The following is a 54737-nucleotide window of genomic DNA, read 5'->3' on the forward strand; positions in this document are numbered from 1 at the left end:
GCAGACGCTCTTCCTCGCCTTCCGGCATCAGGTCTTCCCAGCTGATTTCGGTGACGCCGCGGGCCTTGATCTCTTCCTGTTCCTTCAGGGCTGCAGCTGCTGCGGCTGCAACGGAGGAGTCTTTCGCGGCCTGTTCGGCTTCGCTTTCACCGATCTTGTCGCCGACCTGCGGGCCTGCAGGCTCGGCTGTGCTGACTTTGGTCTCAGCTGGCGCTTCAGCCGGCGTTTCCGCATCAGCGGGGGGTGCCGTGGCCTGGCCACAGGCGGGTGACAGGCTGATCAGGATGAGGGCGGGGAGGATGAGGGAACGCTTCATGACTGTTTTCTTAGGCTTTCAGGGAGGGATGTGCCAGACGGGTTTGACAACCTTGCTACAACTTCACGGACAGGCCGTCTGCGAGGGACCTGCGGAAAGCGGCCCAGGCTGGGATGGCCCCGGCGAGAAGGGATGCGCCGGTGACGGCCAGCAGCGTCAGAAGGTCTGTCATGCCGGGCCCGGTTCCGCCAAGGGAAATGCCATATCGCTGCATCACGATCGGTCCCGCGATCAGGATCAGGACGTGGACGATCACAATTCCCAGCAGGGCGCCGAGGAAACCGATCAGGCCGGCCTCCAGTGTCAGCAGGCCGAATATGTGTCCCGGCCGGGCGCCGACGGCCCGGAGGATCGACATTTCGCGCCGCCGCTCATTTAGGCTGGTCAGGATCGAGGTGAGGATGGAAACAACCCCAACCGCAATCACGAAGATGGACACGGCCAGCAAGGCGCGCTCTGCCATCGCCGTCACGCTCCACAGCTCGGCCAGCGCCTCGCCGGGAATGATCGCCATCAGTGGTTCGCTCTTGTTGGTGTTGATCTCGCGCCGGGTGCGCAGGATCGTGCCCTTGCGCTTCAGGCCCGCATAGACCGCCGTAATCGTCTTGGGCGTCAGGTTGAAGCTGCGGATCATGTCTTCCGTGATCGTATCGGCCAGCGGATTCTTCGCCCCGGTTTCCCAACCGACATGGATCGCCGTGATGGCTTCCAGTGAAACGATCACCGTACGGTCGACCGGTGTGCCCGTCGGAGCCAGAATTCCGACAACCCGGAATGGCCGGTTCTCATGGCCCGATCCGAAATCGGCTTTGCCAAGCCCATGCGATAGGACCAGTGGGCTGCCAATGTCATAACCAAGCTCGCGGGCGACATCCGCGCCGATCACGGCGTCGAACAAGTCGTCCATTTCCACGCCCTTGGCAAAGCGCAGCGGCTGGCCGCGGCCATACTGGTAGTGTTCGAAATAGGCATGGTCGGTGCCCATCACGCGGAAGCCGCGATGGCTGTCGCCAAGGGAGATCGGCACCGTCCAGGCGATGTCGTCTCGCGCGGCGAGTTCCTGATAGGTGGGCCACGAAATCTCGGCCGTCGCATTGCCCATCCGGAAAACCGAATAGAGCAGGAGGTTCACGCTGCCTGTCGGGGCGCCGATGATCAGGTCTGTTCCGGAAATCGTGTGGCCGAAGCCTTCGCGCGCGCCCGTGCGGGCCTTGTCGACACCGAGGAACAGCGCGACTGACAAGGCAACGGCCAGCAATGTCAGCATCACGGAGGCGCGCCGGTTCAGCAGGCTTTTCCAGGCAAGGGCAAACAGGGCCTTCATGCGCTCACCCCCGCTCTGTTGATTTCCGAAAGGTCGACCGCCCGGTCGAACTGGCGGGCGAGGCTGGCATCATGGCTGACGAACAGGAGCGCAGCGCCTGTGCGCCCGGCCTCTTCGCTGAGAAGCTCGATGAACCGGTCGCGCACATCGGCGTCGAGGGCGGAGGTCGGCTCGTCCGCGATCACGATGTCCGGTCCGCCCATCAGTGCGCGGGCGGCGGCGACGCGCTGCTGCTGGCCGACCGAGAGGTCGGAGACGCGCCGGTCCAGCAGGGTTTCATCCGTCAGACCAAGCCGTCCCAGCAGGCGGCGGGCTTCGCCTTCCGTATCCTTGCCGACTTTCGCCCGCCGGGCAGGGGAGAAGTGCAGCGGCAGTGTGACGTTCCCGGTGACCGAGAGATACGGCACCAGATTGAACATCTGGAAGATGACACCGAGATGATCTGCCCTGATGCGGTCGCGCTTCGCGGCGCTGAGTGCGGCCATGCCGTTGCCCAGTACTTCGATCGTGCCGGTCTCCGGGCTGAGGACGCCGGCGATCAGGCCCAGCAGGGTGGATTTTCCGGACCCGGACGGTCCGCGCAGGAACAGTTTCTCGCCCCGGGCGAGGGTGAAGCGGTCGATATCCAGCACCGGTGGATGTCCGGGCCAGGCAAAGCGGAGGCTTTCTACCCGGATGGCATCCGTGCTCGGGGCGTCAGGCAACATTAGTCGAAATCGATCTCTGTATCGTTGGGGGTAAGTTCCTTGGCGACCTGCTGGCCCTCGGGGCCGAGATAGATCGCATCGATGTGTTCGAACGCCGGATAGAGCTCGAAGACGTGTACCAGCATGCCCTCCACCCGGTCGATCTTCTTGCAGCGCCAGACGACCGACACGGTCATCGCGCCGTGGGAGCCGTCCGTGCGGCCGGTGATCGAGCGTTCCGTCTCTTCGCAGGTGGTCGGACCGACCGGCTCGACGATCCCTTCGGCATATTTCTCGGCCTTCGGGCCTTCGGGCACTTTCGTTTCCGACAGGCCGAAATTGGCGAGCGGCGCATCCAGGCTGACGGTCAGAAAATCGTCTTCCCGGGTGATGGCGAGGTCTCCGCCGCCATGAACATGCGGCTCACCGGCGTGGCCCTCGGCATCGTCATGTGCCTCTTCAAGCTCGGCAACAGCTGCCGTGACGGCGACGCTTTCGGGCATGTCTGCTGCGGCGGTGTCAGCTGGAATTTCGGGCGCGGGAGGAGGCGGTTCGTAGGGCGCTGCGGCGGGGCTGCAGGCGGCAAGTCCCATCAGGCTGGCGACGGATATGGCCGCAACCGGCCAGAAACGGATTGAAATCATTGTGGGCCTCCGGTGTGCGCCACACAGGGGATAAGTGCAGAAAGGTCAATAATTATTGTCGCGAAACCGATAGTGATACTATATCACATTTAATCAAGGCGGGGCTTGCAGAAGTTCTTCTGCCAATTTCACAAACGCCGCCGGTTTACGCATACATGCTCAATTCCCTCCAAGCCCCTCTGCTGTTCGGCTTGACCGCAGCTTTCATCACCACGCTCGGCCTGATCACGGTGTCGGTGCGCGGCGACTGGAGTGCGCGTTACTCCGGCCTGTTCGCACTGGCTGCCGGCGGCATGCTGGTCAGCCTCACCCTGCTGCACATCGCGCCGGAAGCGTTCGAGCTCAGCACGCGCACGCCCATCTTCCTGATGGTCGGCTTCTTTGGCGGATTGATCCTGCATTTCGGTGTCGGTGCAGCTTTCCCGGAAAGCTCAGACCGGGGGCGGGCGGCAGCCATCACGCCGCTGGCAGCGGTAGCGATCCACTCGCTGCTGGACGGGATGATCTATTCGGTCACCTTCGCGGCGAGTTTCTCCTCCGGCGTCTACGCGGCCGCCTCGCTGATGCTGCATGAGTTCCCGGAAGGCGTGATCGCCTTCGCCATCCTGCGCCGGCACAGCTTCTCAAACCGCGAAGCCTTCATCTGGGCCTTCATCGCGTCCGCGGCGACCACCCCGCTGGGCGTACTCGTCGCGACACCGTTCATGTATGGCCTGACGCCGGATATTATCGGCAGCCTGTTCGCGGTCTCGGCCGGTCTCCTGCTCTATGTCGCGACAGGCCCGCTGATGGAGCCGCTGGAGGAGGAACCGCCCCTGCGCAGCCTGCTGGCCCTCAGCACAGGTGTGGGACTCGCGATCCTGATGGCGCTGATGCCGCTTCACCCGCATGAGGAAGAGGGTGGGCACATCGTGCCGGCACCGCACGAAATACAACAGTAAGCGCGCCGGGCGGCATGCCCTTTGCAGCCTGACTCCCAGGGAACGGGAGAGGTTCAGCACGCATGCAGTCCAGACAGAAGGGGCCTGTTTACGAAATCGGCGGAGAAGCTGGAGGTCTGACAACCGGAGACCGCCGCCCCATGCTGACCCTGCCCATACTGGCCAAGATGTCCTCCGCCGCCCTCGCGGCCGGGATTACGGCCTGTCTCACCTATGGCCAGTACAATGTCGCGAGCGGTGCGGGCGGATCCGGCCTGATGCCGCCTGCCAGCATCCTGCACCCAAGTGCCAGACCGGACGCCATACTCGACCCGATGGCCGAAATGGCGGAAGCGTTCGCCACCCTGAAGCAGGAGCATGCCAAGGCGGATCGCAACCGCGCCATGATCGATTGGCTGGCAAGCCTGCGAACCCGGTTCACCGTGCAGCGTTTCGAGACCGGGCTTGTCTACAAGGTACGCTACAGCCCTGCCGATCAGGCGGGCAGCGTTCTGGAAGATAATCTTGTCGTACCTTTCGGGCCGGAGCTCCCGTTCGCCGTCAGCCTGCATGCCGCTGAAAATGGCGCTATCCGCATCGAAGGCCTGTCCTGCGTGAGCCAGGAAACGCTTGGCCAGATTGACGCTTCAGCGGGAGAAGGCGCTGCGGAAGCGGCGGCGATGGCCAAGGCGGAAGCCTATCTGCGCACACCGGATGCCGCCGATCCGGCGCTGCCTGCAGACTGCCTGACGGTTCGCCTGAAACGCAGCTAGTGCTGCTTTTCCAGCGCGGCTTCGTCCAGCTCGCGATTGGTGAAGCGGCGGGTGAACTCGGTCACGCGCGGGGCGATCTCGGTCCGGAAGCGGTTGCCGTTGAAGACACCGTAATGGCCGACGCCCGGCTGGATGTAGTCCAGCTGCATTTCCTTTGGCAGCTTGGTGCAGAGGTCGTGCGCCGCCTGCGTCTGGCCGATGCCGGAAATATCGTCTTTTTCGCCTTCGACCGTCATCAGCGCCACGTCGCGGATCTTCTCCGGACGGATCTGGCGTGTGTAGCGGTATTTCATGATGCCACGCGGCAAATGGTGTTCCTGGAACACACGCAGGATGGTCTGAAGGTAGAATTCTTCCGTCAGGTCGAGGACGGAGAGGTATTCGTCATAGAACTCGCGGTGCTTGCCGGCATTGTCGCCGTCGCCTTCGACCAGATGGTTGAAGAAGCGCCACTGCGCATCGACGTGACGGCCCCAGTTCATGTTCATGAAGGACGCCAGCTGCACGAAACCCGGATAGACGCGCCGGAAAGCGCCCGGATAGGGGCCCGGCACGGTGTGGATCATGTTCTCTTCGAACCAGCTGAAGTCGCGCTCCTCGGCCAGTTCGTTCGGCACGGTCGGGCTGCGGCGGGTATCGATGGGCGAACCCATGAAGGTCATTGAGGCGGGGCGGTTCGGATCATCGTCCTCGGCCATCATCGAGATCGCTGCCAGAACCGGCGGACCCGGCTGGCAAACGCCCAGCACATGCGCGCCGGGGCCGATATGGGTGATCATCTTGCGGACATGGTCCATGTAATCGTCGAGGTCAAACCGGCCGAGCCAGACCGGCGCCATGCGCGCATCGGCCCAGTCGGTAATGTAGACGTCATGGGTCGCCAGGAAGCCTTCGACCGTTCCGCGCAGCAGGGTGGCGTAGTGACCCGACAGCGGTGCCACGATCAGCATGCGGGGCAGGGGCGCCGAGCCCGGCTTGCGGGCGAAAGCAAGTGCGTCCGGATCCTTGCGGAAATGAATCAGATTGCACCAAGGCGAGCGCCACGCGACGGTCGGGGTCACGCCAACCGGGGCGCTGTTGATCTTGACCGACTCGATGCCCCATTCAGGCTTGCCATAATAGCGGGTGGCGCTTTCGAAAACGTCCGCAAAGGCGGAGAGCGCCTTGCCGTATTCCGTGTTCGCGATGGGGTTCATCGACGAGTGCATCGCCATACGGCCTGCACGCACAGCCAGACGCATCGGCGCCATCGCGGCTCGGTTCAATTCGACAAGGGAGTACAGCATCGCCCGACCTACCTCTCATGTTGCACCGCAGCATATGTCCGCAATCCGGATGTGGCAAATGGATTCGCCAGCCAGGCGCCTTACCGGCGGGTTAACGCAGTCGATTGAATTTGCCTGAAACTTTCAATTTCCCGCCCGTCTCGGGTTAAGGAGCGGCTGCTAGTTTTTAGGTCTCAACCGGCAAAGAGGCCTGACCCATGTTCCTCAAATGCGAACCCAATCCGCATCAGGGCGGGCGAATGACCCGGACCGTGCTGTTCCATCATGCCGACCAGCGCTTCGCGATCGATGCCGAGGCCCTGCACAAGAAGCCGGACCTGCTGAACGAGTTCGGCGCACACAACAGCCTGCGATTCCGGACGTTGGACGCCGTCGCCTACGGCCTTTGCTTTATTGGCGGCGTGGGCACGATCACCGTGGCCTGGTGGATGTTCTTCGTTGGCCTTGCTGCCTGCGTGCTGATGCTGGCGGCCAACCGCAAGTCCGCTGGCGAAGCGGCACGGAATGCGGCCCGGCGTTCAACGGACAATTTCCGCCGCCTGCATGAGCTGGGCTGTATGTGGCTGGTCTACGAATAGACCCGGCAAGACGTTCCGGCCTCAGATCCCGACCATTCCGAGGATCGCGGCGACAATCGCCACCAGCATGAAAATCAGCGACAGGCTGACCGAGACGGCGCGCTGGCCCTTGCGGCTGGTGCGCGACCCTTTCGGAGCCTTGCCGGTTTTCGGCGCCAGCATCCAGCGGTTCGAATAGAAGCCGAAGGCGGCCAGCAATGCGGTGACGCCTGCGGCCCAATCGGTTGCCAGCAGGAAACAGGCCCCCGCCGCCAGCATCATGCCGGCAATCGGTGTGGAGGTCGCGTGGAGCAGCTCGCGCACGTGCCGGTCGGCCCGGCTGCCATCCAGTTCCTCAAAACTGCAGTTCGGCGCTGCGATCGCCGCCACCCAGGACGAGCCGATCGCCAGGGCGGAGAAGATGAGACCTAAATTCGAGGCGAGGGCAGTGAGGTTCTGGAACATGGCCCGAATATGCGCCGGATTCGCGGATCAGCCTAGAGCCTGATCCGTCTAGACAAAGCTCGCGACGATGACCTGATCCACCAGCGCTTCGTCCGGCGGAACCTGTCCGTCCAGCATCAGCATGGCCAGGCCATGGACCATCGACCAGGCCTGAAGGCGCTTGATCTTCCGGTCATCCTTGGAGGCATCTGTTGGCATCAGTTCGCTGAGCGTGTCTGACAGCATGCCGAAAGGCTTGTCCGTGGCGCAGGGCGTTTCGTTACGGTCCCCTTCGGGGGGGCGCTGCGTCATCATCAGGCGAAAAACGGACGGATTGCGCAGGGCGAACTTTACATAGGCCCGCCCCATGGCCCTGAAGGCTGCCCGCTGATCGTCGGCGCCATCCATCGCTTCCCGGAACGCTTCGGCCAGGCGCTCACCGCCCACGCCGCACAACGCATTCAGAAGCGCGGCCTTGTCCGGGAAGTGCCGGTAAACCGCGGTGGCCGACACGCCGACATTGCGCGCGATTTCCCGCAGGCTGACCGCATCCGGCGCTTTCACGTCCAACTGGGCGAGGCCTTCCTCGATGAGGGCGGAGCGCAGGTCGCCATGATGGTAGCGCCCGTCGCGCGGCTTCATGTTGACAGTGTTATCATCCGATGTCATGTTATCACTGTAAACATAGTTTCCTGTTTCTGCAACGCGACACGGAGTCACGATCATGCCCAGCCCAGTAGAATCCGCCATTCGCGGCGTCGTCACCAAAGGCGTCGTGGCCATCGCCGACTTCAACCGCGAACGCAAGAAGTCAAAAGGCCCCAACCCTTTCCTGGAAGGCCTGCATACGCCGGTCACGGAAGAAGTGACCGACACGGCGCTGAAAGTGACAGGCGAAATCCCCGCCGCGCTGAACGGGCTTTATGTCCGCAACGGGCCGAACCCGCTGGCCAAGGTGAACGCTGCGACGCATCACTGGTTCATCGGCGACGCCATGATCCACGGCATCCGGCTGCAGGATGGCAAGGCGCTGTGGTATCGTAACCGCTGGGTCCGTTCCAACGCGGTCAGCGATGCGCTGGGAGAGCGCCGCGCGCCCGGCCCACGCCATCCGCGTACGGATGTCGCCAACACCAACATTGTCGGCCATGCCGGGAAGCTGTGGGCCATCGTCGAGGCGGGCGGGTATCCGGTCGAGATGGCGGATGATCTCGCCACTGTCGCTCATTCGGATTTCGACGGCACGCTGGGTGAGTCCTATTCCGCGCACCCGCATCTGGATCCGGACACAGGCGAGATGCACGCAATCTGCTACGAGGCCCAACATCCCGATACGATCTGGCACACGGTCGTCGACACCAGCGGCCATGTCCGCCGCAACGAGCCGATCGCCGTGAAGAACGGTCCGATGATCCATGACTGCCAGATCACGCCGAACTATGTGATCGTCTTGGACCTTCCGGTGACCTTTTCCATGTCGGCCCTGATCGGCGGAGCAAGCTTTCCCTTCCGCTGGAACCCGAAACACAAGGCGCGCATCGGCCTCCTTCCGCGCGAGGGCAGGGGGGAAGACATCATCTGGTGCGATGTCGATCCCTGTTTCATTTTCCACCCCGCAAACGCCTACGAGACGGAAGATGGCAAGGTGGTCATGGACGCCTGCGTCTATGAGACCATGTTCGACACCGATGGGCACGGCCCCGACTCGCCGACCGCGAAATTTGAGTCCCTGACCATGGACCCGGTCGCGAAGTCGGTAACCCGTGAAGTGGTCGACCCGGCGCCGCAGGAATTCCCGCGCTATGACGAGCGCCTGACCGGCAAGCCCTATCGCTATGCCTATGCTGTGGCACTGCCCGAGCGGGCAGATGACGGTTTTGTCGGCGCGACCTGTCTGTACAAGCATGATCTTGGGGCGGGCAAACGCGAAGTGCATGACTTCGGTCCTGGCCGGGTACCGGCGGAATTTGTCTTCGTGCCGGCGCATGAAAATGCCGAAGAGGATGAGGGCTGGCTGATCGGCTATGTCAGCAATGTGGAGTCGGAAACGTCAGACTTCGTGGTGCTGGACGCGGCGAACTTCACCGCGCCACCGGTTGCCGAGATTCATATTCCTTACCGCATCCCGCCAGGCTTCCACGGCAATTTCGTTCCGCAGGCGTGAGGGACGCTTCTCCGGATTAGCCCACGCTCATTGCGAGCAGGCGGCTGATCTGGGCGCGGGGCAGGCCGCTGTCATTGTGATAGTCGTTGATGGCGTTCTGTAGCGCGGTCAGGTCACGCTTCGACGTGGCCTGCGGCTTGTCGAGCACGCCCTCGCGCATCAATGCCGCGCAGACATGGGGCGAGGCGATCCAGGCATCCCAGCCCACAAAACGCAGGAAATAAGCCCCCGTCGCGCCGCCGAGGCGTGAGCCGCGTTTGTTCAGTGTGGCCATCAACCCCAGCTGGTCGTCCGCAGGCCAATTGGCGAGGAAATGGCCGAAGCCGCCTTCCCTGGCCTCAACGTCCGCCACGAATTTCGCGTTTTCCAGCGTCGCCTTGATCTTCTGGCCGTTGCGCACAATGCGTTCGTCAGAGACCAGGCGGTCCAGCATCTCGTCACCGAAGAAGGCGAGCTTGCCGGGATCGAAACCCTCGAAGGCGGCTTCAAAGCCGTCCCACTTGGCGTCGATGACTTTCCAGTTGAACCCGGCATTGAACACGCAGCGGGTCATCACCGAGAGCAAACGGTCGGCGGACACTTTCGACAGGTCCGCCACCGCATGCGAGTTTTGCGACATCTCCAGCGCGTTCGCCCGTCCGCCATGATGGCCAGCGGCCATTTTCAGGATCGGGGCGAACTTTCGCGCCATGAGAATTGTCCCTTATCCGAGCGCGGTCTCGTAGACCTTCGCGTAATCGTCCGCACTCATAGGCTTCGGATTTCCGAAGTGTGCAAGGTCTTTCAGTGCGTACTGGACGATGCCTTCGGCGTCTTCCATGCCGAGACCGATTTCCTTCAGCGTGGACGGAATGCCGATGTCCTCGTTCAGCTTGGCAATGGCGTCGGCGAGGTCTGCCCCTTCCTTCAGGCCCATGGCCTGACGCAGGCGGGCATATTTCGCGTCCGCAGCGCCTTCGTGGAAGCGCAGGATGTGCGGCAGGAAGATCGCGTTCAGCGTGCCGTGGTGCAGCTTCTTCTCATGCAGGCGTCCGGCCGCATGGGAGAGGGCGTGGACGCCGCCAAGGCCTTTGACGAAGGCGAGGGCGCCTTCATAGCTGGCCATCATCATGTGCCAGCGGGCGTCCGGGTCCGACCCGTCCTGAACGGCTTTTTTCAGCCAGCCATCACCCAGGGCGCGATAGACACCATCATAGCCGATACCTTCCGCAGGCGGATTCACGGCAGGTGCCAGAACGGCCTCGATACAGTGGGTCACGGCGTCCATGCCGGTCGCTGCGGTGAGACCGGCGGGCAGGCCGAGTGTCAGGTCCGGGTCGCAGATGGCGGTGGACGGGATCAGGTTCGGGGAAACGATGGTTTCCTTCCGGCCGTTCTCCAGCGTCGAGATCAGGCCGACGGAGACTTCGGAACCCGTACCGGCGGTCGTCGGGATGGCGATCAGCGGCGGGATCTTCTTGATCTTCTTCGCGCCGCCGGAAATCGCGGCATAGGTTTCGAGAGGGTCGGGATGGCTGACCAGCAGGCCGATCGCCTTGGCATGGTCCATGGAGGAGCCGCCGCCGACCGCGATCAGACCGTCGGCGCCGCATTCCTTGTAAGCGGCCGCCGCCTGCTTGGCCTGGGATTCCAGCGGGTTGGGAACCGTGTCGGCAAACACGCCGGCTGGCGCCATGCCGAGCGCATCTTCCACTTTCGCCAGAATACCGACGGCCTTGATGCCCGGGTCCGTGACAATGAAGGGACGGGTGATGCCCAGATTCTTGACCACGTTCGGCAGCTGCTTGAGCGCGCCGGAGTCAAAAATACAGGTGGTCAGAAAGGTCAAAACGGGCATGGGTGCAGCTCCTCAAATACAGCGCTGGCACTTTTGCGGGGGGGAGGGGGCAGACGCAAGCCCCCCATCTCTGGATGCGGCGTTCCGCCCTGTCGAACCCGATAGGGCTCACTGGCGTTAATACATCCCATCCGAGGTTGCGTTCTGTGAATTTGCAGGTGCTTCCAGGAACTCACAATTCGGGGAAATACCTAGTTGCGCGCCCGTGTCGCGCGGCACCTCGGCGCGCGTCAAACTGGCTAATTATATCCCAAAAAACAGGGGTCTATCTCCACGCCATCGGCATTCTTTTCATGGAGGGAAAGACATGAAACGCCTCTTCTGTGCCGCGCTCCTGGCGAGCGCAACTTGGACAACTGTTGCGGGGGTCGCAGCGGCTGATGACAATCCGTGGATGATCCGCGGCCGCGTTATCGGTGTGATGCCGAACGAGTCGGCTGATCTTACGGTCGGCGGCGCCGCCCTCGGTGGCAACGTCGACATCAGCGAAGAATTCGTTCCGGAACTCGACATCAGCTACTTCTTCAACAAGCACATCGCTGCCGAGCTGATCCTGGCGACCACGCAGCATGATGTGAAAGCAACCACGGTGGCAGCCGTTGGTGGCGCGGACGTGCCGCTCGGCGATGTGTGGGTTCTGCCCCCGACGCTGACGCTGCAGTACCACTTCGACCATGGCGGCCAGTTCAAGCCGTATGTCGGTGCCGGTATCAACGCCACGCTGTTCTACAATGAGGACGCTGGCCCTGTTGCCGACGGCATCGACTACGATCCGAGCATCGGACCGGCGCTGCAGATCGGTTTTGACTTCGACCTCGACGGTCAGCCAGGCGGCTGGGCCTTCAACGCTGACGTCAAGAAGATCTGGATCAACAGCGACGTCACCGTCGACTTCACCACGGCCCTTGGCGCCAAGGTGAAAGCCGATGTCGACATCAACCCCACCGTTCTGGGACTTGGCTTCGGCTACAAGTTCTAAGGTCTCCCTGAGCTTCCGTTTATATCCCTTTTCTTGCGGAAGACTTGGTAACTTGGCCGTGCCCCTCCCCGGGCGCGGCCATTTTTGTGCGCACGATTGTTGCGCGCCCGTCCGCGGCCGCTACAGATGAAGGCCATGAGCATTCTCTCCGTGAAAGACCTGCGGGTCACGTTCGACACGCCTGACGGCCCCGTAAACGCCGTGAAGGGCATCAATTTCGACCTGGCCGCCGGCGAATGCCTGGGCATTGTCGGCGAAAGCGGCTCCGGCAAGAGCCAGTCGGCGCTAGCCACGATGGGCCTTCTGGCCGGCAATGGTGCCGCCACGGGCGAGATCCTGTTCGACGGCACGGACATGCTGACCGCCCCCGTCCAGACGCTGCGCAAGATCCGCGGTGCGCGCGTTTCGATGATCTTCCAGGACCCGCTGACGAGCCTCACCCCGCACATGACGGTCGGCGCGCAGATGCGCGAAGTGCTGGCCCTTCACACAGGCGAGAAGGGCGAAGCAGCGGACAAGCACTGCATCGAATGGCTTGAGAATGTGCGCATTCCGGAAGCCATGCGCCGCATGAACCAGTTCCCGCATGAACTGTCTGGCGGCATGCGCCAGCGTGTGATGATCGCCATCGCCATGCTGTGCAATCCGGAAATCCTGATCGCGGACGAGCCGACCACGGCGCTCGACGTGACGGTGCAGGCGCAGGTGCTGGAGCTGATGGACGAGCTGAAGCGCGAGACCGGCACCGGCATTGCGCTGATCACGCACAATATGGGCGTCGTCGCCCGCATGTGTGACCGCGTCATCGTCATGCGTCATGGCGAGATCGTCGAAGAGGGCAATACCGACGACATTTTCTACGCGCCGAAGGCCGACTATACGAAGATGCTGTTGAATGCGGTGCCGCGTATTGACGAAGCAGACCGTCCGGGCCGGCCGGCCCTGATACCGCCGCCTGAGGCGAGCGTCGAGCCGATCCTGAGCGTCGATGACATGAAGATCCATTTCCCGATCCAGGTGAAGGGCGGCCTGTTCGGCAAGCGCAAACCGCTGAAAGCGGTCGATGGCGTATCATTCGACCTGAAGCCCGGCGAGACGCTGGGCGTGGTGGGCGAATCCGGTTGCGGCAAGTCCACGCTGGCGCGCGGTGTGCTGAAACTCATTCCGCCGACGGACGGAACGGTCGCCTGGCTTGGCCGCGACATCACGAAAGCCGGGCAGGGCGAGATGAACAGCCTGCGCGACGACCTTCAGATCGTCTTCCAGGATCCGCTGGCCAGTCTCGACCCGCGCATGAGCATCGGCGCCTCCATTGCCGAGCCGCTTCAGGTCCACAAGCCGAACCTTTCAAAGGCCGAACGGGAAGCACAAGTACGCGAGATCCTGCCGCGCGTCGGCCTCGACCCGGCCCTCATCAACCGTTATCCGCACGAGCTGTCCGGCGGCCAGAACCAGCGCGTCGGCATTGCCCGCGCGATGATCCTGAAGCCGAAACTGGTGATCTGCGACGAGGCTGTCTCCGCCCTCGACGTGTCGGTGCAGGCGCAGGTCGTGGACCTGCTGATCGAACTCCAGAAGGAGTTTGGCCTTGCCATGATCTTCATCAGTCACGACCTCGCCGTCGTGCGCCAGATCAGCCACCGCGTCATGGTGCTTTATCTCGGACGTGTCGTGGAGCTGGCCGGGCGGGCGGACATCTACACCGATGCGCGCCACCCCTACACCAAGGCCCTCATCGCCGCCGTACCGAATGCGGATCCGAAAAGCGAGAAGGCGCGTGAGAAACTGAAACTCTCCGGTGACCTGCCGAGCCCGCTCGACAGCCGCGCGGCCCTGCGCTTCATGAAGTCGAAACTGGTCGATGATGCGGATGCGGAACAATACCGCCCGCAACTGATCGAAGTCTCCCCCGGTCACCTCGTGGCGGAACATGACGCGATGCTGGGCACGGAAGGATTGATTGCGAGCTGACGCTCAGCCGCCGGTCTCGTCCGTCTCCGGATAACATGGGCCTTCATAGACCGGCAGGCGAATGTCCATGACAGAGCGGTTGGCATAGGCGATACAGGCCTGGCCGAACCCGCGGATCGCTTCTGTCGCCTTGTCCTCGGCCCAGGAATGGGCGCAGGCGGCCTGATCTGCGGCGGGGCCTTCCGCGGAGACCTGGGCGGCGATGAAGTCCGACACGCAGCGGCCATAGACTTTCACGCCCAGAAGGAAGCCGTCGCGCAAGGAGCGGGCATCTTCCATCTCCCCGGCGGACTGGAACTCGACGCCTGAAAAGTCCGGCACGGCCAGCGTGCCGCAGGATTTCGCGACGAGGCCGCGCCCCGCTTCGCTGGCCTCCGGCGCGCAAATGCGATAGTCGCCAGCGGCCTCAACCGGCTCTGCCATGGCGGGCAGGGCGGTCAGCAGGCTGGCAATCAGGATCGCAAGGCGCATCGGGTCACTCCGTTAGGCTTCCGATTTTATAGACAGAATCGCGCGCAGGGGCACGTCCCTCAGCACATTTGGCGTATCCGCACCGCAACATTGGCTTAAGACCCCTGTGCGAAAGTGGCGTATTCTTCGCGAAGGAATGCGTGTTTGCCTCAGCTGATCGGCCTCATCCTTGTTGTTGCGCTCGTCTTTGGCGGCCTGATCTTCACAGGCGGCCATATGGCGATGGAGGCACTGCCGTTTGAGCTCGCCCTGATTGGCGGGGCGGCGATCGGAACGCTGGTCATCGGCAATTCGCCCGCCGTCGCGAAAGAGGCCGGGGCAGGGGTGCTGAAGGCTTTCAGCGGCGCAAAATGGACGCGCGAAGACTACCAGTCGATGCTGGTCCTGCTCGGCACGCTGATGCGGAAGGCCCGCCGGGGCGGCTTTGTCTCCATCGAGTCCGACATCGAACAGCCGATGGAGTCCGAAACCTTCGCCGCAGCGCCCGCCATCCGCGACGATGACGCGGCCCGCTCGCTCATCTGCGACGCCTTCCGCCTGATGGCGCTGGACCTGTCGGACCCGGCCCGTGCCGAGGCGCATATGGACCAGTCGATCCACCAGAACCTCGGCCGCCGCATGAAAGCCGTCGCCGCGCTGCACACCGTGGCGGATGCGTTGCCCGCCCTCGGCATCGTCGCCGCCGTGCTGGGCATCATCCGCACCATGGGCTCGATCGACCAGTCGCCCGCCGTGCTGGGCGCGATGATCGGATCGGCGCTGCTCGGCACCTTCCTCGGCGTGTTCCTCGCCTATGGCGTCGTGGGCCCGCTGGCCGCCCGTTTCGGGCAGGTCGTGGAAGACGAAGCGATCATGCTTGAAACCGCCCGCACGACGCTCGCCGCTTTCGGCAGCGGCATCCAGCCCGGCATCTGCGTCGAACTCGGCCGCGCCGCCATCCCGGCAGACCTGCGGCCGGAAGCCGAAGACCTCGAACGCGCCCAGCAAGCCGCCCGTTTCGCGGAACGCGCGGCGGCCTGATAGGCATTTGTCTATTCTGTGATGGCGGACCTATAGTGTCTCGCTCTTCGTTGGAGGGGGAAACGAATGCTGCTTCGCCGCGTCATGGAACATGTGAAGGCCCAGAACTGGACTGCGGTGGCGATTGATTTTGTCATCGTCGTGTTCGGTGTGTTCATCGGTATCCAGCTCGGCAACTGGAACCAGTCACGTGCCGACGCCTCGCTTGAGCGGGACTTCCTGGCGAAAATCGTCGTCGACCTGCAGTCTGACGCGCAGAACCTGCAGAGCGGCATCGACATGGCGGACATCAATGTTCGCGCTGCGTATTACACATTGGACCAGGCGGGCCTTGCGCCGGCGTCCACGATCACGCTGCCGGTCGACGTCGCGGTCATCCCGGGTGGGCAGTTGGATGTGGCGGCCCCGGCGGATATGTCGGACGAAGACAAACGGCACCTGTGGGCACTTGCGGTTGTGCGCTTATATCCCGGCCAGAGCAGCACGGCCTTCGACACGTTGATGGCAACCGGCCGCCTCGACCTGATCCGGGACCATGATTTGGTCACGAAGCTGCAGGCTTACCGCGCGCAATGGGAGGATATCGAAGCCGCGCAGACTACGACGTTCAGGGCGTTCCGGAATCAGGCTGTCTTTATCGGCCAGAAGCAGGGCTTCAGCCCATTCGCTGCGATACCGGAAGAGGAATTCGTGGCGCTCGTCCGCGATACACCGGAACTGGCAGGCACGCTCCGCACAATGATGGAGTATTCCGTTCTTCATGGGCAAGTCCTCCAAAGAACGCGCCAGACCACGCTAGATCTGCTGCGCTCTCTCGGCGCAGAGGAGGCCCCATATTCTCCGCCAGGACAGCCGAATCATTGACCCCGGTCTGAGCTGACCCCATCACGTCCCGATGCCTGAACTCCGCCTCGCCACTTTCAATTGCGAAAACCTGATGATGCGCTGCGACTTTGCCCGTGCGGGCATTGCGCGGGCGCGCGAGCGGCTGACGGAAGTCGACGATGCGACGGTCGCGGCGCAGGTGGATTCGGTCTTCAACGTCCTCTCTGAGGATGACCGCACGCTCACCGCAGAGGCGCTCGGCGCCACGCAGGCCGAGGTCTGCGCCCTGCAGGAGGTGGAGAATCTCGTCACGCTCACCGCCTTCGACACGCGCTACCTGGCGCGCTGGTCAGGGGAGGCGTTCGAGGAGCGTGTCCTGCTGGAGGGCAATGACAGCCGCGGCATCGATGTCGGGCTGCTGTCGCGCCTGCCGGTGATCCATTATCGCAGCCATGCGCGGGAGACCTATGGCTCTCTGGGGCTGAAGCCGCCAAATGGACTGAGCGTCAATGACTATGCCTTCCGGCGGGATTGTCTTGAGGCCGATATCCTGAAGGACGGGCGCGTGCTGACGCTTTTCGTCTGCCACTTCAAGTCGATGTTCGGCGGGCGGCACAAGACCCGCGCCATCCGGCAGGCCGAGGCGCAGGCGGTGCGCCTGCTGATCCAGCGCCGGTTTCCTGATCCGGCTGCGGCGGAATGGGTGATCCTCGGCGATTTCAACGACTATTTCGAGCGGGACGGGCAGGCCCTGCACGATCATGGCCTGGGGCCGCTGATCGATGACGGGTTCGCTGTCGATCTCGTCACCCATGCCATCGCTGACCCGTTTGACCGGTGGACCCACCACTATAGCGGCGACGACACATATGGCGCGCTGGACCATATCTTCCTCTCCCCGGCCCTTGCGCAGCGCAATGCCAGACCACACGTACGCATCGTTCGCGGTGGAACCCCGTTCCGCGCGCGGCGTTATGAGGGGGCACGTTTTCCGGGCGTAGGCTGGAGCGAGCCGAAGGCTTCGGATCATTGTCCGCTGGCCGCGACACTGCAGTTTGAAGGACGCCCGCTGGCGCCGTAAGATACGTTCCGGCACAGCATTTTTCCCGTATATTTGGAGGCCCGCAGCCATGTCCCGTTTAGACAAGCTGGTCGAGACCGTTGAGACCTATCAGGCGCTGGCCACCGAGAATTACGACCGGATCCGCGGCCTTGCCGAACAGATCCGCGGCGGTCTCTGCGATTATATCGGCATGGGCGAGATGACCTGCGTCTTCCTGGTGCCGCCGACGGGCCAGTTCGAGCCGAAAGCCTATGGCGACGCGGCTTTTTCGATGCCGCCGCGCGGCTTCCGCACGCTTTCGCCGGTGGCGTTCGGCCTCGCTGTGCGCCTTTCCCGCGGCAATGACTGGCTGCGCATTACGATGGAATGCCGGAAAGTGGGCGAGACCTTCATCGTCAGCATCGAGGACGGTACGGAATATGAATTCAAGCTGCCTCTCAGTTTCGAGACCCAGCTGCCTTTCTATGATCACATCTACTCCCACATTCTGAACTGGTTTACCGACCAGATCGAACGCTACAAGAATGGCGAATATGGCAGCCGGGTGATCGGATTCGACTTCGCAGATGACACCGCCCAGCAGGACGTTTAGGTTTCCGCTGGGGCATCACCTGAGATGGGACACATATGAACGGCTTTGAGATTGCCCTGGCGAGTGCAGGGTCAAGCGAGCTTATCTTTGCCTGCGCCCTGATCGGGGCGCTGGGGATCGGCGCGCAATGGCTCGCCTGGCGGCTGCAGGCGCCAGCCATCGTCCTGATGGCGTTGGCGGGCCTGGCCGTGGGCCCGCTTTGGGCCGTGTTGTTTGGCCATCCGCTTCTGGACCCGCAGCGCGTGTTCAATGGCGGCGGCAAGGAATTGCTGCGTCCCATCGTGTCGCTGGCCGTGGCCGTGATCCTGTTCGAGGGCGGTCTTGTCCTGAAATTCGAGTCTCTGCGCGAAGCCGGCGCCGCCGTGCGCCGCATGGTCTTCGTCGGCGGGCCGCTGGCCTGGCTGCTCGGCACATTTGCCGCCCGCTATGCGGCTGGGCTCGACTGGGGCAGTGCCGTTGTGTTTGCGGGCGTGATGGTGGTTACCGGGCCGACCGTGATCATGCCGCTGCTGCGCCAGTCGAAACTGGGCGGCCGGTCAGGGGCCTTCCTGAAATGGGAGGGCATCGTCAACGACCCGGTAGGGGCCCTGTTTGCCGTCGCCGCCTTTGAAATCATCCGCGTGGCCGCGACTGGCGAGTCGATCCTCGGCAAGGGCACGATGATCGTGTTCGCCGCCGCGCTGGGCGTCGGCCTCGGCATCGCTTTCGGTCTCGGCATGGTGCGCGCCTTCCGGCAGGGCTGGACGCCGGAATACCTGAAAGCCCCGATCATCTTCGCCTCTATCATCCTCTGCTATGCGATGGCCGAGATGATCGAGAAGGAAATCGGCCTCGTCGCCGTCACCGCCTACGGCATGACGCTCGCCAATTCGCGCCTTGCCGGCCTCAACGAGTTGCGCAAGTTCAAGGAAGATATCGCCGTCCTGCTGGTCTCCGGCGTGTTCGTGATCCTGACCGCGAACCTGACGCCGGACGTGATCCGCCGGGCGCTGACCTGGAACACGCTCGCCTTCCTGATGGTGATGCTGTTCGTGGTGCGCCCGCTTTCGGTCTGGATCTCCACCTTCGGCACGCTGAAGCGGAACGAGGCCCTGCTGCTTGGCTGGATCGCGCCGCGCGGTGTGGTCGCCGTGGCCGTCTCCAGCCTGTTTGCGACGCTCCTCTATGACCTCGGACGGCAGGGCGATTCCAAATTCTACTTCTCCGGCGCCGAACAGATCACGCCGCTGGCCTTCGCCATGGTGTTCACCACGGTCGTCCTGCACGGCTTCACCATCGGCCCGCTGGCGCGGCGCCTTGGCCTTGCCCGCAAGGAGCGGCCGGGCGTACTGCTGGTCGGCGTCAATCCGTGGAGCATCGACTTTGCCCGCACGCTCAAGGATGTCGGCATCGAGCCGATCCTCGCGGACAATACCTGGCGGCGCCTGCGCCCGGCACGCGAAGCAGGTCTCAGCACCTTCTTCGGTGAAGTCCTGTCAGAAGACGCCGAAGTGCGCCTCGACCATTCGGCGTTCGACCAGGTGCTCGGCCTGTCTGCAAACGAACCCTACAACGCGCTCGTCTCCAGCCATTTCGCGCCGGAGCTTGGCCGCCACAAGGTCTTCCAGCTGTCCGCGCAGGAGACCGAGGAAGAGGATCACCGCACGCTCGGCCTCTCCACGCGCGGCCGTACGCTGATCCGCCGGGGCCGTTCCTATGACAGCCTGATCCGGGACCATTATCGTGGCTGGGAATTCTCCAAGACGCGCCTGACCGAGACTTATGACATCGAGCACTTCAAGCGCGATCGGCCGAAGACCGACATCGTGGCTGAACTTCGCCCGGACGGAACGCTGAACTTCCTCGGGCCGCACCGCGAGGTGAAAGGCGGAGAGGGCGTTGTCCTGATCAGCTTCGGGCCGCCGCGTGAGGCCGAGACGTCGGCAATTGAAGCCGCTGAGGAGTCGGCTGGCTCTCCGGCAACGGCTTGACCAAAACCTGAGTTTGAAATCCGTATTTTGAACTGAACGCACCAGGTGACGGTGCGGTTCGCGGGACCTTTGAGGCCGCTCAGAACTCAGGTCTTTGTTTTTGTACGGATTACTCGCCGGCCGCCTGCAGGCTCGCGCCGTGGGTGCGCAGCCAGAAGCGGTGATGCTTCCAGTCCGGGCAGCATTTTGCCACCTGCGCCCAGAATTTTGGCGAATGATTCATCTCAAGAATGTGGGCGCATTCATGCGCGGCCACATAATCCAGCACCTCCGGCGGGGCCATGATCAGCCGCCAGGAGAAAGACAGCTGGCCGTCATGCGTGCAGGATCCCCAGCGCGAACGCGTATCTTTCACCGAAATGCTCTTGTGTCCGACGCCGAGCGTGGCCGTGTGGCGCTTGACCGCGCGGGTCAGGTCCGCCCTTGCCTGCTTCTTCAGGAAGCGCTGCACGCGCAGGTCCATGGTTTCCGGATCACCCGGAACACTCAGTAATCTCGGGGAATTCTCGTCTTCTGGCCAGATTTTCGCGATCCGGCCTTCGCCCTCAGACGTCAGCTGCAGCGGTGCCCCGCGATACTGGATCATGGCGCCTTCCTCGAACCGGACAGGTTCCGGCAGGTGCTGCAGGCGCATCGAAATCCAGTCGGCGCGCTCTGCTGCAAAGGCTGCAGCATCCTTGATCTGGCGGCGTGACGGGGCCACGGCAACAGCCTCGCGGCGCCGCTCATCGAGGCGTAGAATCAGCCGCCGTGCCTTGGCATTCACCTCAAACCTCACACGCACACGTTGCCCGTTCGGGGCACGCAGTGTCATTGTCTGGCCATTGTTGTAGGTCATTGCTAAGACTTCCGCTCTACCGCCGGATGCGCGTGTATTCCAATACCCAATTATTCAGAGGGCTAACTCATGAAATATTTGCTGACGGGCGTTGCCGCCATCACCATGCTTACGGCTTGCGGGCAGAAAGACAAGCCGGATGACGCCACCGTTCCGTCAGGAGTCGTCTTCTCGGAATCCAAGGTTCCGTCCTACTCAGTCCAAAAAGGGGATGCAGGGTCCGCCGCGGCAGCCCTCGCCGCCATGTCGCTCGAGACGTCCGGCTCGGGCAATGTCACCTGGGACAAGCGTGACCTGAATGGCGACAAGGCCGTGTTCACCGGCGTGACGATCGTCACCTCCGCTTATGAAGGCGACGATGAAGACGCTTCCGAACTCGACGGTGCCGACCTGTCGATCGCGACGCTCGAACTGGACGGCCTCGGCATGATGGATGGCGAGCCGAACTTCTCGCGTATCCTGCTCAGCGACATCACTTTCGTGCCAACCGATCCGGAAGAGGCCGAGACCGGCTCCGGCAAGATCGGAACGATCGAACTGGTCAACCCGTCGCCGGAAACCGCCGGCTGGGTCGCCGATCTGTTCGCTGACGATGAAGCGCCGGACCTGCCGGAAGGCGATGCGCTCGCCTTCGACCACTGGGCCGTCAAGGATGTCGACTTCCGCGTCGACGACCCGAATGGCGACCGGGGGACTTTCACCATTGGCAATATCGAGGTGACCGGCCTGAAAGAGCAGGCCGCTGCCCTGATGAAGCTCGATGGGCTGACCTTCGACATGTACGACGAAGTCGAAGACACCAAGATGAAACTGAATCTCGCCTCCATCGAGATGCGCGGCGCAGACCTCGGCCTGCTGACCGATGCATCGGAAGACGCGGCGGATCCGGAAGACGTCTCGCAGATGATGAATCTGGCAGGGCAGGACCCGGCCAATCCGGGCTATGAATCGCTGTCGCTGAACGGCTTCGACATGGACCTTGCGGGCGTGAAGATCGACATGCCGAAACTGGTCTCCGCCGTCGGCCGTGACAAGAAGAATTCCGTCGTCGCGGTGAAGACCGAGCCGTTCAAGGTTTCTCTCACCACGGATGAAGGCAAATATGGCGAACAGCTCGCCGGCCAGCTGGCCATGCTTGGCTATGAGACGCTGGAGCTCTCCGGTGCCGGATACCAGACGTATGACGAAGCTTCCGATCTCACCACCTATGTCAAAGGCGAGAACTTCTGGGAGCTGAAGGACGGGTTCCGGATCGACTTCGGCGCCCAGTTTGCCGGCGCCAAGGCCATGGCGGAAGCTGACGCCTCCAACGATCCGGGCGCCGTGCTGGACGATACGCTCTCGAACATGATCATCCACAACATGGAACTGTCGCTCGACGATGACGGTTTCATGGACCGGGCCTTCAACGCCTACGCCGCCCAGTCCGGGCAGGATCCGCAGGAAATCCGCAACCAGCTGACCGGCCTCCTCGCCATGGCTCCGCTGATGGCAGCGGGCAGCGGCATCGATGCCGCGTTGCTGAACGAGGCCTCCACGGCCCTTTCCAGCTTCGTGACCAACCCCAAAACGCTGACCATCAAGCTCGCCCCGGCTGAGCCGCTGGCCATGTCGACGCTGGCCGATATGGAAGATCCGTCGGCCCTGACGAAAGAGAAGCTCGGCTTCTCCGCCGCCAACGAATAGGCGTTCTGACGTTATGAAAGGCGCGCGCATCCATCTGGGTGCGCGCGCTTTTCTTTTTTTCAGGCCGGGTGCATAGCGTAGCCGGATGAAGATTGCATTTTTCGGAGACGTCGTCGGAAAGCCGGGCCGCCAGGCCGTGCTGGACCATCTGCCGGGCCTGAAAGCCCGGTTGCGGCTGGATTTCGCCATCGTGAACGCAGAGAACGCCGCGGGCGGCTTCGGCCTGACCAGCGCCATCGCGGAAGAATTCTTCAATGCCGGCGCCGACTGCCTGACCCTTGGCGATCACGCCTGGGACCAGCGCGAGGCCCTGACCTATATCGAGCGGGAGCCGCGTCTGTTGCGCCCCGTGAACTATCCCGCCGCGGCCAATGCACCGGGGAAGGGGGCGCATCTCTTCACCCTGCCGGATGGCCGCCGTATCGGCGTGATCCAGGCGCAGGGCAATGTGTTCATGAAGCAGACGATGAGCTGTCCTTTCGATGCGGTGGATGCTGCGCTCGATTCCATGCCGCTGGGCGCCGTGGCAGATGCCATCGTGGTCGACATGCATTGCGAGGCGACATCCGAGAAGATGGCCATGGGCCACCATTGCGACGGCCGCGCCAGCCTTGTCGTCGGCAGCCACACCCATGTGCCCACCGCCGATACGATGATCCTCGAAGGCGGTACCGCCTACCAGACTGATGCCGGCATGTGCGGCGACTATGACAGCGTCATCGGCATGCAGAAGCAGATCTCGCTCTATCGCTTCCAGACCCAGCTGCCCGGCGAACGCTACCAGCCGGCCCTCGGCGAAGGCACGCTCTGCGGCACCTATGTCGAAACCGACGACCGCACGGGATTGGCCATCCGTATAGAACCGGTTCGGATTGGCGGACGGCTGAGCGAGATGGTGCCGGGCTGAATTTTCTGGTTGCGCTCATTCCCGTTCGGCGTGCATGCTCGGGCCGGGAAGTTGAGGGGCTCTGGAAATGGATGCAGTAGTCGGGGCGGATTACGCGCCCAAGCGGATGACCACGAAAAGCCGGTACGCCTATGACGACGAAGTCTGCCGGCCGGTCGGTCCTTTCGAATCGCCCCTTCGGATCATGCTCCTGATCTATGCCATTCTCGCCGGTGTACGCGCGCTGGTTCTCTCGTACGGGATCTTCGACCCGCGCATGATGATGGCAGAAGAGATCGAGACCGGGGATACGTCCAGCCTCATTGCCGGTATCGCATCGCTCGCCTATCTCGGCCTCTACCTGATCGGGATGCTGTTGTTCTGCGCCTGTGCATTTCTTGTCGGCCGGTTCACCTATCGGGCCATGCGCAATCTTTACACGGTTCGTAGCACCACTCCGGAAATCTCGCCGATCGGAACCATCCTTTGGTATCTCGTTCCCTTCGCAAACCTTGTGATGCCCGCCAATGCGATGTCGCAGATCCATCATGGGTCAATCGAGGAAACCGGATCCATAAATGTTTCCAACCTTGTCAGCTGGTGGTGGGGTGCCTGGTTGACCGGCAATATTCTCACAAACATCGGCAGCTTTGTGTTGCCGAATGCGATTCAGGCGGGGATCGGCTTGACGGTCGTCGCCATCCTGCTCAACGCCGCAGCAGCCCTGACACTCCGCAAGCTTTTGCACCGCATTCGCACGGCTCAGGACAGTTTCACAATTCGTGGTTTGGCGGACGCGTTCGATTAGACGCGCGCCCGGCTGGTCCTAACCAGCGAGGATGGTCCGCAAGGCGTTCGCGAGCACAATCGGGTTGCGGTCTGTTCGTTTCACGGGGGGCGGCGGCTTACCGCCGGCGAGCCGGTGTACGGCCGTCATGGCGGAGCGGACGGAGTATTCGACCGTGAACACGACATCGTGTGGTTGTTCGCAAAACTGTCCGAGGCAGGCGAAATTCCGGGCACCTGCGGGCACGACATCCGGCCGGTCGCCGGCGCGGCGCGGCATGAACTGGCTGGTGATCAGCGGCATCATGCAGGGCCGGACGATGGCATCCTTGAACATGCCGGCGGCGGCGTCGCCCAGGCGCAGCTGGCCCGCAAGTTCCTCAAGGATTTCATCGCCGGTGCACGCGGCCATCGGCTTTTTCACGAAATCGCCGTCCCCGCCTCCCAGCAGGCCATAGCCCCAGAACACGTAGGTGCCATCCGCCTGCTGATGGAAGTGCGGCTGGTGGAACATGACGAAGCACAGCATCCAGCCGGAATCGGCGATGGTCACCAGTCCGCCCGTACCGGTGCGGTTGCCGGAGAAGCGTTCCATATGGTCGACAAAGGCGCGGTTTTTCAGCGTCACCGTGAAAGACTCCCAGCGCGTGCGGGCCACGTCCGGGCAGAACACGTCCGGCCGCCCGAAGGCGGATGTCTTCTCCGCGAGGTTTTTCCAGAGCGTCCAGGCGCTGTCTGTCTCCGGGGCGGGCGGCGGCGCCGTGTTCGACCCCTCCACCGTGTTGGCCGTCATCGATCCCAGCGTGAAGAAAACGCAGTCATGGCCCGAGACCGGGACGATCTCGCTTTGCCCGGCCCGTTCCAGAAGGAGCGCCGAGATGCTGAGCGCGCTGCCTGTTGCAGAGACCGTCGCGTCGATGATGCGAGCCCCCGTCTCGAACGTCACGCCCCGGTCGGTCAGCCACGCCACGATGGGCGCGATCATCGAGTCATACTGGTTGAACCGTGTTCTCAGCACGCCTTCCATACGGGTGAAACCGGGGAAGAGGTGGATGAAGCGTTTGAAGTAACGCGCAAGCTCTATCGCGCTGTGCCAGGTCTGGAACGCGAACATCGTGCTCCACATAATCCAGAAGGTCGACTGGAAGAAGTCTGCGTCGAAGCACGCGTCGATGGCTTTCCCGTCCAGCGTCTTTTCGTCCGCCTGCGTCAGGCGCAGAAGGTCCCGCATGTCGCGCAGGCGCAGGCCGAGGCGCGTGTCCGCCTTCGCGCCATTCCGGATGATCCGGCAGCGGGACGATCCGGGTACGTCCCGGTTGAAGGCGAAGATGTCCTCCTTCGCTGACAGGCCGCCCGGCAGGCCGCTGGGGATGGCGTCCAGCAGGTCGAAGGTGCAGACGAAGTTCGGCTCGAACATCCGCCCGCCGCGAACGAGATAGCCCATCTCCGCATCGCCGGAGCCGTCGAGACTGCCGCCGAAACGATCCTCCTTCTCGAAGAGAGTGATCTGCTCGCCCGCCACGCCTGCGTCGCGGATCAGGAACACCGCCGCCGCCAGCGAGGCGATGCCGCCCCCGGCGAGGTAGTAGTGCGCAGGCTGTTCCGGTTCGCGTGTCATCTGCCGTCCTCCCTGACGGGGCCAGACGCCGCCCCGGTTCACTTCTTCAGCGCGGCGTTCACCTGATCAGACAGCTTTTCCGCCTCCCTGCCAAGGCGGCGGGAATCGTTGCGCAGGCGCTCCTGCACCGCGCCCATGGATTTCAGCGAGTCGGCAATCGCCGGCCGGGCGCGCACCGTTTCCTCAAAGGCGGCGCGGTCGAAGGCGGGGGCAGGGGCGCGTTCTTCGGCTGGCACGCGATAGCTGCCGCGGGCCCAGGCGAATTGCTGGCGGCTGAGAACGCCGCGGATGGCGGCGCGATAGGCGAACTGTTCGTCGCGGATGAGGTCATCCCACTGCCGCCCGGTCTCGAACCGGTCGTAATACTCGCCCAGCGCACGCTTCAGCTCGACATTGCGGATCAGGCTGAGGCCCCCGGTGCTCACCATCTCCTGATAAGTGGCTGGCTTGCTGTAGGGCAGGTAGGCATAGCCCGCCGCCGGCACCAGCGCCATCAGGTCTGCGTCGCTGACCTCTGCGCCTTCAGGCGTGCCCTCGATGACGGCGAGAAAGTCCTCCGCCATGTCGTCGATCTGGTCGGCAAAGACCACGCCGCGCCGGCTCGTCTCGGCATCGCTCTCCAGATCGATCAGGATCTGTTGCAGGAAGGTGCGCTCGCGCTCGCGCAGCACCCGGTCTTCATTCCAGTTGTTCAGCTGCAGGCCCAGCAGCACGCCGAAGGTGACGATCAGCGTCTCCACCACCACCGTCGTCCAGTCCTGCCGACGCAGCGCATCCGAAATCCGGCGCAGGATCATGTTTTGCCCCCTTGGTTTGGTAGGGGAACTCTAGGGGGCGGGGGTGGTTTTGCAAATGATTAGCAAGTGTAGGGTGGGTTGAGCGGAGCGATACCCACCGTGCGGGTGTGCGGCTTGGTGGGTATCGGCGTTGCCCGGGCCCAACCTGCGGGATAGTTTGTGCCTCATCCCCCGCACGCGTCACGCCCGATGGCCGGGGGCCATCTGGGCGCCCATCGCTGAACGAGGCGGCACGGGCGTCATGACATGGCGTGCGCGAGGCAGCGTCCGGAGATGGATCCCCAGACCGCTGCGCGGTCGGGGATGACGCCTTTCGGGGGATGGGTGCCTGATCCGGCCCGATCCGGTATGATCCGTTATCGTCCGGTATAGTCATGGCAGGTCATGCATGATCATGGCGAAGTCGGCTTTCGTGCTGCGCAAATCATCACCACACGCGTCACGCCCGATGGCCAGCGGCCATCTGGGCGCCCATCTCTGGATGAGGCGGCACGGGCGTCATGACCGGGCGTGCGCGAGGCAGCGTCCGGTGATGGGTCCCCAGACCGCTGCGCGGTCGGGGATGACGCAAGTTGGGGCTTATCCACCACCCCGGCCACCCGAACCTGCCGCCATCACTGGCGCACAAACAAATCCATCCGACACCTCCGTAGCCTGACATATAGTCCGGCACATGTCGCTGTTTCATCCGCCTGCCTGGTTCCCGCCGCAGCTTGGCTTTCTCTGGCCCCTGGTCTGGGTCCAGGTGCTGATGCTGCGCGCGCAGATAAGGGCGGCCTATGGGCGGGGCGTGAAGTATCATTGGAGCATCACGCCCAATCTCCGCGTCTATCTCTATTCGATTGACTGGATTCCGGGGCAGAAGACCGGGCGCGAGGGGCTGAAGCCCTGCGCGTATGCCAGTGACCGCCTCGCCGCCGCCTGCGACGGGCGGGCGGCTTTGCCGGCTTACCTCAGCCATCCCGCCCTTTCCGCTCGCCCCGGCACAGGTCGGGGTCTGGCGCGGCTGGTCTTGAGCCTTGTGGTGTTGGCTCCCGGCCTGTGCTGGGATGAGCGGGTCAGGAACCTGCCGCTGCCGGACACCTGACGGCGAAACTGTCCCCCGAAAACCAGCCCTTCCATCCAAGCGCCTTCACGGGCGTCGCAGGTGCTGGGGCTCAGGCGTGGGGACGGCCGATGGCGGCCCAGATCTCGTTGCGCTGTTTCATTGTCAGGTGGCGCAGCGGCGTTCCCGCCGAATTCGGCAGCAGCAGCATGACGTCTTCCTGCGCAATGTTCTGCTTCAACTGAACGGCCTGGAAGACCGAGAGGATCTGCGTCAGGTCTGACTGAAGCTCCGCCTCGTTGCCGAACGGATTGCGCGAGGAGAACAGGGCGAGCAGGAAAGAAGCCGTGCCGACCGAGGCGCCCAGCCATTTCATTGTCGGTGACAGTTCTTCGACGACCAGTACCCAGAACGCGCTCGCCGTAATCGCCGTGAAGACCATGCTCAGCCAGTAGACGGCCGCGTTCCATGCCTTCACCCGGTTCAGCTTCTGCTCGATGGCCCGCGGCGCCGTGTGCAGGGCCGCCAGCAACTGGTCGCGCTGGTCGCGTGTGAGTTCGTTCATCCCGCTTGTGTGCCGCCAGCGGTCCGGCCTGTCCACCCCAAAGGGAACGGCGCCTTCCGGCGCCGCACGCGCTGGCGATCACGCTTTTGCGAGCATCCTTGTAATGTACCGAACGATCGGTACATGAGTGGCGTCGAAAGACACGAACCCTTCAACAGACCCCTGAAGACACTCAGACCAGACAAGGAAATTCAAATGTCCCGTATCCCGACCCCCGCCACGATCGAAGACGCCCCGGCCGCTTCCCATGCCGGCCTGAACGGTGTGAAAGCCGCGCTCGGCATCGTGCCAAACCTCTACCGCCTCACCGCCAACAGCCCGGCGGCCCTGGACGGCCTGCTGTCGTTCAATGGCGCGCTCGGCAAGGGCCAGCTGCCGGCCGCCACGCGGGAGCGTATCGCGCTCGCCATCGCGAACGTGAACGGCTGCTCCTATTGTAACTCGGCCCACTCCTACATCGCGGCCAACATGCTGAAACTGCCGGAAGACGAGATCATCCGCGCCCGTGGTGGCCGCGCCTCCGATGCGAAAGCCGATGCCGCTGTGGTCCTGGCCCGCAAGGTCGCCATTGCCCGCGGCGCCGTGAAAGACACCGACATTGCCGAGGCCCGCGCGGCTGGCCTGTCGGACGCTGAACTGGTGGAAGTCGTCGGCCACGTCGCCCTCAACGTCTACACCAACTACCTCAACGAGGTGTTCGGCACCGAGATCGACTTCCCGGTCGTCACCGCCCATCGCGTGGCTGAACCGGCCTGAACCAGACGCTGAGGAAGCGCCAGACGGGCCCCAAAAGGCCCGGAAGGGGAAGGACGGGGACTCTCCCCCTCGTCCTTCCCCGCACGCGCTTCTGAAATCCGCTTTGATTTTCCCGGTCAGTTGCGGAAGGGTACTCCCATGACCGCTGCTGCCAGATCTTCCCATTCGCGCGACGAGATTGTCCGCAAACTGTTCGACCTCTTCCGCCATCGCGGGTTCGAAGGTGCGGCCCTGTCGGATATTTCGGAAGCGACCGGCCTCGGCCGCTCCAGCCTCTATCACCACTTCCCGGGCGGGAAGGATGAAATGGTCTCCGCCGTCGCCGACTTCGCCCATGGCCAGATCGCGGCGAACATCCTCGCGCCATTGGCTGGCGAGGGGACTCTGGCGGACCGGGTCGGCGCCATGCTGGAAACCACCAGCGCGATGTATGATTGCGGGCGCGAACCTTGCCTTGTGGCGAGCCTCATGGTCTCGCCGGGCCTCGCGCCGGACTCTGCCGGCAAGGTGCAGGCCATCCTGAACGACTGGATCGCCGCGCTGGCCGCCGCGCTGGAGGGGGCGGGCATTCCGGCGGCCGAGGCAAAGCGCCGGGCCACCGCCGCCATCATCGATATTCAGGGCGCGCTGCTCGTCGCCCGGGCCAGCGGCGATACCGGCGTCTTCACCGACGCGATGGAAACCGCTCGCAAGGATCTTCTGGAACCGGCCTGACGCACTGCCTGAACCCCCGGCTTGGCCTGCGGCGTCCCATGCGCTAAAGCCCTGCCTTTCCAGTTCCGAACCGCTGCCGAGAGGGTTTTCATGGCCGGCCACAGTAAATGGGCAAACATCCAGCACCGCAAAGGCGCCCAGGACAAGAAGCGCGCCGCGCTGTTCTCGCGCCTGTCCAAGGAATTGACCATCGCGTCGAAAATGGGCGGACCCGATGCGGACGCCAATCCGCGCCTGCGTCTGGCAATCCAGAACGCCAAGGGCCAGTCGATGCCGAAGGACAATATCCAGCGCGCCATCGACAAGGGCCAGGGCGGCGGCGGCGAAGACTATATGGACATCCGCTATGAGGGCTTCGGCCCCGGCGGCGTCGGCGTCATCGTGGAAGCTTCGACCGACAACAAGAACCGCGCTGCGACCGACATCCGGACCGCCTTCTCCAAGAATGGCGGAAACCTCGGCGAAACGGGCTCTGTTTCCTTCGGCTTCGATCAGGTCGGTGAAATCGAATATCCGCCGGAAGCCGGCAGCGAGGACGATATCATGGAAGCCGCCATCATGGCCGGCGCTCAGGATGTCGAGTCCGACGAGAGCGGCCACTTCATCTATACCGCCCGCGAAGACCTGCAGACGGTCGCCGACGCGCTGACCGAGCACTTCGGAGACGCCGTCGAGGCGAAATCGACCAAGCTGATCTGGAAGCCGCAGAACACGGTGCCGGTCGAAGGCGACGCCGCCGACACGCTGATGAAGCTGCTCGATGTGCTGGATGACCTCGATGACGTCTCGAACGTCTACGACAATTCCGAACTGTCTGACGAAGAAGCCGCCCGCCTCGCGGGAGAGTGATCCACAAGGTCGAAATGATCCGATGAAACCCCGGCGACCGCGCCGGGGTTTTGCGTTTCAGGGTTGGTGATTGACAGATTTCGCACGAACAAGTACTTTAAGATACAAAGTTCTTTGTGGAGATCGAAATGAGCCCTCAGTCCATTGCCGACGACCTTGCCTATATCCGGGATCTGGCCGAAGCCGGGGCGAAGGCGCCGCTGCTCGGCGGCCGCTTTCTTGCCTGGTGGGGCGGGCTGACCACGCTCGCCTATTTCGGCCACTACGCCATTGTGCGCGGCCTGGTGGACGTTCCGCCTTATGCGCTGGCCGTCCTGTGGATCGGTTATGCTGCCCTTGGTCTTTCCGGTACCTGGGTCCTCCGGGCCTCTCTCTCCCGTGGCAAGCCTGGTGCATCCTCGACCGGCAACCGTGTTTCGACACTGGTGTGGCGGTCTTCCGGCATTCTCCTGGGGGCATATTTCATCGGCGCATCTGTCCGTGCCGGGATGAGCGGAAATTTCGACGCATTCAACAATTCGGTCCCGTTCGTGTTGGGCGTCTACGGCCTTGCGCAATATGTCTCCGGCTGGATGGCCGGCAACCGCATCCTGATCCGGGCCGGACAGGCTGCCCTCGCTGCCGTCGTCCCGGCCGTGATGATGACAGGGACGCCAGAAATCTGGACCACGGGCGCCATCATCGCAGCCATCGCCGTCCTCATTCCGGGCCTGCTCCTGATGCGGAGCGAACCCTCAGATACGATCTGAGGTCCATCATGTCAGAGGAGAATCCCTTCAATCACAATGACATCGACGATGTCATCCATGGACGGCTCCGGCTCGGCATCATGGCCTACCTTTCGACCGTCAGCCCTGCCATCTTCGGCGAGTTGCGCGACAAGGTGGGCGCCACGGACGGCAACCTCTCCACGCACCTGCGCAAGCTGGAGGAGGCAGGTTATGTCGAACTGGAGAAACTTTTCGTCGGCCGCCGCCCGCAGACGCGGGTCCACCTCACCGAGGCAGGGCGCAAGGCCTGGCTCGTCTGGCTGGACCGGATGCAGTCCCTGATGAAAGCGGCGGAGTGACTACGGGCTGACGAGGCGGATCTGGCTGCGGCCGCTGTCTTCACCGGCAGCGGCGGCGACATGCCAGCCGAGTGCCTCATAAGCCTTGCGCGCGCCGAAGTTCTGGGTGTCCACGTCCAGCGTCAATGGCTGGCCGGCTTCTTGCCGGGCCACTTCCAGCAGGCCGCGGCCGACGCCGCAGAAGCGCCAGTCCTCGTGCACGAAGATGTGGTCGATATAGGAATCGTGCGGCTGCAGCGTGAGGAAGCCGATGATGCCGGCGTTCGGTTCTTCGGCGACCCAGATCTTCGCGCCCGGCAGGGACCGGATCAGCCGCGCCACATAGGGACGGGGTGCCCCGCGCCATGGGAACTTGCGCAGGCACGACATGAAGATCGACATGCAGGCCTGCCCGTCGCTCGTTTCATAGTCCCGTATGTGCCAGCCGGCTCCGGCATGAATATACATACCCTGAAAGTAGCAACGGATTTCTGCGCGTCCACTGTTTCCAGGCTGTGGACGCTGCAAAACTACATTTGCATCGTCCAGCCTTCGACTCCCATTGCCGCCTGACGGATCGCTTCCGACAGGGTGGGGTGGGCGTGGCAGGTGCGGGCGATATCTTCCGAAGCCGCACCGAATTCCATGGCAACGCAGATCTCGGCAATCATCTCGCCAACGCACGGACCCATCAGGTGGGCGCCGAGAATGCGGTCGGTGTGCTTGTCCGCCAGGATTTTCACAAAGCCCGTGGTTTCGTGGTTCGTGCGGGCGCGGGAGTTGGCCATGAAGGGGAACTTGCCCTTCTTGTACTCGATGCCTGCTTCCTTCAGCTGGTCTTCGGTCTTGCCGACCCAGGCGATTTCCGGGTTCGTGTAGACGACGCTCGGCACCAGGTCATAGTCGACATGACCGGCCTTGCCGGCGATCAGTTCGGCCACAGCCGTCCCGTCGTCTTCAGCCTTGTGGGCCAGCATCGGCCCGTGAATACAGTCGCCGATCGCCCAGACACCGTCAGCGGCCTTGAAGTGGCCATCGGTCACCTGCACGACGCCGCGCTTGTCGGTGGTCACGCCAACAGCCTCAAGACCGAGGCCATCCGTATACGCACGGCGGCCGACGGCGACGATGACCACGTCTGCGTCGAGTGTCTCCGTATCGCCGCCCTTGGCCGGCTCCATGGAGAGTTTCAGCTTCGACTTCATCTTCTCGACGCCGGTCACTTTCTGGCCGAGGCGGAAGGTGAGGCCCTGTTTCTTGAAGACGCGCTGGGCTTCCTTGGCGATCTCGCTGTCGGCCCCCGGCATGATGCGGTCGAGATATTCCACCACGGTCACTTCAGCGCCGAGGCGCGCCCAGACCGACCCCATTTCGAGGCCGATGACGCCGGCGCCGATCAGGATCAGGCGCTTGGGCACGGAGGTCAGCGACAGGGCGCCGGTATTCGACACGACGCGCTCTTCATCGATCTCGATGCCCGGCAGGCTGACGGGTTCTGAGCCCGTGGCGATGACGATGTTCTTCGTTTCGAAGGTCTGCGTGCCGCCGTCGTTCAGCGCCGCTTCAACCTTGCCTGGTCCGAGGATCTTGCCGCGGCCGACGATGTAGTCGACCTTGTTTTTCTTGAAGAGGAATTCGATGCCCTTGGTGAGGCCTTCGACGGCGTCGTCTTTCTGCGCCATCATCTGGGTGACGTCGATTTCCAGCTTGCCGGTCTTGATACCCATGCCGGCGAAGTCTTCCTGTGCCGCGCGATAAAGGTCAGAGGCGTGGAGAAGGGCCTTGGACGGGATACAGCCGACATTCAGGCAGGTGCCGCCCAGCTTGCCGCGGGATTCGATACAGGCAACCTTCAGCCCGAGTTGTCCTGCGCGGATCGCGCAATTGTAGCCGCCGGGGCCGCCACCGATGATGACGACGTCATAGGTCTCTGCCATGGGAAATTCTGCCTTGCGAAAGGGGGCCTTGGGATTCGAGCGCCAACCTAGGCATTTACGCCCTGAAATCAATGCGCCCTTGGTAGGGAGAGCTGCTTCAGTTGCGTGGCAGGATAAATAGCAGGCCCGTCAGCACAACAAGGATGCCTGAAATCACCGCTTCATCCATCCAGAGCACCGAATTTGCCCCCGACAGGGCCATTGCGGCCAGCAGAAGCACGAAAACCGCGACACCGATCAGGCTGAGCAGGGCGCCGAACCCCTTGCCGAACCCTGCCAGCAAGCCGCCGAGGACGGCAATGGCCGTGCCGAGGATGCGCAGGAGGCTGGTCGGTGGGGAGAGCAGGGCATCGGAAAGCGGACTGCCGCGTGAGACGATCACGTTCACTGCGTGAATCCCGCCCCAGAGCAGCCAGGCTGTCAGTACGGCGAGTGCGAACCCCGCGAGATTGCGCAATGTCATGACAAGCCTCCCTTTGGTTGTTTTCGGGCACCATACGCGATGACGCCGGAAAGCGAAGCGCTTTCAGGGCACGGCGGATCAGCAGGGATCAGGCGAGGCCGCGGGCTTCCAGCACCTTTTGCCGGCGGGCAGCGGCCTTTCGGCCGTGATGGGCAAAGCTGGCCCGTTGGCGGGCCACGGCGGCCGGGACGAAACCGGGCCGGGTCTTGGGCTGTCCGAACACGTGCTTGCGCACGACAATCGGCTCGTCGGCATCTGCAGATTGCTGGACGACGATGGTTTGGACCACGGGTTGCACGGCTTCGGGCTCGGCTTCGACCTGCTCCACCTGCCGGGCAGGGCGGTGGCGCAGCTCCCAGACAGCGATCAGCAGGAGGACGCCGACCGCGCCAAGGCCCGCAACGCCGCCTTCGGCGATGCTCGGGTTTTCCCACCAGCCGGGCTCAAAGGTGACCAGGTAGAAAACGGGAAAGCCTGCTCCCATGCCGCAGATGTACCAGGCGACAGCGCCGCGGCGGCGGGCAGCCACCATGGCCGCAGCGCAGTAGAAACAGAGCGCTGCCAGCAGGTAAGGGCCACCATTGTCGATGCCGAGCTGGCGCCAGTTCACGGTGGCGAGGCCGTCGGCCAGCTGGTCATGGGCGAGCCAGCTGACAGCCATCATGATTGAGGGCCAGCGCACGGCTGTCAGCGCGCCAAAAGCGAAGGCGATCGCAAAACAGGTGATGAGGATGGCGATAAGCTGGCGGAGCATGCTTAACGCCGTACCACGCGCGTGGTGACGATCCGCTGAACGCAATCGATGAAATTTGTTCAGATTCGCTTTTTCCGGCGATTAGTTGCCGTCATCTTCCAGCGCGTCGTACATGAGCATCGCGCAGATTTCCGGCTCGTACTCGAAATCCGGCACATAAGCCCCGGTCTCAGGGTTAAGCGTGTAGGTGACCAAACGGTCTTCGCCTTTGATTTCGCTCGTGAATTTATAGTCGACCTGAAAAGAATTGGCATCCGACCGGGAGGGCTTGATCTTGCCTTCCAGAACGCAAGGCTTCAGCTCGTCATAGGCGGCCCCGGTCGTGTCATCCAGGGTCGGCACACTGGCGCGGAATACCGGTCCGTCAGGCGTGATTTCGATGACATCTTCGCTGGCCACCACATAGCCCTGACCCATCCAGCCGGATTTCACCATCATGGTCGGGTAGTTCAGAAGGCCGGTGCGGAGCGAGTAGTCAGGCGGCATGCCGAACCCATTGCCGTAGGCAAGCCCCTGCCAGGTTCCGATCACCTCGCCGTCCTTGATATAGTGCGCGCTGATGCGGCCGGCGTTGACGTGCGCGTCGTCCTTGTTGGTCCCTTTGGAGACCAGGGCGATATAATTGTCGAATTTGACGGCGAAGGCGGGTTCGAAGGTAAATGTTTCCATCCGGCCGCCGAACTCTTCCTCCGCCTTGATTTCGACAGTCGCTTTGCTGAAATCGCCATAGGCGGCAGCAAAGGCCTGATCGAGCACGGCGCCGGACATTTCCAGTTCAAAAGGCTCAGGCCGCTCTGTGACAGCCGGCTTTTCGCAGGCGGAGAAGCAGAACTCGTTATAGAGGAGGTTGTTCGTCCAGGGCAGCTGGCTGCGATTGGTCCGTCCGGCCACGCGGCGCTGGGCAGCAGCGAAGGCATCTTCGGCTTTCTGGCCCGGCCGGCGGATCTCTTCGGCCAGCACCGGTGCGTAGACGCCTTCCTTGGCCACATCGTCGAGGCCGGTGGCATAGGCGATCAGCATGTCCGGCCGCGCTTCGACGCGGGAGAGGCCTTTGACCCCGGCCTTGTAGCCGGAAAAGCCCGGCACATTCCGGCAGGCATCGAAGACAAGGAACACGGCCCGGGCGCCTGTCGCCGCAAAGCCGTCGCGCTGGGTCTGCATGTCGAGACCGTAAAAGGCGAGGTCGGAGGCGGCCACCAGTTCCGCATCCACGCCGAGCAGGTAGGAATCCCCGCTTTCGGGATGCTGGGCGCCATGGCCGGTATAGTAGACGAAGGCGACGGCATCGGGCCCGGCCGCATCGACCTTGCGGCGGAAGGCATTCAGCGTGGAGGCCAGGTCGCGTTTGTTGAGGTCATGGGCGCGGGTGACGTCGAAACCGGTCTCAATGAGGGCGCTGGCGATCGTGTCGGCTTCTTCCCCGGCACTGCCAACACGGGAAAGATCCCCCGTATAGTCGGTCTGTGAGATGACAAGGCCGAGGCGTGTTTCGGCCAGGGATGCCAAGGGCATCAGGAGCAGACAGGCACACACCAGCGCGGCGCGGGCCAGAACGGTCTGCCAGAGTGGCTTCATTCGGTTCGACAAGTCAGATCCTCCCATACGGGAAAACCTAGCCTCATGGTTAAACCGCGTCGAGAGGTAAGGGACGCGCCGGTCAGACTTCGGCGAACGGGACGATCCGCGTCGCCAGGAAGGTCGCGAAGATCGGCAGGAAAAGGCCCCCGGCAACCATCCAGGTGGGGTGGGAGACCGAGAGAAGCACGGCAATCGTCAGAAGGAGGACTGCACCGGCCACGACCAGCGCCGAGCGGCGTGCGCCGTTCGAAATACGCAAGGCAGCCCAGACACCGATCAGAGCCCCCAGGAACCAGGAGAGCACGACCATGGCTTTTGCGCCGACCGGAGCGGTTGCGATGGCTTCGTTGAGCTGTTGTGGGGAGGGATTTGCCGGCAATTCAGGTTCCGGGAACAGGAAATGGCCCACCATCTGAACGAGGGCGACGACCAGCATGGCCAGCACGATACCTGCGACGGCGCCGGTGATCTTGCGCGTCATCATCAGCCTCCCAGCTAAAGTGGCTGATTGAATGCCACGGCAAAGCCTAGCCCGCAAATGCCTTTTCTATAACGAATTCAGCGGGTGCGGCGTTCGAACCCTCGGTCAGGCCGGCTTTTATCATAAGTGCCTTGGTGTCCTGGATCATCTCCATGGAACCACAGATCATGCCTCGGTCGGTCGCGGGGTCGAGCGGTGTAACCCCCAGATCTTCAAAGAGTTTTCCGGATTCAATGAGGTCCGTGATGCGGCCCTGATGCGCGTGCGGTTCCCGCGTGCAGGACGTGTACAGGCGGAGCTTGCCTTCCACCATTTCCCCTACGAGAGGGTCATTAACCAAATCGGCCACCAAATTTTGCGAATAGGTCAATTCTGCCGCTTCTCTGCACGTATGTGTGACAATAACTTCGTCATATCGCTCATACGTGTCGGGATCGCGGACCAGGCTGGCGAAGGGCGCAAATCCCGTCCCTGTAGAAAACATGTAGAGCCGCTTGCCTGGCAGGAGAGCGTCGAGCACCAGCGTGCCGGTCGGTTTCTTGCCCAGCAGAACCTTGTCGCCCGGCTCGATGTTGCACAGACGCGAGGTCAGCGGCCCGTCGGGCACCTTGATGGAGTAAAACTCAAGCTCCTCATCCCAGGCCGGAGAGGCGACCGAGTAGGCGCGCAGCAGCGGGCGGCCGTCTTCCTTGGGCAGGCCGATCATCACGAACTCACCTGAGCGGAAGCGGAAACTGCGTGGCCGGGTGATACGGAACCGGAACAGGCGGTCGGTATAGTGTTCGACCGCCAGGACGGTTTCTTCCGTCGGCGCATTCGGATTGACGCGAGCAGCCCCGGCGGCAGCTCCGGTCGCATCAGCGGACATGGCGGACCCCTTATCGATAACAGTCATCGGCAAATGACTATCGCACGGCTGGATTGCAATGTGGCAGAAGAACGCTTCAGAAATCCTCAACAGTCGGCCAAGCCTGAGGGAACGAAAAACCCGCCAGCAGGACTGGCGGGCTTGTCAGATTTCGCTGGTTGGCAGTGTCAGACCGACGGTTCAGCCGTTTCCTGGCAGACCACTGCACGGATGTCTTCTTCCGTCCGGGCCGCCCGCAGGGCATCGCGTACCGCGCTTTGACGGAACACGCGGGAAACCTGGGCCAGCGCACGGAGGTGGTCCGCTCCGGCTGTCTTCGGTGCCAGCAGCATGAAGATCAGGTCACAGGGCCGCTCATCGATGGCTTCGAAATCGACGCCTTCGTCGAGCCGCAGGAGGCCGCCGACCGGCTTTTCGAGGCCTTCGATGCGGGCATGGGGAATGGCCACGCCTTCACCGACACCGGTCGAGCCCAGCCGTTCACGTTCCATGACGGCATTCTCGATCTGGCGCGCGCTCAGGCCGGTGGCGCCGGCCAGACCGTCTGCCAAGGCGTGTATCGCCTGTTTGCGGCTCGTCGCGTCAAACGACGGCAGGATAACCCCGCCTTCAAGCAGGGAACTCAGATCGGTCGCCATGTAACTCGCTTCCGTTGGCCGCCTCAGTTTCTGGAGGCGTCTGCTGGATCCACCCAACCAATGTGCCCATCCGGGCGGCGGTACACCATATTAAGGCGTCCATGGCCAGCATTTCTGAACATGAGTGCCGGAACTTCCTGCAGTTCCAGCTGCATGACTGCCTCAGAAACGCTCATTGTCCGGATGTGAACGGCCGTTTCGGCAACGGTCAGCGGCGTGTCATCAGTGGCTTCCGGGAGCTCTTCATCGGTCTCGGTGTCGTAGCCATTGACCTGAATAACGGATTCCGCGGCCGGCTCGACAGGCATTGTGGTGTTTCCGGCATGATGGTCCTTCAGGCGGCGCTTGTAGCGGCGCACGCGCTTTTCCATCTTGTCCAGGCTGTCTTCCAGTGCGGCGTACGGGTCGCCGGCCTTGCCGGTCGACTGCAGGACGATGCCAGACGGCAGGTGAACGTTACAGTCTACTTCCACGAACGGGCCCTGCTGAGATACGAAAACGCGGGCATCGCCAGTTCGATTGAAATACTTACTGACCGCCGCTTCCAGGCCCATTTCGATCCGGCCCCGAAGAGCTTCACCGAGATCCATATGCTTGCCAGTAATTTGTATCTGCACGAGCGGTCTCCTTCTTTTTGGCTCGCCATTATGGCGCAGAAAATCGCACGACGCGACTCCTGTTGAAGAGATGGGCAGGACCTGAGCCTTCAAAAAGAGGGTGCGGCGTTACAAACCGGCAACTCGCGTCTGAGGTGTGCAGGATTTGGGAAAATTCCCGATTTGACAGGTGCGACGTGACATTTCACCATCCTGCAAGTGGCGAATTTGTACCGGGCGAAACAATCAACTTGAGTGTAGACCTACATGAACAGGGCGACTGCCAAGCGGATCGATGACTCTTCCCTCCCTCCGCTGGAAGGGGAAGGGGCAATCAATCCACTCGCTCCGGGCGCTGTCGGGATTGCACACATCGGCCCCGATGGCACCATTCTGCGGTGCAATCGGCAATTTGCGGACATGCTCGGCTACACGCCGAAAGAGCTGGCTGGCATGCACATGGATTCGGTCACCGACACCGATGACATCGAGCCGCAGACCATGCTGTTTCAGGAGGTGGTGGCCGGAAAACGGCGCTCCTTCCAGATGAAGAAGCGTTATGTCCACAAGGACGGCAAAATTGTCTGGGCGATCCTGACAGTGGGTTTCCTTCGGGAAGCAGATGGCCGGGGCGGGCATTTCGTTGCGATCAACAATGATGTCACGGAAAAGCAGATTACGTCCGAGGCGCTCGCCGAAAGCGAAGCGCGTTTCCGGGCGACATTCGAAAATGCTGCCGTCGGCATGGCGCTTGTCGGGACAGACGGATCCTGGCTGAGAGTGAATCAGCGGGTGTGTGACATTGTCGGTTACGAACCGCAGGAGCTGATGCAGCTAACCTTCCAGGACATCACGCATCCGGATGACCTCGATATCGATCTCGGGCTGCTGCAGGAGACCATCGAAGGCAAGCGTGACTCCTATTCCATGGACAAGCGCTACCTCCGCAAGGATGGTAGTCTGGTCTGGGTAAAACTGACCGTCGGCTGTGTCCGCAACGGGGCCGGAGAAGTCGACTATTTCATATCGGTGATCGAGGACATCACGGCAGAGAAACGCAAAGATGAAGCACTTCATCGGAGTGAAGGGCGTTTTCGCGCCGCGTTTGAAAACGCTGCCATTGGCATGGTTCAGGTCAATCTGGATGGAAAATGGCTGAATATGAACCGCTACATCTACAAGATGTTCGGTTATTCAGAAGACGACCCCTGGGAACCCACTTACCAAAATGTCACGCATCCGGACGATCTCCATATTGGCCTTGAAGAGGTGAAGGAGATGATAGCGGGCACGCGCGATTCCGTGCAGGTGGAGAAGCGCTTCCTTCGCAAGGACGGGGGGGTTGTCTATGCTAATCTTAGTGCCTCATGCGTCCGCAATTCCGAAGGAAAAGTAGACTACGCGATTTCGGTGATCGAGGACATTACCGAAAAACGACAGATACATCGTGACCTGGCGGTGAGTGAGTCGCGTTTCATGGCTGTCCAGCAAACCATGCCGGACGGGTTCATGATGTTCCGCAGTATACGGAATAAAGATGGAGGGCTCGAAGATTTCTACTGCGAATACGGCAACCCCGCCGCCCAGAAAATTCTGGCGATAGGACCGGAAGAAATACCCGGATACAAAATGCTTGAGCGGGATGCCAACAGCGTCGAGCTTGGTCTGTTCGATTTGTATCGTGGCGTTGTTGAGACGGGCGAAACTGCGCAAGGAGAATTGAAGTTCCCATTCCGGAATGGGGATATCCGATGGTTCCGCTATTCTGTTGTCAAAGTGAATGATGGGTTTGCGGTGGCGTTCTCTGACGTCAGCGATACCAAGGTGGCAGAGCTGCAGCTGCGGGAAAGCGAGGAGCGTTTCCGTGCCGCCCAGCAGACGACACCCGATGGTTTCCTGATGTTCAGCGCCGTCTATGACGACGATGGGGAGATTGCCGACTTCGTCTGCGAATACGCGAACCCTGCAGCGCATATCATTGCTGATCGCGAAGGTCGGGAGATGGTGGGCAATACTATGCTCACCAACACGCCGGCCACGAAGGATCATCCTGTGTTTCAGGCGTATTCCCGGGTGGTTGAGACAGGTGAGCCACTGGAAGCGGAAATGCTGTTTCCGATTACGGATGAAGGAAAATGGCTGCGTGTTGCGGCGGTGAAGATCGAAAAAGGAGTTGCAGTCACCTTCTCTGATATCACTGAGCGCAAGAAGTCGGAATTGAAGCTGAAGGAAAGTGAGGAACGCTTCCGTGCTGCTCAGCAGACGACGCCTGACGGCTTCATGATGTTCCGTACGATCTATGACGATGACGACAATGTCGTCGACTTCATGTGTGAATATGAAAATCCTGCGGCAGCGGCGATCATCGATCGCGGCGGCGAAGTTCTGGTCGGGAAGACCATTCTGAACGATGCGCCGCCGGATATGAAAATTCCCTTGTTCGAAACTTACCGAACGCTGGTGGCGAACGACGAGCCCTTGGATACGGAGATGTTTTTTCCGGTCACGAAGGGAGGCATCTGGCTGCGTATTGCGGCGGTGAAGATCGAGAAGGGCTTCGCAGTAACTTATTCGGATATCACGGCGCGAAAGGAATCCGAGCTGAAGCTGAAGGAGAGTGAATCCCGTCTCCGCGCATTTCATCAGACAGCTCCGGATGGATTCACGATATTCCGCAGTATCCGCAATTCAGCTGGTGCGATCACGGATTTCCGGTTTGTGTACGCCAATCCTGCAGCGCAGAAAGCGTCGGGCATGAGTGAAGAAGAGCTTTACCAAACCACCATGCTGGCGGAGGGGCCTGCGCTGAAACCCGCCGGCGTGTTTGAAAAATATATCGATGTCGTGGAGTCGGGGAAGCCCTGGCAGGGGGAATTCTTCTATCCCGGGGAGCGGAGGCCGGCCTGGTATGACGTCACTGCGGCGAAGGTCGATGACGGAATAGCGATTTCGTACAAGGACATTTCGAACCAGAAGGAGGCCGAGGTAAAGCTGCGGGAGCAGGAAGAGCGTAACCGCGACATCCTGGATAACCTGATCTCCTTCGTGACCCTGCTGACACCGGATGGGATCATCATCGATGTCAATGCCGCGGCGCTGGCGACGGCCAAACTCACCGCCTCTGATGTCGTTGGGAAACATTTCTGGGACACCTATTGGTGGTCTCATGATGCCGATGCCCGCGAGGAACTGCGCCGGTGCGTGTTGCAGGCCGCCAAAGGGGAGCGGGTGCGGCATGACACGACGGTCCGGATTTTGGGTGATGAGCGTATTGCGGTCGCAAACCTGCTTGCCCCGGTGCTGGACAAGGATGGTGTCGTGACCAGTGTCGTGGCTTCCGGGTTTGACATCTCTGATCGCAAGAAGGCCGAGCAACACCGGGAGATGCTGGTCGGGGAGCTAAGCCACCGGGTGAAGAACTCCCTCGCGACCGTGCAAACCATTGCCTCGCACTCCCTGCGCGAAGCCTCCGATCTGGAGTCGTTCCGGGAGACGTTTGTTGGCCGGTTGATGGCGATTTCCAAATGCCATGACCTGCTGATCGAAACGACGCGTAACGCCGCCGATATTTCCCAACTCGTGCGGGACCAGGTCCTGCCTTACGCTCAGGGCGGTATTGACCGGCAGGTGACGATGTCCGGTCCGCCTTTGATGCTCGGGCCGGAAGCGGCACATACATTCGGTTTGATCCTGCACGAGCTGGCAACCAATGCAGCAAAGTATGGCGCTCTTTCGACTGAGCAGGGACGCCTGGATATAAGCTGGAAACGCGGCTCTCATCTGCAGCAGCGTGATGCCATCCTGACATGGGTGGAGAGAGGTGGGCCGCCCGTTGAGCCGCCAAAACGCCGGGGATTCGGCAGTGTGCTGATTGAGCAGAGCCTGTCCCATGCGCTCGGCGGAGAGGCGAATATCGAATATCGGCCGGAGGGGCTTTGGGCGCAATTCCGGTTCCGGAAACGGGGGCAGTGATGGAGCGTAACGAGTGTACGATTCTTCTCGTGGAGGACGAGTTCCTGATCGCGCTGGATGTGCAAATGCGCCTTCAGGAGGCTGGCTACAAGGTGCTCGATCCGGTCGCGAATGTGGAAGACGCCATGTCCACACTCGACAATGCGAAGGTCTGCGCAGCGATTCTCGACATGAACATCAGTGGATCGACATCCTTCCCGATCGCTGAGCGCCTCAAAGCCGAAGGGAAGCCCTTCATCTTCCTGTCGGGTAATGACGCCTATCAGCTGCAGGAAAGTTATTCTGACCGTATTGTTCTGACCAAACCCATCGATTACGAGCAGCTTATTTTCCGGGTCCGCGAAATCTGCGAGACCTGACGCTACATGGCCGGGCGGGGGGCGCCGCTGAGCGGTGTGCCCTCCTCATCATCTTTCGGCTTTCCGGGCTTTTTTCCGTAGTCGTGCTTTTTCAGGAGGCCGCGGAACTGGTGATAGGTCAGGCCGAGCGCATCGGCCGCCTGGCCCTGGTGCCCCTTCGCCCAGCTGAGCGCCTCGTCGATCAGCCGCATTTCAAAGGCTGCAACCTGTGCCTGGAAGTCGGCGGTCACCGATGGATCGATCCGTCCGGGTGCGGCTTCCGGCGGGGAAGTGAATTTCGGGACCGGCTGTCCGGGTGACGCGGCTGGCCGCCAGGGTGACTCGAACGGGTCCAGCGCAGCAGGATCGAACACGACCGGTTCTCCCGGAGTCATGACCATGGAGCGATGCGCAAGGCGCTGGGCAAAATTACGCAGCTCGCGAACATTGCCCGGCCAGTCATGCGCTTCGATGGCGGCGATGGTGGATGGAGCAAAGCCGGGAAAATCCTCGCCCATCTCGATCGCCATGCGCCGGGCAAAATTATCCGCCAGCAGGGTGGCGTCGCCGCGTCTGGCGCGCAGCGGAGGCAGGGTGATCACGTCGAAGGCCAGACGGTCGAGCAGGTCTGACCTGAACTCACCTGCCTCGGCCATGGCGGGCAAGTCGGCATTCGTGGCGGCGATGATCCGCACATTCGTCGTCAGCACACGGGAGCCGCCAAGGCGCTGGAACTCCCCATACTCCACGACGCGCAGCAATTTTTCCTGCACCTGCTGGGAAGCGGTGGCGATCTCGTCGAGAAAGATCGTGCCGCCGTCGGCAAGTTCAAACCGGCCTTTGCGCTGCTCCGTTGCGCCGGTGAAGGCGCCGCGTTCATGCCCGAACAGCTCGCTGTCGAGCAGCGTTTCGGAGAGGGCTGCGCAGTTCACCTTGATGAAGGGGCCTTCCCACCGCTTCGACAGGAAGTGCAGGCGCTCGCCGATCAGTTCCTTGCCGGTGCCGCGCTCGCCAATCACCAGAATCGGCCGTTCCAGCGTCGCCACACGGGAGACATGCTCCTGCGCGCTGAGCCAGGCCGGGGACTCCCCGATGAGCTGCATACTTTGACCAATCATTTCGTCAAAATAGCCAAACAGAAATTACAAGTCGACTAAAAAAGTGGGGAAAAATACTAAAAATGGTTTCGTGAATCAACGCGAAGAACTTTTATTTCGTTGAAAATCAAGGTCCTACAAAATTAATTTTGAACTGGCACGGTCCTTGAAAAGAGAGAAGGGCTCAGAGCGACGGGCGTTGCTCAAAACCAGAAGGACGAAACAAAACATGGAAGACCGTTACACCCGCTCAGAAGCCCGATCGGAAACAGGCCGAATTGGCCGGTGGCTGTCGACCCGTTCCGCAGAGACCTGGATGTTCTTTGCTGCCGGTGTCTTCCTCGGCGGTTTCTTCTTCTAATCCTCCCCTGACACGAAAGGACACCACAATGGGTTTGTTCTCCCGCCTCGGTGACATCATCAACTCGAACATCAACTCGATGCTCGACAATGCCGAAAACCCCGAAAAAATCGCACGCCTGATCATTCAGGAAATGGAAGACACGCTGGTCGAGGTCCGTACCGCGGCTGCCCGTGCCATGGCCGACAAGAAAGAGATGGAACGCGATATCGCGCACTTCACGACCGTCCGTGACGACTGGGCCGCCAAGGCCGAGCTTGCCATCGACAAGGGCCGTGAAGACCTCGCTCGCGGCGCCTTGGTCGCCAAGCAGAAGGCCGAAGGTGAAATCGACCGCCGCAAGAATGCGATGGCCGCTGCCGAGGAAGCCTTCGAGAAGCGCCAGGACGATCTGTCCAAGCTGCAGGCCAAGCTGGATGAAGCCAAGGCAAAGCATCGTGCGCTGATGATGCGCCGCGAAGCTGCCGAGCAGCGGATCCGCGTGCGCAGCCAGGTCTATGACGGCCGCGTCGACGAAGCGCTTGCCCGCTACGGCAATATCGAGCGCAAGGTCGACGAGATGGAAGCCTATGCGGACCAGATCCGCGGTTCCGAACCGACCCTCGAAGCCCAGTTCGCTGCTCTTGAGCAGGACGAAAGCATCGAGAAAGAGCTTGCCGCGCTGAAAGCAAAGCGGACGAAGTCTTCAACCAAGAAGTCGGAGGGCTGATCAGATGCTGTTCTCGCTTGCCTGCCTTGCCGGCTTCCTGACCGTGGTTTGCACACCCGGCCTCGTCGCGATGGAACTTGAAGACCGCCGCGCCAAAAAGAACGAGGCTGCCTGATGTCCGAGGAAGTTTTCGCCATTGCCATTGTCGGCATCATCTTCATCGGCTTTCCCGCAGTGATATTCCACTACATCACGCAGTGGCGGAAGCAGAAGACCCTGATGCCCGACGATGAGCGGATGATGGAAGACCTCTGGCGCTCCGCCAAAGCGATGGAGCGCCGGATCGATACACTGGAACGCCTGCTCGAAGCTGGCGATGCGGAGGAACACCGTCCTCCGCCCCGCCGCTCCCGCCCCACTTTTGACGACTGAGGAATAAATAAATGCCCCGCCACTCCCGCCCATACCGCGATGCCGTTCACGGCGAAGACCGGATTTATGGCTCTCCAAATCCCAAGCGTTTCTACCGCTCCCGCGACGACAAGGTCATCGCCGGTGTCTGCGGCGGCCTTGCCGAACGCTTCGGCTGGGAACCGGTCCTGGTCCGCGTCCTGGCCGTGCTTGCCTTCTTCTTCGTGATGGGGCCGCTCGCTCTGATCGCATACGTCACCATTTGGATGATCACGCCGCGCCGCCCTTTTGGTCTGGCGTCGGTCTCTCCTGATGAAGACGCATTCTGGCGCAACGTTTCAGACCGGCCGCGCGTCACCTTCGGCAATCTCAAATACACCTTCATGGACCTCGACGAACGCCTCCGGGACATCGAGCGCAAAGTCACTTCAGACGAGTGGCGCCTGCGCAAGGAATTCCGGGACCTCGAACAGGGCAATAACTGATCCGCATACAAAATAAACAGCAGCGGCATCTCTAACTGACAGACTCCGGTAAAGGAACGGAACAATGAGCAAGGGGACCTTTCTGACCAACAACTGGCTGATCTTCGCGATCACGCTGATTGTCGTGACGGCCATGGTCGGGTTTTCACTGATACAGGGCCATATGGCTTTCCAGATGGCGGGGCTGGAGCTGTCCTTCACCCCGCATGAGGATGGCGGCCTGCGCCTGGCGGTGATCCGCACCGCTGACGCCTTACGCGCGACCTCGTTTTAACGCACGTTGCAGCAGGCGCGCCGGGGCCACGGCCTCCAGCGCAGTCCGGCTGGCCGTGGCAGGCGCACCGCAAAGGCGGGCGGCAAGCACCGACCCGGCCCACGGCCCCCAGGTGAAACCCCGGGCGCCGAAGCCAGACGAAACAAACACACCGTCCAGCAAAGGGGCGTCCGTATCTGCCGGACGCCCTTTTCGCTTGCCCGCGAAAGCTTCGAGGAAGGCATCATGATCGGGCACCGCGCCGATCAGAGGCAGGCGGTCTGCAGTGGTGGCCCGCAAGCTGGCGCGCGAGGCGATGTCCGGCCCGCTCGTGTCGCGGATCCAGTAGGGGGAAAGCGCTTCGACGCCTCTCAAATTCTCTTCCCGGGCCGCATCCGACGTGAAGGGCACGGTATCCGGCGCCACCTTGTCGAAGGTTGCGCCCCACAGACGTTTCCGGCCAAGGGCGAGGGCGTAGGTGCCGCTCGCCATGGCGAAGGGCGGGGTGTCTGCCAGGCCTTCGGCGAAATCCACCTGGCCCATCCGCGCCTCAAGCCCGAGCCAGGGCAATATCGCACCGGCGGCCATGCCATTGGCGAGGATGATGGCATCGAACTTACTGCCATTCACCGTCCGGGCGGTGAGATCGACGCCGGGGACCGCGCCATAGTGCTGTTCCACGTCGTCCAGCAGGGAAGGGATCAGCTTCGCCGGTTCCACAATCAGGGCGCGCTTGTGAAGGAGGCCGCCGCCGGACAGCGCTTCCAGATCCTCAAGTGGCAGGGGCGGGTCTGCCAACAGTTTTGCGAACCGCGCCGTTTCCGCTTCATCCTTCGGTACTTGCCGGACGTCCGTTTCCGTTACACCCGGACGTCCCTGATAGACATGCCGCGCCGCGAGATAGGCATCGACCAGCAGACGGGCCTGCGCTGTGTCCCCGGCATCGAGCCGGGGCATGACAAGACCCATGGGATTGCCGCTGCCGCCGCTCGCCGGGCCATCGGCCGGGTCAAAGATGACAGGCTCGGCGCCCAGCTGTTTCAGCGCATGAGCCGCACTCGCCCCGGCAATGCCCGCGCCGAGAATGGCGACCCGGTTTGCGCAGGGCAGGGGGCGGCTAAGGCCGAAAACATCCAGCTCCGGGGCGGGCGGTGTGGCCAGCCAGGCTTCAAGCCGCTCGCGTTTCCGGCCATGACCGGGCGCTTTGGCGACCGAAAAGCCGGCATCGGACAATCCACGCCGCACGGCGCCTGCCACGGTGAAAGTTGCCGCTGGCGCACCCGGTACGCTGCGTTCACTTATCCATCTGAACAGGTCCGGCGCCCACATCGCCTCATTCTTGGCCGGGCTGAACCCGTCGAGAAACCAGGCATCGGCATGGTAAATGCTGTCCGGCAAAGAATCTGCAATATCAGCGAGGTGGAGGGTAAGCGTCACGCCATCTTCCGGCCAGATGAAGTGGCGGACCCCGCGTACCGGCCCCGGCCAGACGGCGATCAGCCGCGCTGACAGGTCTGCCAGCTCCGGCCAGGCCGACAGGGCCCGTTCGGCATCGTCTTTGGAGAGCGGGAAGCCCTCATAGCTGACGAAATGAAGGAAAGCCGTCGGTGAGGGCCGGGTTTCCCGCCAGAGATCCCAGGCTGCGAGGAAATTCAGCCCCGTACCGAAACCCGTTTCCGCGATCATGAAGGTTTCCCGCCCGCGCCATGCCTCCGGCAGGCCGCACCCGGCGAGGAACACCGCCCGCGTTTCACCGAGGCCGTCGCCCGCGGTAAAATAGACATCGCCCGCCGCCCGGGCGACCGGCGTGCCGTCATCCTTCCAGTCGATTTCAGGCTGTGTCAGCAGGCGCGTCATGTGGGCCTGATAACTCCGGCGTCCCGCTTTGGGTAGCGCCTGCTTGCGTGCAGCGGCACTGCGCCCCAGATTGAGAACCGTAACAGGAGCACGTCATGGAAACCTTCGATATCCGCAAGGAGGATGGCGACACCGGCGGGCGCTATGTCACGATCGTGGACGGCCATGAAGCCGAAATGACCTATTCGAAGGCTGGCACGTCCCGCATTATCATCGATCATACAGGGGTGCCGAAAGCACTTGGCGGGCGCGGCGTGGGCGTGGCACTGGTACAGCGCGCCGTTGAGGACGCCCGTGCGGCGGGCCTGAAAATCATCCCCCTGTGCCCCTTTGCAAAGGCGCAGATCGAGAAACACAAGGAATGGCAGGACGTTCTGGCATGAGTGAGATCACCCACAATCCGAACCTGATGCGCTATTCCTATTTCGAGAACGGCACCGAGGCCTATCTTACCTATGAACGTCCCCGTGCCGGGCATGTCCATATCACCCATACGATTGTGCCGGGGCCGCTTGGTGGCCGGGGGCACGGCAAGCGCCTCGTCGAAGCGGCCATGGCCGACGTGATCGCCAGTGGCGAGACCGTCTCTTCCAGTTGCTGGTTTGCCACTGACCTGATCGAGAAAACGCCGGCATGGTCGGCCGCGCAGGCATGAGCACGCCGTTCTGGAAACAGAAGACGCTGGGTGAGATGTCGCGCGAGGAGTGGGAGTCGCTGTGCGACGGCTGCGCCAAATGCTGCCTCCTCAAACTGGAAGACGAGGACACGGGCGAGATCGCCTACACAAAGCTCCACTGCCGCCTGCTCGACGGCCAGGCCTGCACCTGCATGGATTATGAGAACCGCAAGAAGATCGTCGAGGATTGCGTGATCCTGACACCTCAGAATGTGGCCGAGATCAAATGGATGCCCCGCACCTGCGCTTACCGCCTTGTGCTGGAGGGTCAGGACCTTCCGGACTGGCATTACCTCGTCTGTGGGGATCGCAACCGTGTCCACACGACCGGAAATTCCGTCCGGGGCCGGACCGTCTCCGAAGATACCGTTTTCGACGAAGACCCCGAAGATTGGATCGTCGACTGGGAAGGCAATGCGCCCTGAGACGCGGCTGACAACTTCTCCTTAAGCCGGATTTGAGAGACTGGCGGGATGGAAACGCTACCCGCCTTTGTCGACTATCTCTCCCATGAGCGCCGCATGGCCGCCAAGACGGTGGATGCCTACCGCTCTGACCTGGCGGAGTTTTTCAACTTCCTGCGCCATCATATGGGTGAGGAGCCGACCCCGAAGCTGCTGGGGGAGCTGAAGGCGCGTGATATCCGCGCTCATATTGCCCAGCGCCGCCGTGATGGCCTGTCGGATGCCTCGGTCGCCCGGCTGCTCTCTTCCATCAAGGCGCTGTACCGCTGGCTGAACCGGGCCTTTGATATCGAGAATGCCGAAGTTGCCTACCTGCAGGGGCCGAAGCGCCCCAAGCGCCTACCAAGGCCTGTCTCTGCCGAAGCTGCGAAGGATATGATCGAGGAGGCCGCTGACGACCCGGATGTCGCGCCATGGATCAATGCCCGCGATGCGGCGGTTCTGTCGCTGCTCTACGGGGCAGGGCTGCGTATCTCCGAGGCATTGAGCCTGACTGGCGGTGAAGTGCCGGCGCCCGAACGTCTGCGCATCACCGGCAAGGGCGGCAAGGTGCGGATCGTGCCGCTGATCCCGGCCGTGCGGGAGGCGATCAATTTCTATGCGGAGCAATGTCCCTATGCGCTGACGCGGACGCAGCCCCTGTTCCGGGGCGCGAAGGGCGGCGCGCTGAACCCGCGGCTGATCCAGGGCCTCGTCCAGCGCCTGCGCGGCCTGCTGGGCCTGCCGGACACGGCCACGCCGCACGCCCTGCGCCACGCCTTCGCGACGCATCTTCTGGCCGCCGGGGCGGACCTTCGTGCGATCCAGACGCTGCTCGGCCACGCCTCGCTCTCGACCACGCAGGTCTATACCGGCGTCGACGCGAGCCGCCTGCGCGAGGTGCATGCGGCAGCCCATCCGCGGGCTTAGGCTGTCACAAACTCCCCATTACCGGCCTGTCATGCTCATTTTCCTGCCTCAATTGCGCGCGATAGTTCATGAGAGACGAACTGGGAGACACGTCATGGGCGTGAAGCGGAACACCATTATCGGCCTGCTGACCATTGCGACCTTCATCGGCTGCGGCCTTGCGGCGAATGCGCAGGCGAAGGACAGTTTTATCGATTATGACGGCTTCCTCGGCGTGTCCGAAGAAGTGGCCGCCTACCGCCAGCTGCATCTCGTGCCCCTCGTCGAGTTCAACGAGATGAAGGCTGAGCCCGGCACGATCATCCTCGACTCCCGCAGCGCCGAAGCCTTTGCGATGGGGCATATCGAAGGCGCGATCAATGTGAACTTCTCCGATTTCACCGAAGAGAAGCTCGCCGCCGCGATCCCGTCCAAGGACACGCGCATCCTGATCTATTGCAACAACAATTTCGAAGACGACATCGCCCCCGTCATGCTGAAGAGCGCGCCGCTGGCCCTCAACGTGCCGACCTTCATCAATCTCTACGGCTATGGCTACAAGAACGTCTTTGAGCTGAAGGGCATGCATTCGCTGGAGGATCCGGAGATCCACTGGATCAGCGATCTGCAGGCCCCCTAAACGCTCCTATCGGGGAAGTGCATCCACAACGCGGTGATATTCCGCGACCGTTTCCTCGAAGATCTGCGCGATGGGTTTGACCTCCTTGATGCGGCCCGCGACCTGACCGGTCAGGGCGATGCCCGCTTCAAGATTGCCGCCGAAATAGACGTCCTGTGTTCCGGCAAATTCGCTGAAGATGTTTTCGACACCTTCCTTCTGGATGCGGCTTGTCCGTTCCGTGCGCAGCGCGCGGAGGGCAGGGCCGGGGCCAGAGCGGTTGAGGAACACGGTATCTGTTGAATCCGCGCCGACGATCGCATCCTTCCAGTTCTGGTGCACCGGGCTCTCTGCGGAGGAGAGAATGCGCGTGCCCATCAGCACGCCTTCTGCACCAAGGCAGAAGGCCGCCGCCATCGTGCGCCCATCCATGATGCCACCCGCGGCAACCACCGGTACATCCACCGCTTCGCAGACCTGCGGGATCAGCACCATGCTCGCGACGTCCTTCGGGTTCTTGAACCCGCCGCCTTCGCCGCCCTCCACGATCAGCCCGTCAACGCCCGCCTCGATGGCGCGCATCGCGCCCTGCAGCGACGGCACGACGTGGAACACGGTGAGGCCGGCCTCTTTCAGCATGCCGGTATATTTCATCGGGTCGCCCGCAGACGTCGTGACGAATTTGATGCCCTGGTCGATCACGAACTGGACAATGTCCGGATCGCGCACGAAGGCCTGCGCCACGTTCACGCCGAACGGCTTGTCGGTCAGCGTTTTCATCTTCTTGATTTCCGCGCGCACGGCATCGAGATCCCCAGAGGATGTCTCGATAATGCCCATGCCGCCCGCATTCGATACGGCGGATGAGAGTTGCGACCGGGCGATCCAGCCCATGGCGGCCTGGATGATGGGTTTCTCGATGCCCAGCATTTCGGTGATGCGGGTCTGGATCGGCTTTGCGCTCATGATTGTTTCCTCCTGAGTGGCAGAGAAGGCGGGAACGACGCGCCCGGCAAGCCCTCGCCTAGCGTCAGAACACAATTACGTTAGATTGGCCCCATGATTCTGCGCGAACCGAAGCCCGATGAACTCGCCGCCCTGTCGGGCCTCTGCCAGCGATCCAAGGCGCATTGGGGCTATTCCGGCGACATGCTGAAGGCCTTCGAGGCCGAGCTGACCGTCACACCGGAAAACCTCGCCGATGACGCCATCATGCTGGCCGAGGACAAGCGCGGCATCGCCGGCCTCGTACAGCTTTCGAAACAGGGCGAGGATGCCGTGCTGGAAAAGCTGTTCGTGGAGCCCGACCGGCTGGGGGAGGGCACAGGCAAGCTGCTCTATGTCTGGGCCTGCCGCGTCGCGCGGGACAATGGCGCCAGGAACCTGCTGATCGATTCAGACCCGGATGCCGCCGCCTTCTACGAAGGCCTCGGCGCCGTCCGCAGCGGCACGGCCGAGTCTGGCTCCATCCCGGGCCGCCAACTGCCGCGCCTCGTCCACCCGCTGGGTTAGCCGGCTGCTGCCGCCACATCCCCCTCGGACGACGGCACAAGATCCCGGTAGGCCCGCCAGCTGGCAAGGCCGATGACCGGGAATGTCACGATCAGGCCCACAAAACCTGTGACAATGCCCAATACCGTCAGTGCCACGATCATGATGCCCCAGAGCAGCATCGGAAGGAAATTTGTCGCCACGGTGCGCAGGCTGGTCAACGTTGCGACGAACACGTTCGATTTCGTGTTCAAAAGCATGGGTGCCGATACGACGACCAGCGAGAAGGCAAGAAACGCGATGATGCCGCCGATGATCGTGCCGGTCATCACCATGTTATGGCCCTCCGGGTCGGCCAGCATGAAATGCACGAATTCCGGCAGCGTCTTGTGGAACTTGTGGGTCGACAGCCCATAGACCAGATGCGCCATCTCGACCCAGACGGAGTAGACGAGGAACAGCGCAAAACCGAGAATGAACAGGTCCTGCCTGATGGCGGATTTGACGAACAGGATATCGCCCACACGCGGCCGTTCGCCCCGTTCCAGCATCCGCCCGGTCTGGTAGAGCCCCATGGCGAGGATCGGCGCGACCAGCATGAAGCCCGCCGCCACGACGAACAGGACGCGGATCGCACCTGCATGATAGAGCGCCGCTGTCAGGCCAAGGCTCGCCGCCACCAGCAGTGCCCCATAGATAAGGCACGGTCCGACCGCTTTCGTGAAATCCCTCCATCCGCCAGCCAGCCAACCGAACGGCGCGCCGAGGCCCACCGCATTGACGTCCGGCAGGCCCGTCTGCGCCTGCGTCATGTATTCCTCCCGGCCGCCCTCTCTTCCCGGGGCGGATCGTGGCACGGTAGTGCGGAGGCGGGCGGAAGGGAAGTGCGCAGCGATGCTGCCTCTTGCCCCCCGCGGCGTCTGGTACTACATCCCCCGGACTCGTGGTGATTTGGCCGGCCGGCTTGCAGCCACGTAAAACAAGTCGCTAAAAGGGCCGCGCGCAGGAAGTCGAACCCGTTCCGCGAACCCTTTTCTCTCTTGTTTTCAAGTCTTAAGCTGGCCGAACCAAGCGAGAGTAAACCCCGTGCCGATCAAGATTCCAGACGCCCTGCCTGCCCGTGAAACGCTTCTGAACGAAGGCGTGGCGGTGATGCGCGCGTCGGAGGCCGCCCGTCAGGATATCCGCCCGCTGCAGATCGGCCTCCTGAACCTGATGCCGAACAAGGTCCGCACGGAGACGCAGATCGCGCGCCTGCTGGGCGCCTCGCCCCTGCAGATCGAATTGTCGCTGATCCGTATCGGCGGGCACACGCCGAAGAACACCTCCGCCGACCATCTGATCAGTTTCTACGAAACCTGGGAAGAAGTGGCCGACCGCAAGTTCGACGGCTTTATCGTCACCGGCGCGCCGGTCGAACAGCTGGACTTCGAAGACGTTACCTATTGGGGCGAGCTGACGCAGATCTTCAACTGGACACGGACGAATGTGCATTCGAACCTGTTCATCTGCTGGGGCGCGATGGCGGCGGCCTGGCACTTCCATCGCCTGCCGAAATACCAGCTGGCGAAGAAGGCATTCGGCATCTATCGCCAGCGTAACCTCGCCCCGGCCTCGCCCTACCTGAACGGCTTCTCCGACGACTTCCTGATCCCGGTCTCGCGCTGGACGGAAGTCCATGCCGAAGACGTGCTCGCCCGGCCGGAACTGGACCTGCTGGTCGACTGCCCGGCCACGGGGCCGAGCCTTCTGGAACACGCCCCCAGCCGCAGCGTCTTCATGTTCAACCATGTCGAATATGACTCCTTCTCTTTGAAGGAAGAGTATGAGCGCGACGTGGCCGCCGGCAGCGACATCGCCATTCCGTTCAACTACTTCCCGGACGATGACCCCACCCGCAAGCCGCTGAACCGCTGGCGCAGCCACGCCCACCTGCTGTTCGGCAATTGGGTAAACCAGGTCTATCAGTCCACGCCGTATGACCTCGCCGAGATCGGGAAGGGTTAGGGGATTGCCCGCATGACCGGAGCGGAGCATCTTGCGGGCATGACCGAAAGCGTTCCTCCGGAACTTTCCTACGCGTCCTATTTCGAGGACCCGGTGAAGCGCCGGCTTGTGCGCGTGGTGGAGCGCTTCTCCGGCCAGCCGCGCCTGAAGAAGCTCTACCAGCACTACCGCGAGCACCTGGCCAATGATGTGCCTTTCTTCGAGGCCGCGATCCGCCTCCTTGATCTCGACGTGCAGTTCTCTGCCTCCCGCCTGGCGGAGATCCCGAAAGAGGGCCCGCTGGTCGTTGTCGCGAACCATCCCTTCGGCGTGCTGGACGGGCTGGTCATCTGCTGGCTGGTCAGCCTTCGCCGGCCAGATTTCCGGGTGCTGACAAACTCTGCCCTCGATGGGGTGCCCGAGGCGCGGGACTATCTGCTCCGCG

Annotated in this window: 62 protein-coding genes and 1 riboswitch (2 of these 63 cut by a window edge); of the genes, 35 read left to right on the top strand and 27 right to left on the bottom strand. The window is 62.4% G+C overall.

The features are described from left to right. The 4 genes in view from R3C98_RS05285 to R3C98_RS05300 are tightly spaced (at most 55 nt apart) and all read right to left on the bottom strand, a layout consistent with a single transcriptional unit that may run on beyond the window. Window positions 1-316: the start of a DUF3299 domain-containing protein gene (locus R3C98_RS05285; protein WP_371313064.1), read on the bottom strand. It extends 392 nt beyond the left edge of the window; the window shows 316 of its 708 coding nt (coding positions 1-316); its start codon is at window positions 314-316; the stop codon falls past the left edge of the window. A gap of 55 nt (window positions 317-371) precedes the next feature. Then, window positions 372-1640, bottom strand: coding sequence for an ABC transporter permease (locus tag R3C98_RS05290; protein WP_371313065.1), 1269 nt, complete (start codon window positions 1638-1640; stop codon window positions 372-374). Continuing rightward, complete coding sequence (locus tag R3C98_RS05295) at window positions 1637-2347, bottom strand: ABC transporter ATP-binding protein (protein WP_371313066.1); 711 nt, start codon at window positions 2345-2347, stop codon at window positions 1637-1639. The genes R3C98_RS05290 and R3C98_RS05295 overlap by 4 nt, the downstream gene beginning before the upstream one ends. Then, window positions 2347-2970: a DUF2796 domain-containing protein gene (locus tag R3C98_RS05300; RefSeq protein WP_371313067.1), complete on the bottom strand. Its 624-nt coding sequence runs from the start codon at window positions 2968-2970 to the stop codon at window positions 2347-2349. Before R3C98_RS05300 ends, R3C98_RS05295 begins: the two co-directional genes overlap by 1 nt. A 155-nt stretch (window positions 2971-3125) precedes the next feature. Here R3C98_RS05300 and R3C98_RS05305 point away from each other — a divergent pair, with 155 nt between their 5' ends. Together R3C98_RS05305 and R3C98_RS05310 are read left to right on the top strand one after the other, a co-directional pair. Then, window positions 3126-3911, top strand: coding sequence for a ZIP family metal transporter (locus R3C98_RS05305; RefSeq protein WP_371313068.1), 786 nt, complete (start codon window positions 3126-3128; stop codon window positions 3909-3911). Window positions 3912-3973: 62 nt separating this feature from the next. Then, a complete protein-coding gene (locus tag R3C98_RS05310; protein ID WP_371313069.1) occupies window positions 3974-4663 on the top strand; it encodes a hypothetical protein in 690 nt (229 codons plus the stop codon). On the opposite strand, the gene R3C98_RS05315 is transcribed toward R3C98_RS05310, so the two are convergent. Continuing rightward, the gene (locus R3C98_RS05315; RefSeq protein ID WP_371313070.1) at window positions 4660-5949 is read right to left on the bottom strand and encodes a polyhydroxyalkanoate depolymerase; all 1290 of its coding nucleotides are present in this window, start codon (window positions 5947-5949) and stop codon (window positions 4660-4662) included. The genes R3C98_RS05310 and R3C98_RS05315 overlap by 4 nt on opposite strands. A 197-nt stretch (window positions 5950-6146) precedes the next feature. On the opposite strand from R3C98_RS05315, the gene R3C98_RS05320 reads away from it, so the two are divergent. After that, window positions 6147-6527, top strand: a complete 381-nt coding sequence (locus R3C98_RS05320; RefSeq protein WP_371313071.1) for a hypothetical protein — start codon at window positions 6147-6149, stop codon at window positions 6525-6527. A gap of 21 nt (window positions 6528-6548) precedes the next feature. Here R3C98_RS05320 and R3C98_RS05325 read toward each other — a convergent pair whose 3' ends face one another. Further along, a complete protein-coding gene (locus R3C98_RS05325) occupies window positions 6549-6971 on the bottom strand; it encodes a hypothetical protein (RefSeq protein ID WP_371313072.1) in 423 nt (140 codons plus the stop codon). Window positions 6972-7019: 48 nt separating this feature from the next. After that, complete coding sequence (locus R3C98_RS05330) at window positions 7020-7619, bottom strand: TetR/AcrR family transcriptional regulator (RefSeq protein WP_371313073.1); 600 nt, start codon at window positions 7617-7619, stop codon at window positions 7020-7022. Window positions 7620-7674: 55 nt separating this feature from the next. On the opposite strand from R3C98_RS05330, the gene R3C98_RS05335 reads away from it, so the two are divergent. Continuing rightward, window positions 7675-9114, top strand: a complete 1440-nt coding sequence (locus R3C98_RS05335; RefSeq protein WP_371313074.1) for a carotenoid oxygenase family protein — start codon at window positions 7675-7677, stop codon at window positions 9112-9114. Between the two features lie 16 nt (window positions 9115-9130). Here R3C98_RS05335 and R3C98_RS05340 read toward each other — a convergent pair whose 3' ends face one another. Continuing rightward, window positions 9131-9805, bottom strand: a complete 675-nt coding sequence (locus R3C98_RS05340) for a DNA-3-methyladenine glycosylase I (RefSeq protein WP_371313075.1) — start codon at window positions 9803-9805, stop codon at window positions 9131-9133. A gap of 12 nt (window positions 9806-9817) precedes the next feature. Next, complete coding sequence (locus R3C98_RS05345) at window positions 9818-10951, bottom strand: iron-containing alcohol dehydrogenase (RefSeq protein ID WP_371313076.1); 1134 nt, start codon at window positions 10949-10951, stop codon at window positions 9818-9820. A 307-nt stretch (window positions 10952-11258) separates the two neighbouring features. Here R3C98_RS05345 and R3C98_RS05350 point away from each other — a divergent pair, with 307 nt between their 5' ends. Continuing rightward, the gene (locus R3C98_RS05350; RefSeq protein ID WP_371313077.1) at window positions 11259-11930 is read left to right on the top strand and encodes an OmpW family protein; all 672 of its coding nucleotides are present in this window, start codon (window positions 11259-11261) and stop codon (window positions 11928-11930) included. Between the two features lie 135 nt (window positions 11931-12065). After that, window positions 12066-13901 carry a dipeptide ABC transporter ATP-binding protein gene (locus R3C98_RS05355; protein ID WP_371313078.1) on the top strand — a complete coding sequence of 612 codons (1836 nt, stop codon included), beginning with the start codon at window positions 12066-12068 and terminating at the stop codon, window positions 13899-13901. 3 nt (window positions 13902-13904) lie between these two features. Here the strand turns inward: R3C98_RS05355 and R3C98_RS05360 are convergent, their stop codons facing one another. After that, window positions 13905-14372: a hypothetical protein gene (locus R3C98_RS05360; RefSeq protein WP_371313079.1), complete on the bottom strand. Its 468-nt coding sequence runs from the start codon at window positions 14370-14372 to the stop codon at window positions 13905-13907. A 144-nt stretch (window positions 14373-14516) separates the two neighbouring features. Between R3C98_RS05360 and motA the strand changes: the two genes are divergently transcribed. The 5 genes from motA (at window position 14517) to R3C98_RS05385 (ending at window position 19842) form a co-directional block, all read left to right on the top strand. Then, complete coding sequence (gene motA, locus R3C98_RS05365) at window positions 14517-15392, top strand: flagellar motor stator protein MotA (protein WP_371313080.1); 876 nt, start codon at window positions 14517-14519, stop codon at window positions 15390-15392. Between the two features lie 66 nt (window positions 15393-15458). Further along, window positions 15459-16256 (top strand): hypothetical protein, encoded by a 798-nt coding sequence (locus R3C98_RS05370; RefSeq protein WP_371313081.1) that lies wholly within the window; start codon window positions 15459-15461, stop codon window positions 16254-16256. Between the two features lie 31 nt (window positions 16257-16287). Continuing rightward, window positions 16288-17298, top strand: a complete 1011-nt coding sequence (locus R3C98_RS05375) for an endonuclease/exonuclease/phosphatase family protein (RefSeq protein WP_371313082.1) — start codon at window positions 16288-16290, stop codon at window positions 17296-17298. A gap of 49 nt (window positions 17299-17347) precedes the next feature. Next, a complete protein-coding gene (locus R3C98_RS05380; protein ID WP_371313083.1) occupies window positions 17348-17872 on the top strand; it encodes a hypothetical protein in 525 nt (174 codons plus the stop codon). 35 nt (window positions 17873-17907) lie between these two features. After that, window positions 17908-19842, top strand: coding sequence for a cation:proton antiporter (locus R3C98_RS05385; protein ID WP_371313084.1), 1935 nt, complete (start codon window positions 17908-17910; stop codon window positions 19840-19842). A 109-nt stretch (window positions 19843-19951) separates the two neighbouring features. On the opposite strand, the gene R3C98_RS05390 is transcribed toward R3C98_RS05385, so the two are convergent. Next, on the bottom strand, window positions 19952-20680 hold the full coding sequence (locus R3C98_RS05390) for a M48 family metallopeptidase (protein ID WP_371313085.1): 729 nt from the start codon (window positions 20678-20680) through the stop codon (window positions 19952-19954). Window positions 20681-20749: 69 nt separating this feature from the next. Between R3C98_RS05390 and R3C98_RS05395 the strand changes: the two genes are divergently transcribed. The 3 genes from R3C98_RS05395 (at window position 20750) to R3C98_RS05405 (ending at window position 24060) form a co-directional block, all read left to right on the top strand. After that, window positions 20750-22366: a hypothetical protein gene (locus R3C98_RS05395; protein WP_371313086.1), complete on the top strand. Its 1617-nt coding sequence runs from the start codon at window positions 20750-20752 to the stop codon at window positions 22364-22366. Between the two features lie 85 nt (window positions 22367-22451). Then, entirely contained in the window at window positions 22452-23273 is an 822-nt protein-coding gene (locus tag R3C98_RS05400; protein ID WP_371313087.1) for a YmdB family metallophosphoesterase, read from the top strand. Window positions 23274-23340: 67 nt separating this feature from the next. Continuing rightward, the gene (locus R3C98_RS05405) at window positions 23341-24060 is read left to right on the top strand and encodes a DUF4328 domain-containing protein (RefSeq protein WP_371313088.1); all 720 of its coding nucleotides are present in this window, start codon (window positions 23341-23343) and stop codon (window positions 24058-24060) included. Between the two features lie 18 nt (window positions 24061-24078). On the opposite strand, the gene R3C98_RS05410 is transcribed toward R3C98_RS05405, so the two are convergent. After that, complete coding sequence (locus R3C98_RS05410) at window positions 24079-25656, bottom strand: oleate hydratase (protein WP_371313089.1); 1578 nt, start codon at window positions 25654-25656, stop codon at window positions 24079-24081. Between the two features lie 38 nt (window positions 25657-25694). After that, a complete protein-coding gene (locus R3C98_RS05415) occupies window positions 25695-26453 on the bottom strand; it encodes a hypothetical protein (RefSeq protein WP_371313090.1) in 759 nt (252 codons plus the stop codon). A 673-nt stretch (window positions 26454-27126) separates the two neighbouring features. Between R3C98_RS05415 and R3C98_RS05420 the strand changes: the two genes are divergently transcribed. Further along, window positions 27127-27540, top strand: coding sequence for a hypothetical protein (locus R3C98_RS05420; RefSeq protein WP_371313091.1), 414 nt, complete (start codon window positions 27127-27129; stop codon window positions 27538-27540). 70 nt (window positions 27541-27610) lie between these two features. On the opposite strand, the gene R3C98_RS05425 is transcribed toward R3C98_RS05420, so the two are convergent. Continuing rightward, window positions 27611-28063, bottom strand: a complete 453-nt coding sequence (locus R3C98_RS05425; protein ID WP_371313092.1) for a hypothetical protein — start codon at window positions 28061-28063, stop codon at window positions 27611-27613. Between the two features lie 195 nt (window positions 28064-28258). On the opposite strand from R3C98_RS05425, the gene R3C98_RS05430 reads away from it, so the two are divergent. The 5 genes from R3C98_RS05430 to R3C98_RS05450 all read left to right on the top strand — a co-directional run bounded on the left by R3C98_RS05430 (window position 28259) and on the right by R3C98_RS05450 (window position 31451). Continuing rightward, a complete protein-coding gene (locus R3C98_RS05430) occupies window positions 28259-28819 on the top strand; it encodes a carboxymuconolactone decarboxylase family protein (RefSeq protein ID WP_371313093.1) in 561 nt (186 codons plus the stop codon). A gap of 138 nt (window positions 28820-28957) precedes the next feature. Beyond that, on the top strand, window positions 28958-29533 hold the full coding sequence (locus R3C98_RS05435; RefSeq protein ID WP_371313094.1) for a TetR/AcrR family transcriptional regulator: 576 nt from the start codon (window positions 28958-28960) through the stop codon (window positions 29531-29533). Window positions 29534-29623: 90 nt separating this feature from the next. Further along, on the top strand, window positions 29624-30382 hold the full coding sequence (locus R3C98_RS05440; protein WP_371313095.1) for a YebC/PmpR family DNA-binding transcriptional regulator: 759 nt from the start codon (window positions 29624-29626) through the stop codon (window positions 30380-30382). 128 nt (window positions 30383-30510) lie between these two features. Then, the gene (locus R3C98_RS05445; RefSeq protein ID WP_371313096.1) at window positions 30511-31131 is read left to right on the top strand and encodes a hypothetical protein; all 621 of its coding nucleotides are present in this window, start codon (window positions 30511-30513) and stop codon (window positions 31129-31131) included. A gap of 8 nt (window positions 31132-31139) precedes the next feature. After that, window positions 31140-31451: a winged helix-turn-helix domain-containing protein gene (locus R3C98_RS05450; protein WP_371313097.1), complete on the top strand. Its 312-nt coding sequence runs from the start codon at window positions 31140-31142 to the stop codon at window positions 31449-31451. Here R3C98_RS05450 and R3C98_RS05455 read toward each other — a convergent pair whose 3' ends face one another. From R3C98_RS05455 to hpf, 9 genes are all read right to left on the bottom strand, one after another. Next, a complete protein-coding gene (locus tag R3C98_RS05455; RefSeq protein WP_371313098.1) occupies window positions 31452-31832 on the bottom strand; it encodes a GNAT family N-acetyltransferase in 381 nt (126 codons plus the stop codon). It abuts the gene before it with no gap. A gap of 128 nt (window positions 31833-31960) precedes the next feature. Beyond that, complete coding sequence (gene lpdA, locus R3C98_RS05460) at window positions 31961-33367, bottom strand: dihydrolipoyl dehydrogenase (protein ID WP_371313099.1); 1407 nt, start codon at window positions 33365-33367, stop codon at window positions 31961-31963. Between the two features lie 97 nt (window positions 33368-33464). Continuing rightward, a complete protein-coding gene (locus tag R3C98_RS05465; protein ID WP_371313100.1) occupies window positions 33465-33830 on the bottom strand; it encodes a hypothetical protein in 366 nt (121 codons plus the stop codon). 88 nt (window positions 33831-33918) lie between these two features. Continuing rightward, on the bottom strand, window positions 33919-34584 hold the full coding sequence (locus tag R3C98_RS05470) for a hypothetical protein (protein ID WP_371313101.1): 666 nt from the start codon (window positions 34582-34584) through the stop codon (window positions 33919-33921). Between the two features lie 81 nt (window positions 34585-34665). After that, the gene (locus R3C98_RS05475; RefSeq protein ID WP_371313102.1) at window positions 34666-36171 is read right to left on the bottom strand and encodes a caspase domain-containing protein; all 1506 of its coding nucleotides are present in this window, start codon (window positions 36169-36171) and stop codon (window positions 34666-34668) included. A gap of 70 nt (window positions 36172-36241) precedes the next feature. Beyond that, on the bottom strand, window positions 36242-36643 hold the full coding sequence (locus R3C98_RS05480; RefSeq protein WP_371313103.1) for a hypothetical protein: 402 nt from the start codon (window positions 36641-36643) through the stop codon (window positions 36242-36244). Window positions 36644-36689: 46 nt separating this feature from the next. Beyond that, on the bottom strand, window positions 36690-37511 hold the full coding sequence (locus R3C98_RS05485; RefSeq protein ID WP_371313104.1) for a ferredoxin--NADP reductase: 822 nt from the start codon (window positions 37509-37511) through the stop codon (window positions 36690-36692). Window positions 37512-37678: 167 nt separating this feature from the next. Then, complete coding sequence (locus R3C98_RS05490; protein WP_371313105.1) at window positions 37679-38149, bottom strand: PTS sugar transporter subunit IIA; 471 nt, start codon at window positions 38147-38149, stop codon at window positions 37679-37681. Window positions 38150-38172: 23 nt separating this feature from the next. Continuing rightward, window positions 38173-38766: a ribosome hibernation-promoting factor, HPF/YfiA family gene (gene hpf, locus R3C98_RS05495; protein WP_371313106.1), complete on the bottom strand. Its 594-nt coding sequence runs from the start codon at window positions 38764-38766 to the stop codon at window positions 38173-38175. Window positions 38767-39012: 246 nt separating this feature from the next. Between hpf and R3C98_RS05500 the strand changes: the two genes are divergently transcribed. Together R3C98_RS05500 and R3C98_RS05505 are read left to right on the top strand one after the other, a co-directional pair. Next, window positions 39013-42717 carry a PAS domain S-box protein gene (locus tag R3C98_RS05500; protein ID WP_371313107.1) on the top strand — a complete coding sequence of 1235 codons (3705 nt, stop codon included), beginning with the start codon at window positions 39013-39015 and terminating at the stop codon, window positions 42715-42717. Further along, window positions 42717-43076: a response regulator gene (locus R3C98_RS05505; protein WP_371313108.1), complete on the top strand. Its 360-nt coding sequence runs from the start codon at window positions 42717-42719 to the stop codon at window positions 43074-43076. Before R3C98_RS05500 ends, R3C98_RS05505 begins: the two co-directional genes overlap by 1 nt. 2 nt (window positions 43077-43078) lie before the next feature. On the opposite strand, the gene pspF is transcribed toward R3C98_RS05505, so the two are convergent. Further along, window positions 43079-44158: a phage shock protein operon transcriptional activator gene (pspF, locus tag R3C98_RS05510; RefSeq protein ID WP_371313109.1), complete on the bottom strand. Its 1080-nt coding sequence runs from the start codon at window positions 44156-44158 to the stop codon at window positions 43079-43081. A 223-nt stretch (window positions 44159-44381) separates the two neighbouring features. Between pspF and R3C98_RS05515 the strand changes: the two genes are divergently transcribed. The 5 genes from R3C98_RS05515 (at window position 44382) to R3C98_RS05535 (ending at window position 46332) form a co-directional block, all read left to right on the top strand. After that, window positions 44382-44513, top strand: coding sequence for a hypothetical protein (locus tag R3C98_RS05515; RefSeq protein WP_371313110.1), 132 nt, complete (start codon window positions 44382-44384; stop codon window positions 44511-44513). A 28-nt stretch (window positions 44514-44541) separates the two neighbouring features. Further along, on the top strand, window positions 44542-45222 hold the full coding sequence (gene pspA, locus R3C98_RS05520) for a phage shock protein PspA (protein WP_371313111.1): 681 nt from the start codon (window positions 44542-44544) through the stop codon (window positions 45220-45222). 114 nt (window positions 45223-45336) lie between these two features. Next, entirely contained in the window at window positions 45337-45594 is a 258-nt protein-coding gene (gene pspB, locus R3C98_RS05525; RefSeq protein WP_371313112.1) for an envelope stress response membrane protein PspB, read from the top strand. Between the two features lie 11 nt (window positions 45595-45605). Further along, window positions 45606-46058 (top strand): envelope stress response membrane protein PspC, encoded by a 453-nt coding sequence (gene pspC, locus R3C98_RS05530; RefSeq protein ID WP_371313113.1) that lies wholly within the window; start codon window positions 45606-45608, stop codon window positions 46056-46058. A 64-nt stretch (window positions 46059-46122) separates the two neighbouring features. Beyond that, window positions 46123-46332, top strand: coding sequence for a hypothetical protein (locus tag R3C98_RS05535; protein WP_371313114.1), 210 nt, complete (start codon window positions 46123-46125; stop codon window positions 46330-46332). On the opposite strand, the gene mnmC is transcribed toward R3C98_RS05535, so the two are convergent. Continuing rightward, window positions 46312-48168, bottom strand: a complete 1857-nt coding sequence (gene mnmC, locus R3C98_RS05540) for an FAD-dependent 5-carboxymethylaminomethyl-2-thiouridine(34) oxidoreductase MnmC (RefSeq protein ID WP_371313115.1) — start codon at window positions 48166-48168, stop codon at window positions 46312-46314. The genes R3C98_RS05535 and mnmC overlap by 21 nt on opposite strands. Window positions 48169-48263: 95 nt before the next feature. Here mnmC and R3C98_RS05545 point away from each other — a divergent pair, with 95 nt between their 5' ends. The 5 genes from R3C98_RS05545 (at window position 48264) to R3C98_RS05565 (ending at window position 50836) form a co-directional block, all read left to right on the top strand. Further along, window positions 48264-48551, top strand: coding sequence for a GNAT family N-acetyltransferase (locus R3C98_RS05545; RefSeq protein WP_371313116.1), 288 nt, complete (start codon window positions 48264-48266; stop codon window positions 48549-48551). Continuing rightward, window positions 48548-48823, top strand: coding sequence for a GNAT family N-acetyltransferase (locus tag R3C98_RS05550; RefSeq protein ID WP_371313117.1), 276 nt, complete (start codon window positions 48548-48550; stop codon window positions 48821-48823). The genes R3C98_RS05545 and R3C98_RS05550 overlap by 4 nt, the downstream gene beginning before the upstream one ends. Continuing rightward, on the top strand, window positions 48802-49269 hold the full coding sequence (locus R3C98_RS05555; protein WP_371313118.1) for a YcgN family cysteine cluster protein: 468 nt from the start codon (window positions 48802-48804) through the stop codon (window positions 49267-49269). Before R3C98_RS05550 ends, R3C98_RS05555 begins: the two co-directional genes overlap by 22 nt. 48 nt (window positions 49270-49317) lie before the next feature. Then, window positions 49318-50217, top strand: coding sequence for a tyrosine recombinase XerC (locus R3C98_RS05560; protein WP_371313119.1), 900 nt, complete (start codon window positions 49318-49320; stop codon window positions 50215-50217). Between the two features lie 94 nt (window positions 50218-50311). Continuing rightward, on the top strand, window positions 50312-50836 hold the full coding sequence (locus R3C98_RS05565; RefSeq protein ID WP_371313120.1) for a rhodanese-like domain-containing protein: 525 nt from the start codon (window positions 50312-50314) through the stop codon (window positions 50834-50836). 6 nt (window positions 50837-50842) lie between these two features. On the opposite strand, the gene R3C98_RS05570 is transcribed toward R3C98_RS05565, so the two are convergent. Beyond that, window positions 50843-51781 carry an NAD(P)H-dependent flavin oxidoreductase gene (locus R3C98_RS05570; protein WP_371313121.1) on the bottom strand — a complete coding sequence of 313 codons (939 nt, stop codon included), beginning with the start codon at window positions 51779-51781 and terminating at the stop codon, window positions 50843-50845. Window positions 51782-51874: 93 nt separating this feature from the next. Here R3C98_RS05570 and R3C98_RS05575 point away from each other — a divergent pair, with 93 nt between their 5' ends. Beyond that, window positions 51875-52327 (top strand): GNAT family N-acetyltransferase, encoded by a 453-nt coding sequence (locus R3C98_RS05575; RefSeq protein WP_371313122.1) that lies wholly within the window; start codon window positions 51875-51877, stop codon window positions 52325-52327. Here R3C98_RS05575 and R3C98_RS05580 read toward each other — a convergent pair. After that, window positions 52324-53118 (bottom strand): DUF2189 domain-containing protein, encoded by a 795-nt coding sequence (locus R3C98_RS05580; protein ID WP_371313123.1) that lies wholly within the window; start codon window positions 53116-53118, stop codon window positions 52324-52326. The genes R3C98_RS05575 and R3C98_RS05580 overlap by 4 nt on opposite strands. A 121-nt stretch (window positions 53119-53239) precedes the next feature. Beyond that, window positions 53240-53318: riboswitch (SAM riboswitch) on the top strand. Between the two features lie 74 nt (window positions 53319-53392). On the opposite strand from R3C98_RS05580, the gene metA reads away from it, so the two are divergent. After that, entirely contained in the window at window positions 53393-54313 is a 921-nt protein-coding gene (metA, locus tag R3C98_RS05585; RefSeq protein ID WP_371313124.1) for a homoserine O-succinyltransferase, read from the top strand. 12 nt (window positions 54314-54325) lie between these two features. Beyond that, window positions 54326-54737 carry the 5' end (the start) of a lysophospholipid acyltransferase family protein gene (locus R3C98_RS05590; protein WP_371313125.1) on the top strand. Its footprint extends 503 nt past the window's final position, so the window shows 412 of its 915 coding nt (coding positions 1-412); it begins with the start codon at window positions 54326-54328; the stop codon falls past the right edge of the window.

It is taken from the genome of Hyphomonas sp. (assembly GCF_041398465.1).
In the GTDB taxonomy this organism is placed as follows: domain Bacteria; phylum Pseudomonadota; class Alphaproteobacteria; order Caulobacterales; family Hyphomonadaceae; genus Hyphomonas.

Coding starts and splice junctions, on each gene's coding strand:
- R3C98_RS05465 (WP_371313100.1), bottom strand. CDS start 33,830: ATGACATTGCGCAATCTCGCGGGGTTCGCACTCGCCGTACTGACAGCC.
- R3C98_RS05405 (WP_371313088.1), top strand. CDS start 23,341: ATGGATGCAGTAGTCGGGGCGGATTACGCGCCCAAGCGGATGACCACG.
- R3C98_RS05570 (WP_371313121.1), bottom strand. CDS start 51,781: ATGAGCGCAAAGCCGATCCAGACCCGCATCACCGAAATGCTGGGCATC.
- R3C98_RS05350 (WP_371313077.1), top strand. CDS start 11,259: ATGAAACGCCTCTTCTGTGCCGCGCTCCTGGCGAGCGCAACTTGGACA.
- R3C98_RS05330 (WP_371313073.1), bottom strand. CDS start 7,619: ATGACATCGGATGATAACACTGTCAACATGAAGCCGCGCGACGGGCGC.
- R3C98_RS05555 (WP_371313118.1), top strand. CDS start 48,802: ATGGTCGGCCGCGCAGGCATGAGCACGCCGTTCTGGAAACAGAAGACG.
- R3C98_RS05345 (WP_371313076.1), bottom strand. CDS start 10,951: ATGCCCGTTTTGACCTTTCTGACCACCTGTATTTTTGACTCCGGCGCG.
- R3C98_RS05580 (WP_371313123.1), bottom strand. CDS start 53,118: ATGACGCAGGCGCAGACGGGCCTGCCGGACGTCAATGCGGTGGGCCTC.
- R3C98_RS05550 (WP_371313117.1), top strand. CDS start 48,548: ATGAGTGAGATCACCCACAATCCGAACCTGATGCGCTATTCCTATTTC.
- R3C98_RS05535 (WP_371313114.1), top strand. CDS start 46,123: ATGAGCAAGGGGACCTTTCTGACCAACAACTGGCTGATCTTCGCGATC.
- R3C98_RS05435 (WP_371313094.1), top strand. CDS start 28,958: ATGACCGCTGCTGCCAGATCTTCCCATTCGCGCGACGAGATTGTCCGC.
- R3C98_RS05430 (WP_371313093.1), top strand. CDS start 28,259: ATGTCCCGTATCCCGACCCCCGCCACGATCGAAGACGCCCCGGCCGCT.
- R3C98_RS05500 (WP_371313107.1), top strand. CDS start 39,013: ATGAACAGGGCGACTGCCAAGCGGATCGATGACTCTTCCCTCCCTCCG.
- R3C98_RS05470 (WP_371313101.1), bottom strand. CDS start 34,584: ATGCTCCGCCAGCTTATCGCCATCCTCATCACCTGTTTTGCGATCGCC.
- R3C98_RS05560 (WP_371313119.1), top strand. CDS start 49,318: ATGGAAACGCTACCCGCCTTTGTCGACTATCTCTCCCATGAGCGCCGC.
- pspB (WP_371313112.1), top strand. CDS start 45,337: ATGTCCGAGGAAGTTTTCGCCATTGCCATTGTCGGCATCATCTTCATC.
- R3C98_RS05300 (WP_371313067.1), bottom strand. CDS start 2,970: ATGATTTCAATCCGTTTCTGGCCGGTTGCGGCCATATCCGTCGCCAGC.
- R3C98_RS05360 (WP_371313079.1), bottom strand. CDS start 14,372: ATGCGCCTTGCGATCCTGATTGCCAGCCTGCTGACCGCCCTGCCCGCC.
- R3C98_RS05315 (WP_371313070.1), bottom strand. CDS start 5,949: ATGCTGTACTCCCTTGTCGAATTGAACCGAGCCGCGATGGCGCCGATG.
- R3C98_RS05415 (WP_371313090.1), bottom strand. CDS start 26,453: ATGATCCTGCGCCGGATTTCGGATGCGCTGCGTCGGCAGGACTGGACG.
- R3C98_RS05410 (WP_371313089.1), bottom strand. CDS start 25,656: ATGACACGCGAACCGGAACAGCCTGCGCACTACTACCTCGCCGGGGGC.
- lpdA (WP_371313099.1), bottom strand. CDS start 33,367: ATGGCAGAGACCTATGACGTCGTCATCATCGGTGGCGGCCCCGGCGGC.
- R3C98_RS05505 (WP_371313108.1), top strand. CDS start 42,717: ATGGAGCGTAACGAGTGTACGATTCTTCTCGTGGAGGACGAGTTCCTG.
- R3C98_RS05565 (WP_371313120.1), top strand. CDS start 50,312: ATGGGCGTGAAGCGGAACACCATTATCGGCCTGCTGACCATTGCGACC.
- R3C98_RS05390 (WP_371313085.1), bottom strand. CDS start 20,680: ATGACCTACAACAATGGCCAGACAATGACACTGCGTGCCCCGAACGGG.
- R3C98_RS05515 (WP_371313110.1), top strand. CDS start 44,382: ATGGAAGACCGTTACACCCGCTCAGAAGCCCGATCGGAAACAGGCCGA.
- R3C98_RS05395 (WP_371313086.1), top strand. CDS start 20,750: ATGAAATATTTGCTGACGGGCGTTGCCGCCATCACCATGCTTACGGCT.
- R3C98_RS05295 (WP_371313066.1), bottom strand. CDS start 2,347: ATGTTGCCTGACGCCCCGAGCACGGATGCCATCCGGGTAGAAAGCCTC.
- R3C98_RS05335 (WP_371313074.1), top strand. CDS start 7,675: ATGCCCAGCCCAGTAGAATCCGCCATTCGCGGCGTCGTCACCAAAGGC.
- R3C98_RS05340 (WP_371313075.1), bottom strand. CDS start 9,805: ATGGCGCGAAAGTTCGCCCCGATCCTGAAAATGGCCGCTGGCCATCAT.
- R3C98_RS05290 (WP_371313065.1), bottom strand. CDS start 1,640: ATGAAGGCCCTGTTTGCCCTTGCCTGGAAAAGCCTGCTGAACCGGCGC.
- R3C98_RS05385 (WP_371313084.1), top strand. CDS start 17,908: ATGAACGGCTTTGAGATTGCCCTGGCGAGTGCAGGGTCAAGCGAGCTT.
- pspA (WP_371313111.1), top strand. CDS start 44,542: ATGGGTTTGTTCTCCCGCCTCGGTGACATCATCAACTCGAACATCAAC.
- R3C98_RS05375 (WP_371313082.1), top strand. CDS start 16,288: ATGCCTGAACTCCGCCTCGCCACTTTCAATTGCGAAAACCTGATGATG.
- R3C98_RS05370 (WP_371313081.1), top strand. CDS start 15,459: ATGCTGCTTCGCCGCGTCATGGAACATGTGAAGGCCCAGAACTGGACT.
- R3C98_RS05400 (WP_371313087.1), top strand. CDS start 22,452: ATGAAGATTGCATTTTTCGGAGACGTCGTCGGAAAGCCGGGCCGCCAG.
- pspC (WP_371313113.1), top strand. CDS start 45,606: ATGCCCCGCCACTCCCGCCCATACCGCGATGCCGTTCACGGCGAAGAC.
- R3C98_RS05380 (WP_371313083.1), top strand. CDS start 17,348: ATGTCCCGTTTAGACAAGCTGGTCGAGACCGTTGAGACCTATCAGGCG.
- R3C98_RS05425 (WP_371313092.1), bottom strand. CDS start 28,063: ATGAACGAACTCACACGCGACCAGCGCGACCAGTTGCTGGCGGCCCTG.
- R3C98_RS05485 (WP_371313104.1), bottom strand. CDS start 37,511: ATGTCCGCTGATGCGACCGGAGCTGCCGCCGGGGCTGCTCGCGTCAAT.
- R3C98_RS05450 (WP_371313097.1), top strand. CDS start 31,140: ATGTCAGAGGAGAATCCCTTCAATCACAATGACATCGACGATGTCATC.
- R3C98_RS05480 (WP_371313103.1), bottom strand. CDS start 36,643: ATGACGCGCAAGATCACCGGCGCCGTCGCAGGTATCGTGCTGGCCATG.
- R3C98_RS05545 (WP_371313116.1), top strand. CDS start 48,264: ATGGAAACCTTCGATATCCGCAAGGAGGATGGCGACACCGGCGGGCGC.
- R3C98_RS05325 (WP_371313072.1), bottom strand. CDS start 6,971: ATGTTCCAGAACCTCACTGCCCTCGCCTCGAATTTAGGTCTCATCTTC.
- R3C98_RS05575 (WP_371313122.1), top strand. CDS start 51,875: ATGATTCTGCGCGAACCGAAGCCCGATGAACTCGCCGCCCTGTCGGGC.
- R3C98_RS05420 (WP_371313091.1), top strand. CDS start 27,127: ATGTCGCTGTTTCATCCGCCTGCCTGGTTCCCGCCGCAGCTTGGCTTT.
- mnmC (WP_371313115.1), bottom strand. CDS start 48,168: ATGACGCGCCTGCTGACACAGCCTGAAATCGACTGGAAGGATGACGGC.
- R3C98_RS05445 (WP_371313096.1), top strand. CDS start 30,511: ATGAGCCCTCAGTCCATTGCCGACGACCTTGCCTATATCCGGGATCTG.
- R3C98_RS05310 (WP_371313069.1), top strand. CDS start 3,974: ATGCAGTCCAGACAGAAGGGGCCTGTTTACGAAATCGGCGGAGAAGCT.
- pspF (WP_371313109.1), bottom strand. CDS start 44,158: ATGCAGCTCATCGGGGAGTCCCCGGCCTGGCTCAGCGCGCAGGAGCAT.
- R3C98_RS05305 (WP_371313068.1), top strand. CDS start 3,126: ATGCTCAATTCCCTCCAAGCCCCTCTGCTGTTCGGCTTGACCGCAGCT.
- R3C98_RS05355 (WP_371313078.1), top strand. CDS start 12,066: ATGAGCATTCTCTCCGTGAAAGACCTGCGGGTCACGTTCGACACGCCT.
- R3C98_RS05490 (WP_371313105.1), bottom strand. CDS start 38,149: ATGGCGACCGATCTGAGTTCCCTGCTTGAAGGCGGGGTTATCCTGCCG.
- R3C98_RS05440 (WP_371313095.1), top strand. CDS start 29,624: ATGGCCGGCCACAGTAAATGGGCAAACATCCAGCACCGCAAAGGCGCC.
- R3C98_RS05455 (WP_371313098.1), bottom strand. CDS start 31,832: ATGTCGATCTTCATGTCGTGCCTGCGCAAGTTCCCATGGCGCGGGGCA.
- R3C98_RS05320 (WP_371313071.1), top strand. CDS start 6,147: ATGTTCCTCAAATGCGAACCCAATCCGCATCAGGGCGGGCGAATGACC.